Source organism: Streptomyces sp. L2 (genome assembly GCF_004124325.1).
Lineage (GTDB): Bacteria > Actinomycetota > Actinomycetes > Streptomycetales > Streptomycetaceae > Streptomyces.
In genome coordinates, this window is record NZ_QBDT01000001.1 from 1771550 (window position 1) to 1829220 (window position 57671).

General features: G+C 68.4%; 36 protein-coding genes, 1 tRNA gene and 3 rRNA genes (2 of these 40 running past the window's edge). 16 read left to right on the forward strand and 24 right to left on the reverse strand.

Features of this window, described 5'->3' with window-relative positions; translation table 11 throughout:
• From DBP14_RS07290 to DBP14_RS07300, 3 genes are all read right to left on the reverse strand, one after another.
• Positions 1–971 carry the 5' end (the start) of a DNA translocase FtsK gene (locus DBP14_RS07290; RefSeq protein WP_129306216.1) on the reverse strand. Its footprint begins 1786 nt before the window's first position, so 971 of the gene's 2757 nt are visible here — the first part of the coding sequence; it begins with the start codon at positions 969–971; the stop codon falls past the left edge of the window.
• Between the two features lie 122 nt (positions 972–1093).
• Entirely contained in the window at positions 1094–1774 is a 681-nt protein-coding gene (locus tag DBP14_RS07295; RefSeq protein WP_129306217.1) for a response regulator, read from the reverse strand.
• A gap of 272 nt (positions 1775–2046) precedes the next feature.
• Complete coding sequence (locus tag DBP14_RS07300; protein WP_129306218.1) at positions 2047–7509, reverse strand: HAMP domain-containing protein; 5463 nt, start codon at positions 7507–7509, stop codon at positions 2047–2049.
• 422 nt (positions 7510–7931) lie between these two features.
• Here DBP14_RS07300 and DBP14_RS07310 point away from each other — a divergent pair, with 422 nt between their 5' ends.
• The gene (locus tag DBP14_RS07310; protein WP_129306219.1) at positions 7932–10691 is read left to right on the forward strand and encodes a SpoIIE family protein phosphatase; all 2760 of its coding nucleotides are present in this window, start codon (positions 7932–7934) and stop codon (positions 10689–10691) included.
• A gap of 55 nt (positions 10692–10746) precedes the next feature.
• Here DBP14_RS07310 and DBP14_RS07315 read toward each other — a convergent pair.
• The 8 genes from DBP14_RS07315 to thyX all read right to left on the reverse strand — a co-directional run bounded on the left by DBP14_RS07315 (position 10747) and on the right by thyX (position 21106).
• Positions 10747–10819, reverse strand: a tRNA-Thr gene (locus tag DBP14_RS07315).
• Between the two features lie 97 nt (positions 10820–10916).
• Positions 10917–11579 carry a DegT/DnrJ/EryC1/StrS family aminotransferase gene (locus DBP14_RS07320; RefSeq protein WP_129311733.1) on the reverse strand — a complete coding sequence of 221 codons (663 nt, stop codon included), beginning with the start codon at positions 11577–11579 and terminating at the stop codon, positions 10917–10919.
• 137 nt (positions 11580–11716) lie between these two features.
• Positions 11717–11833, reverse strand: a 5S ribosomal RNA gene (gene rrf / locus DBP14_RS07325).
• A gap of 91 nt (positions 11834–11924) precedes the next feature.
• Positions 11925–15062 (reverse strand): 23S ribosomal RNA (locus DBP14_RS07330).
• Between the two features lie 283 nt (positions 15063–15345).
• A 16S ribosomal RNA gene (locus DBP14_RS07335) occupies positions 15346–16873 on the reverse strand.
• Together the 16S, 23S and 5S rRNA genes form the textbook arrangement of a ribosomal RNA operon.
• Before the next feature lie 527 nt (positions 16874–17400).
• Positions 17401–19086 carry a ribonuclease J gene (locus tag DBP14_RS07345; protein WP_129306220.1) on the reverse strand — a complete coding sequence of 562 codons (1686 nt, stop codon included), beginning with the start codon at positions 19084–19086 and terminating at the stop codon, positions 17401–17403.
• 168 nt (positions 19087–19254) lie between these two features.
• Positions 19255–20154: a 4-hydroxy-tetrahydrodipicolinate synthase gene (gene dapA / locus DBP14_RS07350; protein ID WP_129306221.1), complete on the reverse strand. Its 900-nt coding sequence runs from the start codon at positions 20152–20154 to the stop codon at positions 19255–19257.
• Between the two features lie 211 nt (positions 20155–20365).
• Positions 20366–21106, reverse strand: coding sequence for an FAD-dependent thymidylate synthase (thyX, locus tag DBP14_RS07355; RefSeq protein WP_129306222.1), 741 nt, complete (start codon positions 21104–21106; stop codon positions 20366–20368).
• A gap of 179 nt (positions 21107–21285) precedes the next feature.
• Here thyX and DBP14_RS07360 point away from each other — a divergent pair, with 179 nt between their 5' ends.
• Together DBP14_RS07360 and DBP14_RS07365 are read left to right on the forward strand one after the other, a co-directional pair.
• Positions 21286–21534: a hypothetical protein gene (locus DBP14_RS07360; RefSeq protein ID WP_129306223.1), complete on the forward strand. Its 249-nt coding sequence runs from the start codon at positions 21286–21288 to the stop codon at positions 21532–21534.
• Positions 21535–21650: 116 nt separating this feature from the next.
• The gene (locus tag DBP14_RS07365) at positions 21651–22205 is read left to right on the forward strand and encodes a hypothetical protein (RefSeq protein ID WP_129306224.1); all 555 of its coding nucleotides are present in this window, start codon (positions 21651–21653) and stop codon (positions 22203–22205) included.
• Positions 22206–22251: 46 nt separating this feature from the next.
• Here DBP14_RS07365 and DBP14_RS07370 read toward each other — a convergent pair whose 3' ends face one another.
• The 6 genes from DBP14_RS07370 to eccD all read right to left on the reverse strand — a co-directional run bounded on the left by DBP14_RS07370 (position 22252) and on the right by eccD (position 29385).
• A complete protein-coding gene (locus DBP14_RS07370; RefSeq protein ID WP_129306225.1) occupies positions 22252–22704 on the reverse strand; it encodes a hypothetical protein in 453 nt (150 codons plus the stop codon).
• 13 nt (positions 22705–22717) lie between these two features.
• The gene (gene dapB, locus DBP14_RS07375) at positions 22718–23470 is read right to left on the reverse strand and encodes a 4-hydroxy-tetrahydrodipicolinate reductase (RefSeq protein WP_129306226.1); all 753 of its coding nucleotides are present in this window, start codon (positions 23468–23470) and stop codon (positions 22718–22720) included.
• 26 nt (positions 23471–23496) lie between these two features.
• Positions 23497–24876 carry a pitrilysin family protein gene (locus DBP14_RS07380; RefSeq protein WP_129306227.1) on the reverse strand — a complete coding sequence of 460 codons (1380 nt, stop codon included), beginning with the start codon at positions 24874–24876 and terminating at the stop codon, positions 23497–23499.
• On the reverse strand, positions 24873–27092 hold the full coding sequence (locus DBP14_RS07385) for a polyribonucleotide nucleotidyltransferase (protein WP_129306228.1): 2220 nt from the start codon (positions 27090–27092) through the stop codon (positions 24873–24875). Before DBP14_RS07385 ends, DBP14_RS07380 begins: the two co-directional genes overlap by 4 nt.
• A 324-nt stretch (positions 27093–27416) precedes the next feature.
• Positions 27417–27704, reverse strand: coding sequence for a 30S ribosomal protein S15 (rpsO, locus tag DBP14_RS07390; RefSeq protein WP_129306229.1), 288 nt, complete (start codon positions 27702–27704; stop codon positions 27417–27419).
• Positions 27705–27915: 211 nt separating this feature from the next.
• Positions 27916–29385 carry a type VII secretion integral membrane protein EccD gene (gene eccD / locus DBP14_RS07395; protein WP_206739222.1) on the reverse strand — a complete coding sequence of 490 codons (1470 nt, stop codon included), beginning with the start codon at positions 29383–29385 and terminating at the stop codon, positions 27916–27918.
• A 161-nt stretch (positions 29386–29546) separates the two neighbouring features.
• Here eccD and eccCa point away from each other — a divergent pair, with 161 nt between their 5' ends.
• The 9 genes from eccCa (at position 29547) to DBP14_RS07440 (ending at position 41679) form a co-directional block, all read left to right on the forward strand.
• A complete protein-coding gene (eccCa, locus tag DBP14_RS07400; protein WP_129306231.1) occupies positions 29547–33509 on the forward strand; it encodes a type VII secretion protein EccCa in 3963 nt (1320 codons plus the stop codon).
• Positions 33510–33593: 84 nt separating this feature from the next.
• Positions 33594–34091 (forward strand): hypothetical protein, encoded by a 498-nt coding sequence (locus DBP14_RS07405; RefSeq protein WP_129306232.1) that lies wholly within the window; start codon positions 33594–33596, stop codon positions 34089–34091.
• Positions 34091–35635, forward strand: a complete 1545-nt coding sequence (locus DBP14_RS07410; RefSeq protein WP_129306233.1) for a hypothetical protein — start codon at positions 34091–34093, stop codon at positions 35633–35635. Before DBP14_RS07405 ends, DBP14_RS07410 begins: the two co-directional genes overlap by 1 nt.
• A 43-nt stretch (positions 35636–35678) precedes the next feature.
• Entirely contained in the window at positions 35679–37049 is a 1371-nt protein-coding gene (gene mycP, locus DBP14_RS07415) for a type VII secretion-associated serine protease mycosin (RefSeq protein WP_164992502.1), read from the forward strand.
• 51 nt (positions 37050–37100) lie between these two features.
• On the forward strand, positions 37101–37532 hold the full coding sequence (locus tag DBP14_RS07420; RefSeq protein ID WP_129306235.1) for a hypothetical protein: 432 nt from the start codon (positions 37101–37103) through the stop codon (positions 37530–37532).
• Positions 37533–37542: 10 nt separating this feature from the next.
• On the forward strand, positions 37543–39792 hold the full coding sequence (locus tag DBP14_RS07425; protein ID WP_129306236.1) for a DUF6571 family protein: 2250 nt from the start codon (positions 37543–37545) through the stop codon (positions 39790–39792).
• A 117-nt stretch (positions 39793–39909) separates the two neighbouring features.
• Entirely contained in the window at positions 39910–40482 is a 573-nt protein-coding gene (locus tag DBP14_RS07430) for a hypothetical protein (RefSeq protein WP_129306237.1), read from the forward strand.
• A 9-nt stretch (positions 40483–40491) separates the two neighbouring features.
• Positions 40492–41010 (forward strand): helix-turn-helix domain-containing protein, encoded by a 519-nt coding sequence (locus tag DBP14_RS07435; RefSeq protein ID WP_129306238.1) that lies wholly within the window; start codon positions 40492–40494, stop codon positions 41008–41010.
• A 108-nt stretch (positions 41011–41118) separates the two neighbouring features.
• Complete coding sequence (locus tag DBP14_RS07440; protein WP_129306239.1) at positions 41119–41679, forward strand: hypothetical protein; 561 nt, start codon at positions 41119–41121, stop codon at positions 41677–41679.
• A 57-nt stretch (positions 41680–41736) separates the two neighbouring features.
• Here the strand turns inward: DBP14_RS07440 and DBP14_RS07445 are convergent, their stop codons facing one another.
• Positions 41737–42048, reverse strand: coding sequence for a WXG100 family type VII secretion target (locus tag DBP14_RS07445; protein WP_129306240.1), 312 nt, complete (start codon positions 42046–42048; stop codon positions 41737–41739).
• A gap of 30 nt (positions 42049–42078) precedes the next feature.
• Positions 42079–42486 (reverse strand): WXG100 family type VII secretion target, encoded by a 408-nt coding sequence (locus tag DBP14_RS07450; RefSeq protein WP_241740836.1) that lies wholly within the window; start codon positions 42484–42486, stop codon positions 42079–42081.
• A gap of 228 nt (positions 42487–42714) precedes the next feature.
• Between DBP14_RS07450 and DBP14_RS07455 the strand changes: the two genes are divergently transcribed.
• Positions 42715–43026 (forward strand): DUF397 domain-containing protein, encoded by a 312-nt coding sequence (locus DBP14_RS07455; RefSeq protein WP_129306241.1) that lies wholly within the window; start codon positions 42715–42717, stop codon positions 43024–43026.
• 54 nt (positions 43027–43080) lie between these two features.
• On the opposite strand, the gene DBP14_RS07460 is transcribed toward DBP14_RS07455, so the two are convergent.
• Genes DBP14_RS07460 through eccB form a run of 3 tightly spaced genes read right to left on the reverse strand, consistent with a single transcriptional unit; the run spans position 43081 to position 47346 of the window.
• Positions 43081–44577, reverse strand: a complete 1497-nt coding sequence (locus DBP14_RS07460) for a PQQ-binding-like beta-propeller repeat protein (RefSeq protein WP_129306242.1) — start codon at positions 44575–44577, stop codon at positions 43081–43083.
• Positions 44574–45809, reverse strand: a complete 1236-nt coding sequence (gene mycP, locus DBP14_RS07465) for a type VII secretion-associated serine protease mycosin (protein ID WP_129306243.1) — start codon at positions 45807–45809, stop codon at positions 44574–44576. Before mycP (DBP14_RS07465) ends, DBP14_RS07460 begins: the two co-directional genes overlap by 4 nt.
• A gap of 16 nt (positions 45810–45825) precedes the next feature.
• Entirely contained in the window at positions 45826–47346 is a 1521-nt protein-coding gene (gene eccB, locus DBP14_RS07470) for a type VII secretion protein EccB (RefSeq protein WP_129306244.1), read from the reverse strand.
• A gap of 183 nt (positions 47347–47529) precedes the next feature.
• Here eccB and eccE point away from each other — a divergent pair, with 183 nt between their 5' ends.
• The 3 genes from eccE (at position 47530) to DBP14_RS07485 (ending at position 53648) form a co-directional block, all read left to right on the forward strand.
• Entirely contained in the window at positions 47530–48867 is a 1338-nt protein-coding gene (gene eccE, locus DBP14_RS07475; protein WP_164992270.1) for a type VII secretion protein EccE, read from the forward strand.
• Between the two features lie 146 nt (positions 48868–49013).
• The gene (locus DBP14_RS07480) at positions 49014–49712 is read left to right on the forward strand and encodes a hypothetical protein (protein ID WP_129306246.1); all 699 of its coding nucleotides are present in this window, start codon (positions 49014–49016) and stop codon (positions 49710–49712) included.
• A 345-nt stretch (positions 49713–50057) separates the two neighbouring features.
• Entirely contained in the window at positions 50058–53648 is a 3591-nt protein-coding gene (locus tag DBP14_RS07485; protein WP_241740837.1) for an SCO5717 family growth-regulating ATPase, read from the forward strand.
• Positions 53649–53711: 63 nt separating this feature from the next.
• Here DBP14_RS07485 and DBP14_RS07490 read toward each other — a convergent pair whose 3' ends face one another.
• Positions 53712–54656 (reverse strand): bifunctional riboflavin kinase/FAD synthetase, encoded by a 945-nt coding sequence (locus tag DBP14_RS07490; RefSeq protein ID WP_129306247.1) that lies wholly within the window; start codon positions 54654–54656, stop codon positions 53712–53714.
• A gap of 158 nt (positions 54657–54814) precedes the next feature.
• Positions 54815–57671, reverse strand: the 3' portion of a protein-coding gene (locus DBP14_RS36700; RefSeq protein ID WP_241741193.1) for a trypsin-like peptidase domain-containing protein. It continues 1793 nt past the right edge of the window; 2857 of the gene's 4650 nt are visible here — the last part of the coding sequence; its start codon lies off the right edge, out of view — the gene reads right to left on this strand; it ends in the stop codon at positions 54815–54817.

The window sequence follows — 57671 nt, forward strand, 5'->3', positions numbered from 1 at the left end:
TGCCGCGCCGGATCGGGCTGCGGCACCGCCGAGCGCCGCGGCCGGCCCCGGCGCTGGGTGAGCGCCGCCTCCTCCGCGCTGTCGGGGTCGTACGCCTGGGGGGCGCTCGGGCGCTTGCGGGGGCGCCCGGGCAGCGCCTCGCGCCACTGCTCGTCGTAGCGCTCGTCGTCGTCGGTGAGCTCGTCGTCCTCCGGGTCGGGCAGCAGGCCCAGCTTCACGCCGAGCGTGCGCAGCCGCTGCGGGATGGCGTTGACCGGCGTGGCGGTGACCACGAGCAGGCCGAACACGGTGAGCAGCACCAGCAGCGGTACGGCCAGCACCTCGGACATGGAGTACGTCAGCGGGGTCGCCGCCGCCCAGCCGATGAGGCCGCCGGCGTCCCTTATGGCCTGCATGCCGCCGCTGCGGGCGGGCGAACCGCAGGCGATGTGGACCTGGCCGAGCACGCCGATGACGAGCGCGGACAGGCCGATCACGATCCGGCCGTTGGCCTCCTGCTTCTCCGGATGCCGGACGAACCGTACGCCGATCACCGCGAGCAGTATCGGCACCAGCAGGTCGAGCCGGCCGAACGCGCCGGTGACCAGGATCTCCACCAGGTCGCCGACGGGTCCGCGCAGATCGGCCCACGTACCCGCGGCGACGACCAGCGCGAGGCCGAACAGCAGCAGGGCCACGCCGTCCTTCCGGTGCGCCGGGTCGAGGTTCTTCGCGCCCTGCCCTATGCCCCGGAAGACGGCGCCGACGGCGTGCGCCAGGCCCAGCCAGAGGGCGCGCACGAGCCGGTAGACGCCCCCGGTGGGGCTGGGTGCCGGCTTGGGCGGCGGCGCTGCCTTCTTGGCCGGGGCCTTCTTGGCGGGCGCCTTCCCGGCCGGGGCCTTCTTCGCGGCGGCCTTCCTCGCCGGAGCCTTCGCGGGAGCGGCCGCCTTCTTCGCGGGCTGCTTCTTGGCTGCGGAGGGACGTGTGGCCATGGAGTGAGGTTACCGGTGGAGACGACAGGGGACACGTGTGCCGACTGGTTCACCCGTTCGTGTCGCCCTTGCCGGGGCCCGAAGCTGACGCCCGCTCATGGGCAACACGGGCCCCACCGGTGTCAGTTCTGCGTCGGCAGCGCCGGGCTGCCGCTCCCGGTTCCCGGCTCCAGGGCGTCGAGCGCGCGGCGCAGGCCGGTGAGTTTGCGTTCCAGATGGGCGGCGGTGGCGACCGCCGCCGCGTCCGCGGAATCGTCGTCCAGCTGTTTGGACAGGGCCTCGGCCTGCTCCTCGACGGCCGCGAGCCGCGCGGACAGTTCCGCGAGCAGCCCGGTGGACTCCTTGCCGCCGACACCGCCCTTGCCGTTGCCCTCCAACTGGAGCCGCAGCAGGGCCGCCTGCTCGCGCAGCTGGCAGTTCTTCATGTACAGCTCGACGAACACCGACACCTTCGCCCGCAGCACCCACGGGTCGAACGGCTTGGAGATGTAGTCGACCGCACCCGCCGCGTACCCCCGGAAGGTGTGGTGCGGGCCGTGGTTGATCGCCGTGAGGAAGATGATCGGGATGTCCCGCGTCCGCTCGCGCCGCTTGATGTGCGCCGCGGTCTCGAATCCGTCCATGCCCGGCATCTGGACGTCCAGCAGAATGACCGCGAAGTCGTCCGTGAGCAGTGCCTTGAGCGCTTCCTCCCCGGACGATGCCCGCACCAGCGTCTGATCAAGCGCGGAGAGGATCGCCTCCAGCGCCAGCAGATTCTCCGGCCGGTCATCGACCAGGAGGATCTTGGCCTTCTGCACCATGGCCCGCCCTCCTCGCCCCGGCGGTACACCGGGCGCCGCCCCAGGGGACGACTCCCTTTCGCCGCCCGTCCTTGTGCCGGTCATGGTAGCCGCACCCTGCCTGTCGCCACACCCTGTCACCGCGATGTCACTGTGCACACAGCGGAAACGCGGCAGGAGACCGGATGGTTCCCGGATTCCCACGTTCCCACACCATGCCGGGCCCCCGGAAAAGGAAACTCGTGTGCTCACCGAGGGTTCCCGCAACGTTCACATCCGGTCGTGCCGTTCCCTCACTCCTCCCGCATCCACTGCCGCATCACGGACAGCAGATGGTCCGGGTCGACCGGCTTGGTCACGTAGTCGGAGGCGCCCGACTCGATGGCCTTCTCCCGGTCGCCCTTCATCGCCTTCGCGGTCAGCGCGATGATCGGCAGCCCGGCGAACTGCGGCATCCTGCGGATCGCCGTGGTCGTGGCGTACCCGTCCATCTCCGGCATCATGATGTCCATCAGGACGACCGCCACGTCGTCGTGCTGCTCCAGGACCTCGATGCCCTCGCGGCCGTTCTCGGCGTACAGCACCGACAGCCCGTGCTGCTCCAGGACGCTGGTGAGCGCGAACACGTTGCGGATGTCGTCGTCGACGATCAGCACCTTCTCGCCACCGAACCGCACCGCGTGGGCCGCCTCCGCCGCACTGTCCTGCTCGGCACCCGCCGCCCACTCCTCCAGCCGCTGCTCGGCCGCCGGCGGTGTGCTCCGGCGGCGGCGCCGGAACAGCGCGGCGGGGCCGTTCTGCGTCTCCTGGTACGACTTCACCTCGGCCGGCGTCTCGATCTCCGCCGCGGACAGCTCCGAGGACCGCCGTGCCTCGGAGGCCACCAGGTCACCGGCCTCCAGCGCGGGCATGGACTGCTGGTAGCCCTGCGGCGGCAGTTCGCTCGGGTGCAGCGGCAGGTACAGCGTGAACGTCGAGCCCCGCCCGGGTTCGCTCTGCGCGTGGATCTCGCCGCCGAGCAGCTGGGCGATCTCCCGGGAGATCGACAGACCGAGGCCCGTGCCGCCGTACTTGCGGCTGGTCGTGCCGTCGGCCTGCTTGAACGCCTCGAAGATCACGCGCATCTTGCTGGCCGCGATGCCGATGCCGGTGTCGGTCACCGAGAACGCGATGAGCGGCGCGTCCGGATCGCTCAGCGAGCCGGCCTCCAGCAGCTGTTCCCGGATACCCACCGGCACGTTCGCACCGGCCGGCCGGATCACCAGCTCCACCGACCCGGAGTCGGTGAACTTCACCGCGTTCGACAGCAGGTTCCGCAGCACCTGCAGCAGCCGCTGCTCGTCGGTGTGCAGGGTCGCCGGCAGCTCCGGGGAGACCCGCACCGACAGGTCCAGGCCCTTCTCCGCGGTCAGCGGCCGGAACGTGGCCTCCACGTAGTCCACGAGCTGGACGAGCGCGATGCGCGTCGGGGAGACGTCCATTTTGCCCGCCTCGACCTTGGACAGGTCCAGGATGTCGTTGATCAGCTGCAGCAGGTCGGACCCGGCGCCGTGGATGGTCTCGGCGAACTCGACCTGCTTCGGGGACAGATTGCTGTCGGCGTTGTCGGCGAGCAGCTTGGCCAGGATCAGCAGCGAGTTGAGCGGCGTGCGCAGCTCGTGCGACATGTTGGCGAGGAACTCGCTCTTGTACCGCATCGACACCGCGAGCTGCTCGGCGCGCTCCTCCAGGACCTGCCGGGCCTCCTCGATCTCGGTGTTCTTCACCTCGATGTCACGGTTCTGCCGGGCCAGCAGCTCGGCCTTCTCCTCCAGTTCGGCGTTGGAGGCCTGCAGCGCCTTCTGCCGGTTCTCCAGCTCCGCCGACCGCTCCCTGAGCTGCTCTGTCAGCTCCTGCGACTGCTTGAGCAGCAGCTCGGTCTTGGTGTTGACCGAGATGGTGTTGACGCTGGTCGCGATCATCTCGGCGATCTGGTTGAGGAAGTCCTTCTGGATCTGCGTGAACGGCGTGAAGGACGCCAGCTCGATCACGCCCAGCACCGTGCCCTCGAACAGCACCGGCAGGACGATGACCTGCGCGGGCGGGGCCTCGCCGAGCCCGGAGGAGATCTTCAGGTAGCCGCTGGGCGCGTTCTCCACCAGGATCGTGCGCCGCTCCTCCGCGGCGGTGCCGATCAGCGCCTCGCCCGGCCGGAACGACGTCGGCATGGAGCCCATCGAGTAGCCGTAGCTGCCGAGCATCCGCAGTTCGTACTGCTCCTCGGCGTCCCCGCCGGCCTCCTGGCCCTCCATGAGGGGCATCGCGACGAAGAAGGCGCCGTGCTGGGCGGAGACGACCGGCGTCAGCTCGCTCATGATCAGCGACGCCACGTCCTCCAGGTCGCGGCGGCCCTGCATCAGCGCCGAGATGCGGGCGAGGTTGCCCTTGAGCCAGTCCTGCTCCTTGTTGGCGATCGTGGTGTCGCGCAGGTTGGCGATCATCTTGTTGATGTAGTCCTGCAGTTCCTGGATCTCGCCGGACGCGTCCACGTCGATCTTCAGGTTCAGGTCGCCGCGGGTCACGGCGGTCGCCACGCGCGCGATGGCGCGCACCTGCCGGGTCAGATTCCCGGCCATCTCGTTCACCGACTCGGTGAGGTCGCGCCAGGTGCCGTCGACGTCACGCACGCGTGCCTGTCCGCCGAGCTGCCCCTCGGTGCCCACCTCGCGGGCCACACGCGTGACCTCCTCGGCGAAGCTGGACAACTGGTCGACCATCGTGTTGATCGTCGTCTTCAGTTCGAGGATCTCGCCCCGGGCGTCGATGTCGATCTTCTTGGTCAGGTCACCCTTGGCGATGGCCGTGGTCACCATGGCGATGTTGCGCACCTGACCGGTCAGGTTGGACGCCATCTGGTTCACCGACTCGGTGAGGTCCTTCCACGTGCCGGCCACACCGGGCACGTGCGCCTGACCGCCGAGGATGCCGTCCGTGCCCACCTCGCGGGCCACCTTGGTGACCTGGTCGGCGAACGAACTCAGCGTCTTGACCATCGTGTTGATGGTGTCGGCGAGCTGCGCCACCTCGCCGCTCGCCTCGATCGTGACCTGCCGGGTCAGGTCGCCGTTGGCGACCGCCGCGGCGACCTGGGAGATGTTCCGCACCTGCATGGTCAGGTTGTTGGCCATCAGGTTGACGTTGTTGCTCAGATCCTTCCAGATGCCCGTGACACCCGGCACATGGGCCTGGCCGCCCAGCATGCCCTCGGTGCCCACCTCACGGGCCACCCGGGTCACCTGCTCGGCGAAGCTGGACAGCTGGTCGACCATCGTGTTGACCGTCGTGACCAGTTCGAGGATCTCGCCCTTGGCGTCGACGGTGATCTTCTTGGACAGGTCACCCTTGGCGACGGCAGTCGTGACCTCGGCGATGTTGCGCACCTGACCGGTCAGGTTGTTCGCCATGAAGTTCACGGACTGCGTGAGGTCCTTCCAGGTGCCGGCGACGCCCTGGACCTCGGCCTGGCCTCCGAGGATGCCCTCCGTGCCCACCTCACGGGCCACACGCGTGACCTCCTGGGCGAACGACGACAGCTGGTCCACCATCGTGTTCAGGGTGTTCTTCAGCTCCTGGATCTCCCCGCGCGCGTCCACGGTGATCTTCTGGGAGAGGTCACCGCGGGCCACGGCGGTGGCGACCTGGGCGATGTTGCGCACCTGGGCCGTCAGGTTGCCGGCCATGCCGTTCACGGAGTCCGTCAGGTCGCGCCACACACCGGCCACGCCGGGCACCTGCGCCTGACCACCGAGGCGGCCCTCCGTGCCCACCTCACGGGCCACCCGGGTCACCTGGTCGGCGAAGGCGGACAGCTGGTCGACCATCGTGTTGATGGTGTTCTTCAGCTCCAGGATCTCCCCGCGCGCGTCCACGTCGATCTTCTGGGACAGGTCGCCGCGCGCCACGGCCGTCGTCACCTGGGCGATCTGCCGCACCTGGGACGTCAGGTTTCCGGCCATGAAGTTGACGGAGTCCGTCAGCTCCTTCCAGGTGCCCGACACGCCGTCCACGCGGGCCTGACCACCCAGGCGGCCCTCCGTGCCCACGTCCCGGGCCATCCGCGTCACCTGGTCGGCGAAGCTCGACAACTGGTCCACCATCGTGTTCACGGTGTTCTTCAGCTGGAGCATCTCGCCGGAGACGTCGACCGTGACCTTCTGCGACAGGTCGCCGTTGGCCACCGCCGTCGTCACCTGGGCGATGTTGCGGACCTGCCCGGTGAGGTTGCGGAACGCGGTGTTGACGGAGTCCGTCAGGTCCTTCCAGGTCCCGGCCGCGCCCGGCACCTGCGCCTGGCCGCCCAGCTCACCCTCGACACCGATCTCCCGCGCGACCCGCGTCACCTCGGCACCGAACGCCGACAGCTGGTCGACCATCGTGTTGACGGTGTTCTTCAGCTCCAGCATCTCGCCGGCCACGTCCACGGTGACCTTCTGCGACAGGTCACCGCTGGCCACCGCCGTCGTCACGGCGGCGATGTCCCGCACCTGCGTGGTGAGGTTGCGGAACACCGTGTTGACGGAGTCCGTCAGGTCCTTCCAGGTCCCCGCGACACCGGGCACCGTCGCCTGACCGCCGAGGCGGCCCTCGGCACCGACCTCGTTGGCCACGCGCGTGACCTCGTCCGCGAAGATCCGCAGCGTCTCGGTCATCTGGTTGATCGTCTCGGCGAGCTGCGCGACCTCGCCGCGCGCCGGCACGGTCACCTTCTGCGACAGGTCGCCGTTGGCCACCGCCGTCGTCACCTGGGCGATCCCGCGCACCTGGGCCGTCAGGTTGCCGGCCATCAGGTTCACCGAGTCGGTGAGTTCCTTCCAGGTGCCGTCGACGCCCGGAACATGCGCCTGACCACCGAGGATGCCGTCCGTGCCGACCTCACGGGCGACTCGCGTCACCTCCGAGGAGAAGGCGGAGAGCTGGTCGACCATCGTGTTGACGGTGTTCTTCAGCTCCAGCATCTCGCCCGCGACATGCACGGTGACCTTGCGTGACAGGTCACCCTTGGCGACCGCCGTGGTCACCAGGGCGATGTCCCGCACCTGGGCCGTCAGCCGGGACGCCATCGTGTTGACGGAGTCCGTCAGGTCCTTCCAGGAACCGGAGAGCCCGCGCACCCGGGCCTGACCGCCGAGCTTGCCCTCGGTGCCCACCTCGCTGGCCACGCGCGTGACCTCGTCGGTGAACGTCGACAGCTGGTCGACCAGGTTGTTGACGGTACGGCCGACCTTCAGGAACTCGCCCCGCAGCGGGTGCCCGGTGCCGTCCGGGCCCTGGGTGCGCAGCTCCATCCGGGGCGACAGATCACCCTCGGCGACCGCCGACAGCACCCGGCTGACCTCGGAGACGGGCCAGACCAGATCGTCGACCAGGGCGTTGGAGGCGTCGATGGCGGACGCCCAGGAGCCCTCGCAGGCGCCCGTCTCCAGCCGTTCCGTGAGTTTTCCCTCACGTCCCACCATGCGCCGTACCCGGGACAGCTCGCCCGTCAGGTGCAGATTGCGGTCGGCCACCTCGTTGAAGACCGCCGCGATCTCCGACATCACGCCGTCGCCGGACACCGTGAGCCGCTTGCGGAAGTTCCCGTCCCGCATGGACACGAGCGCCGCCAGCAACCGGTGCAGGGCAGCCGTGTCCACGGCGGTGGTGCCGCCGTGCTTGCCCAGGGACCGTCCGCCTTTCGCGCGCGTCTTCGTGGTCCGCGTCGCCGCGCCAGACTCCACTGTGTCCCTCCCGCAGGGGTCGACCGTTACTGCTGTGCTCGGCCGCGTCGGCCGGTCTGCCGGTTCATTCGGCATACCGGTATACCGGGCGTACCGGTTACTGCTGCGTAGTTCTGCCAGACGAGATCCGGCCACACCAGGGGCTGCTGCCCGCCGTACACGGAACACACGCAACCTGACCGAGAACCTGACCGGACCTTCATCACAAGCCTGCCCAGTGTTTCACCCCGGCCGAACCAGGCCATAACAGTTCGGCAGCTTCGCACACCGACAGCACACGTGGGGGCGTAATCACCGGCGACCGGCATCCACTGGGACCGCGAAGGTAAGTAACCTTGCATGCGGCTGTCCAGCCGCACCGGTCCGTCCGGCCTGGACGGTGGCACGAGAACGAGCGGGCATCGGAGGGGCGGCCGCAGACCATGACCACCGGACTGATCCCGGGGGACCCTTCCCCGGAGCAACGGCCGACGGGCGAGCTGATGCCGCAGCAGCGGCACGAGCCGGCCGGCCCCGCAGCCCCACACGTCCACGACCGGTCGAGGAGTTCTGTGATCACCGCGCGCGCGGCCGCCAGCTTCGAGCCCGTCGGGCGGTCGGTGGCGACCGCCCGGTCCTTCGTCCGCGACACCCTCCAGGGCTGGGGCTTCGCCGACATCGTCGACGACGCCGTGGTCCTCACCAGCGAGCTGGTGACCAACGCGGTGGTGCACGCCGGCACGCACGCGGAGGTGCTGTGCCTGCGCACCGAGGACGGCGTACGGGTCGAGGTGTCCGACCGCTATCCGGAGCGCGAGGTCCCCCTGCAGAGCGCGCACGCCGCCATGGGCAGCCCCGACCGCGAGGGCGGCCGCGGCCTCCAGCTCTGCGCGGCCCTGGCCGGCCGCTGGGGCGTGGACTACACACCCACGCACAAGAACGTCTGGTTCCAGCTCGATCTGCCCGAGCATCAGGTCGGCACCCGCGCCGCCGGCCCCGCGCTCCCCGCCGAGCTCCTCCCGCTGGCCGACGGCCGGGTCCGCGTCGCCGTCGTCCAGATCGACCGGAAGGGATCCATCACCGCCTGGAACGAGGACGCCGAGGACCTCTTCGGCCACACGTCCCACCAGGTCACCGGCAAACCCCTCACCGACCTCGCGGCCTGGCCGCACACCCCCGGCACCGGCACCGGCATCGCCGAGGCCCTCCAGCTCTCCCGCTGGGAGGGCAGCTACGGCATCCGCGGCGCCGACGGCCGCGTGACCCCGGTGTACGCCTCCCACCTGCGAGTCCGCGACACCGGCGGCGAACCCTCCACGGTGTGCCTGCTGGTCCGCGACGACGAACGCGCCGTCCTGCAGACACCCCTGCGCGTCCCGTCCGCCGACCAGTCCTCCTCCGCGGACGGGCAGAGCACCGACCCCTTCGAGATCTTCATCGGTTCCCCCGCGCCGGACGACCTGGACGGACTGCTCCAGCGCACGGTCGAGCGCGCCCGCGACATGCTCGACGCCGACTCGGCCTTCCTGCTGCTGGCCACGGACGACGAGACGGAGCTGGAGGTACGCGCCTCCACCGGCCTGCCCTCCGCCCGCCAGCGCTTCGCCCGCGTCCCCGTGGAGGCCGGCCCCGGCCGCTACGGCTCCGCGCGCATGCCGGCCGTGCACGACGACCTCACAGCCGTCCCCGGGGCCGTCCCGCTGCTCTCCGGCACCGGCATGCGCTCCGTCGTCACCGTGCCCCTGAAGGTCGAGGGCCGCCTCACCGGCTCCCTCGGCGTCGCGGCCGAGGCGCCCTCCCGGTACTCCAACGAGGAGGCGCTCCGTCTGCAGTTCGCGGCCGACCGCATCGCCCTGGCCGTCGAATCGGCCCGCCTGGGCGAGCTGGAGCGGCTGCGCCGAGGCTCCCTGAGCTTCCTGGTCGAGGCCTCCGACCTGCTGGCCGGCACACTGGACCGCGACCAGACCCTGGCGCTGATGGCCCAGATGACCGTGCCGACGCTGGCCACCTGGTGCGCCGTATACACGATCGCCGACCAGGCCTCCGAGCCCTACCTGTCGTACGTGCTGCACGAGGACGAGGAGCTCATCGACGGCATCAAGTCCCTGCTGGGGAAGATCGCCCCGCCCGACCCGGTGCCGACCCCCGGCGCCCGGGTCTGGACGGCCCCCGGCGAGGTCGCCCACCAGGCGGCCCTGCGCAGCTCCATGCGCAGCCTCGGCCTGTCCGGCGGCCCCACGCACCAGGTCGCCTCGGGCATCGGCCCGACCCTCGCCACGGCCTCCGCGGTCGGCGGTGAAACGGTCGTCCTGCCGCTGGTCGCCCGCAACCGCGTCATCGGTATGCTCACCCTCGGCAAGCCGACCGACGAGCACTTCCGCCAGGAGATCCTCGAACTGGCTGAGGACCTGTCGCGCCGAGCAGCCCTCGCACTGGACAACGCCCGCCTGTACTCGGAGCGCACGGCCATCAGCCAGGCCCTCCAGCGCAGCCTGCTCCCGCCCGGCCTGCCGAACATCGACGGCGTCGAGGTCGAGGTCATCTACCGCGCGGCCGGCGAGGGCAACGAGGTGGGCGGTGACTTCTACGACCTGTTCCCCATCGGCAACGGCGCCTACGGCTTCGCCATCGGCGACGTCTGCGGTACGGGCCCGAACGCGGCCGCCGTCACCGGCCTCGCCCGGCACGCGCTGCGGCTGCTGGCCCGCGAGGGCCTGAACGGCCCGGCGGTGCTGGAGCGCCTGAACTCCGCGATCCTCGACGAGGGCGACCGCAGCCGCTTCCTGACGCTCCTCTACGGCGAGATGCGCCCGCAGGAGGACGGCAGCGCCGAACTGAAGGTGGTCTGCGCCGGCCATCCGCTCCCGCTGCGCCTCCGGCAGGACGGCACGGTGGTGGCCGCGGCCGAACCCCAGCCGCTGCTCGGCGTCATCGAGGACCTCGACCTGTACGAGCAGACGGTCACCCTGGATCCGGGCGACGTCCTGCTGTGCGTCACGGACGGCGTCACCGAACGCCGCGAGGGCTCACGCATGCTCGGCGACGACGGCCTGGCCGACGTCCTGACCACGTGCACGGGTCTCACCGCGGGCGCGGTGGCGGCCCGCATCATGCGTGCGGTGGAACGCTTCGCCTCCGACGCCCCGTCGGACGACATGGCGATCCTGGCGATGCGGGTGCCCGAAATCCACCAGGACGCCTGAGGCGCGTCCGGGCAGAAAGAAGGCCCCGCCCGAATGGGCGGGGCCTTTCTGTCGGAGCCCCCAAACGGAATCGAACCGTTGACCTTCTCCTTACCATGGAGACGCTCTACCGACTGAGCTATAGGGGCCTGTCGCATTTCGAGGTTTCCCTCGCGGCGACAAAGAGATCGTACCCTGAACGGTCCCGAGTTCCCAAACGCGTTCGGAAATCGTCCCGACGCTCGTTCAGAAGGCCGGCTGGAGCAGTCCGCCGAGGGCGTTGCAGGCGGAGACGATCCGCTGCATCTCCCGTCTCGTCAGGGCGGCGTCCACCGGCAGTGCGAGTGTCTCGTCGACGGCGAGCTCGGTCTCCGGGAGCGTGACACAGCGCCGGTACTCGGGCAGCCGGTGCACGGGCGTCCGCACGGGCACCCGGCAGTCAACTCCCTTGGCGCGCAGCGCCCGTGCGAACGCGTCCCGGTCCGGCCGGCCGTTCCCCGGCACCCGCACGACGTACTGCTGGTAGGTGTGCCGGTCACCGCCCTCGGGTGTCCGTACGCCCTTCAGCTTGGCGTCGAGGTAAGCGGCCCGCTCGCGACGCCGCGCGATCTCGTCGTACGGCGACTCGGACTCGCCGTGTTGCGGCACGAGGAGCCCGTGCCGCTGCCCGACCTGGTGCAACTGCCCGAGATCTGCCTGCCGTCCGAAGCGGTGTACGACAACGACGGCCGCCGTGCGGGAGGTTACGGCCGCCTCCACCGAGGACGCGTCGAGGCAGTAGGTGAGCGGATCTATGTCGGCGAACACCGGGAGCGCGCCGACCAGGGTGACGGCCTCGGCGACTTCCACATTCCCGAAGGCAGGTACGACGACCTCGTCACCGACTCCGACGCCGGCGGACCTGAGCATTGCAGCTGTACCCATGCAGTGCATGCTGGGCGGTCAACGTGAACGACACATGACGGGCATCGGACAGGCATCGGACGGGCAACAGAAAAAGGCCGGACCCCGAACCGAAGTTCAGGATCCGACCTTTTGGAAGAATTGTTCGGCGGTGTCCTACTCTCCCACAGGGTCCCCCCTGCAGTACCATCGGCGCTGTGAGGCTTAGCTTCCGGGTTCGGAATGTAACCGGGCGTTTCCCTCACGCTATGACCACCGAAACACTATGAAACTGTGAACGCCACACCACACCCTCGTGCGGGTATGGGGCTGTTCGTGGTTTCAGAACCAACACAGTGAACGCGAGCGTCTGAGGACAAGCCCTCGGCCTATTAGTACCAGTCAACTCCACACCTCACGGTGCTTCCATATCTGGCCTATCAACCCAGTCGTCTACTGGGAGCCTTACCCCATCAAGTGGGTGGGAGTCCTCATCTCGAAGCAGGCTTCCCGCTTAGATGCTTTCAGCGGTTATCCCTCCCGAACGTAGCCAACCAGCCATGCCCTTGGCAGAACAACTGGCACACCAGAGGTTCGTCCGTCCCGGTCCTCTCGTACTAGGGACAGCCCTTCTCAAGACTCCTACGCGCACAGCGGATAGGGACCGAACTGTCTCACGACGTTCTAAACCCAGCTCGCGTACCGCTTTAATGGGCGAACAGCCCAACCCTTGGGACCGACTCCAGCCCCAGGATGCGACGAGCCGACATCGAGGTGCCAAACCATCCCGTCGATATGGACTCTTGGGGAAGATCAGCCTGTTATCCCCGGGGTACCTTTTATCCGTTGAGCGACGGCGCTTCCACAAGCCACCGCCGGATCACTAGTCCCGACTTTCGTCCCTGCTCGACCCGTCGGTCTCACAGTCAAGCTCCCTTGTGCACTTACACTCAACACCTGATTGCCAACCAGGCTGAGGGAACCTTTGGGCGCCTCCGTTACTCTTTAGGAGGCAACCGCCCCAGTTAAACTACCCATCAGACACTGTCCCTGATCCGGATCACGGACCCAGGTTAGACATCCAGCACGACCAGACTGGTATTTCAACGACGACTCCACCCACACTGGCGTGTGAACTTCAAAGTCTCCCAGCTATCCTACACAAGCCGAACCGAACACCAATATCAAACTGTAGTAAAGGTCCCGGGGTCTTTCCGTCCTGCTGCGCGAAACGAGCATCTTTACTCGTAGTGCAATTTCACCGGGCCTATGGTTGAGACAGTCGAGAAGTCGTTACGCCATTCGTGCAGGTCGGAACTTACCCGACAAGGAATTTCGCTACCTTAGGATGGTTATAGTTACCACCGCCGTTTACTGGCGCTTAAGTTCTCAGCTTCGCCCACCCGAAAGTGAGCTAACCGGTCCCCTTAACGTTCCAGCACCGGGCAGGCGTCAGTCCGTATACATCGCCTTACGGCTTCGCACGGACCTGTGTTTTTAGTAAACAGTCGCTTCTCGCTGGTCTCTGCGGCCACCCCCAGCTCGGAGTGCAAGACTCGTCACCGGATGTGGCCCCCCTTCTCCCGAAGTTACGGGGGCATTTTGCCGAGTTCCTTAACCATAGTTCACCCGAACGCCTCGGTATTCTCTACCTGACCACCTGAGTCGGTTTAGGGTACGGGCCGCCATGAAACTCGCTAGAGGCTTTTCTCGACAGCATAGGATCATCCACTTCACCACAATCGGCTCGGCATCAGGTCTCACCCTGCATGAGTGGCGGATTTGCCTACCACTCGGGCTACACCCTTACCCCGGGACAACCACCGCCCGGGATGGACTACCTTCCTGCGTCACCCCATCACTCACCTACTAACCGCTTGGTTCAGCGGCTCCACCACTCCCCATCACTCCGAAGAGATCAAGGGCGGCTTCACGGCCTTAGCATCACGATGCTCGATGTTTGACGCTTCACAGCGGGTACCGGAATATCAACCGGTTATCCATCGACTACGCCTGTCGGCCTCGCCTTAGGTCCCGACTTACCCTGGGCAGATCAGCTTGACCCAGGAACCCTTAGTCAATCGGCGCAAACGTTTCTCACGTTTGTATCGCTACTCATGCCTGCATTCTCACTCGTCAACCGTCCACAACTACCTTCCGGTGCTGCTTCACCCGGCAGACGACGCTCCCCTACCCATCACAGCCGCCGTTGGGCGTATATGCTGCAATGACACGACTTCGGCGGTACGCTTGAGCCCCGCTACATTGTCGGCGCGGAATCACTAGACCAGTGAGCTATTACGCACTCTTTCAAGGGTGGCTGCTTCTAAGCCAACCTCCTGGTTGTCTCTGCGACTCCACATCCTTTCCCACTTAGCGTACGCTTAGGGGCCTTAGTCGATGCTCTGGGCTGTTTCCCTCTCGACCATGGAGCTTATCCCCCACAGTCTCACTGCCGCGCTCTCACTTACCGGCATTCGGAGTTTGGCTAAGGTCAGTAACCCGGTAGGGCCCATCGCCTATCCAGTGCTCTACCTCCGGCAAGAAACACACGACGCTGCACCTAAATGCATTTCGGGGAGAACCAGCTATCACGGAGTTTGATTGGCCTTTCACCCCTAACCACAGGTCATCCCCCAGGTTTTCAACCCTGGTGGGTTCGGTCCTCCACGAAGTCTTACCTCCGCTTCAACCTGCCCATGGCTAGATCACTCCGCTTCGGGTCTTGAGCGTGCTACTCAGTGTCTAATTAAAGACGGCGCCCTGTTCGGACTCGCTTTCGCTACGGCTTCCCCACCCGGGTTAACCTCGCAACACACCGCAAACTCGCAGGCTCATTCTTCAAAAGGCACGCAGTCACGAGAATGTGCAAGCACATTCCGACGCTCCCACGGCTTGTAGGCACACGGTTTCAGGTACTATTTCACTCCGCTCCCGCGGTACTTTTCACCATTCCCTCACGGTACTATCCGCTATCGGTCACCAGGGAATATTTAGGCTTAGCGGGTGGTCCCGCCAGATTCACACGGGATTTCTCGGGCCCCGTGCTACTTGGGTGTCTCTCAAACGAGCCGCTGACGTTTCGACTACGGGGGTCTTACCCTCTACGCCGGACCTTTCGCATGTCCTTCGCCTACATCAACGGTTTCTGACTCGTCCCACGGCCGGCAGACCGTGGAAGAGAGATCCCACAACCCCGCACGCGCAACCCCTGCCGGGTCTCACACGCATACGGTTTGGCCTCATCCGGTTTCGCTCGCCACTACTCCCGGAATCACGGTTGTTTTCTCTTCCTGAGGGTACTGAGATGTTTCACTTCCCCTCGTTCCCTCCACACTGCCTATGTGTTCAGCAGTGGGTGACAGCCCATGACGACTGCCGGGTTTCCCCATTCGGAAACCCCCGGATCAAAGCCTGGTTGACGACTCCCCGGGGACTATCGCGGCCTCCCACGTCCTTCATCGGTTCCTGGTGCCAAGGCATCCACCGTGCGCCCTTAAAAACTTGGCCACAGATGCTCGCGTTCACTGTGCAGTTCTCAAACAACGACCAGCCACCCATCACCCCGAACTCTTACGGTTCGAGTGCACTGGGGCCGGCAGCTGAAGGCAGCCGTATCGGCCGTACCTTCAGATACCCAACAGCGTGCCCGGCACCGTCCGTCCGTTCCCTCTGTGTTCCACGCCGAAGCAGTACTAGCAGGAGAATTTCAGGACCGGTGCCGAATAATCAACGTTCCACCCATGAGCAACCGTGCAAGACATTTGCTTGCAGTCGGCTATGTGCTCCTTAGAAAGGAGGTGATCCAGCCGCACCTTCCGGTACGGCTACCTTGTTACGACTTCGTCCCAATCGCCAGTCCCACCTTCGACAGCTCCCTCCCACAAGGGGTTGGGCCACCGGCTTCGGGTGTTACCGACTTTCGTGACGTGACGGGCGGTGTGTACAAGGCCCGGGAACGTATTCACCGCAGCAATGCTGATCTGCGATTACTAGCGACTCCGACTTCATGGGGTCGAGTTGCAGACCCCAATCCGAACTGAGACCGGCTTTTTGAGATTCGCTCCACCTCACGGTATCGCAGCTCATTGTACCGGCCATTGTAGCACGTGTGCAGCCCAAGACATAAGGGGCATGATGACTTGACGTCGTCCCCACCTTCCTCCGAGTTGACCCCGGCGGTCTCCTGTGAGTCCCCATCACCCCGAAGGGCATGCTGGCAACACAGAACAAGGGTTGCGCTCGTTGCGGGACTTAACCCAACATCTCACGACACGAGCTGACGACAGCCATGCACCACCTGTATACCGACCACAAGGGGGCACCCATCTCTGGATGTTTCCGGTATATGTCAAGCCTTGGTAAGGTTCTTCGCGTTGCGTCGAATTAAGCCACATGCTCCGCCGCTTGTGCGGGCCCCCGTCAATTCCTTTGAGTTTTAGCCTTGCGGCCGTACTCCCCAGGCGGGGAACTTAATGCGTTAGCTGCGGCACCGACGACGTGGAATGTCGCCAACACCTAGTTCCCACCGTTTACGGCGTGGACTACCAGGGTATCTAATCCTGTTCGCTCCCCACGCTTTCGCTCCTCAGCGTCAGTAATGGCCCAGAGATCCGCCTTCGCCACCGGTGTTCCTCCTGATATCTGCGCATTTCACCGCTACACCAGGAATTCCGATCTCCCCTACCACACTCTAGCTAGCCCGTATCGACTGCAGACCCGAGGTTAAGCCTCGGGCTTTCACAATCGACGTGACAAGCCGCCTACGAGCTCTTTACGCCCAATAATTCCGGACAACGCTTGCGCCCTACGTATTACCGCGGCTGCTGGCACGTAGTTAGCCGGCGCTTCTTCTGCAGGTACCGTCACTTTCGCTTCTTCCCTGCTGAAAGAGGTTTACAACCCGAAGGCCGTCATCCCTCACGCGGCGTCGCTGCATCAGGCTTTCGCCCATTGTGCAATATTCCCCACTGCTGCCTCCCGTAGGAGTCTGGGCCGTGTCTCAGTCCCAGTGTGGCCGGTCGCCCTCTCAGGCCGGCTACCCGTCGTCGCCTTGGTGAGCCACTACCTCACCAACAAGCTGATAGGCCGCGGGCTCATCCTTCACCGCCGGAGCTTTCCAAGTTCGAAGATGCCTCCGAACCTCGTATCCGGTATTAGACCCCGTTTCCAGGGCTTGTCCCAGAGTGAAGGGCAGATTGCCCACGTGTTACTCACCCGTTCGCCACTAATCCCCTCCCGAAGGAGGTTCATCGTTCGACTTGCATGTGTTAAGCACGCCGCCAGCGTTCGTCCTGAGCCAGGATCAAACTCTCCGTGAATGTTTACTCGGCCAGAAAATTAATTCAGCCGGTGAGCACCACGAGAGCGGAACAGTCGGAGGAATGATCCGACCGTTCACAGCGTCCTCGCTGTGTATTTCAAAGGAACCTCGTCCCGGTCGTGATGACCGGAGACGGGGTATCAACATATCTGGCGTTGATTTTTGGCACGCTGTTGAGTTCTCAAGGAACGGTCGCTTCCTTTGTACTCACCCGAGAGACTCTCTCGCGGCTTTCCTCCGGGCGCTTCCCTTCGGTCTTGCGTTTCCGACTCTATCAGATCTTTCCGATCCGATTTCCTCGGTGCTTTCCAGGTTTCCGCTCTCGCGGTTTCCTTTCCGGCGGTTCCGACTTTATCAGAAGTTCTGAGTCGGATTTTCCACCCGGTCCGGGGCAACCGGTGTCCAGCGCGTGAAGCTCTGGGGTTCCCGATCGGGCGGAGACGTAAACGTACTGGAGCGGGGCGCCCCGATGCAAATCGAGGCGCCCCGCTCCCAGTTCGCGCGGACGAGCCGGCCGACGGAGTGTCAGACCTCGACCACGACCGGCAGGATCATCGGCCGGCGACGGTACGTGTCGGAGACCCACTTGCCCAGCGTGCGGCGGATGAGCTGCTGCAGCTGGTGGGGCTCGACGACGCCGTCCTGGGCCGAGCGTTCCAGTACCTGGGTGATCTTCGGGATGACGTCCACGAAGGCGGAGTCGTCGATGCCGGAGCCGCGGGCCTGGACGTGCGGGCCCCCCGTGATCTTGCCGGTGGAGGCGTCCATAACGACGAAGACCGAGATGATGCCCTCGTCGCCGAGGATCTTGCGGTCCTTCAGCGCCGGCTCGCCCACATCGCCGACGGAGAGCCCGTCGACGTAGACGTATCCCGCCTGGACCTTGCCGGAGATCTTGGCCTTGCCCTCGACCAGGTCGACGACCACGCCGTCCTCGGCGATGACGATCCGGTCGTGCGGGACCCCCGTCAGCGCGCCCAGCTCGGCGTTGGCGCGCAGGTGGCGCCATTCGCCGTGGACCGGCATCAGGTTGCGCGGGCGGCAGATGTTGTAGAAGTACAGCAGCTCGCCCGCGGACGCGTGGCCGGAGACGTGCACCTTGGCGTTGCCCTTGTGGACGACGTTGGCGCCCCAGCGGGTCAGTCCGTTGATCACGCGGTAGACCGCGTTCTCGTTCCCGGGGATGAGGGACGAGGCCAGGATGACCGTGTCGCCGTCGACGATCCGGATCTGGTGGTCGCGGTTGGCCATGCGGGACAGCGCGGCCATCGGCTCGCCCTGGGAGCCCGTGCAGACCAGGACCACCTCGTGGTCGGGCAGGTCGTCGAGGGTGCGGACGTCGACGACCAGGCCCGGCGGCACCTTCAGATAACCGAGGTCCCGGGCGATGCCCATGTTGCGGACCATGGAACGGCCGACGAAGGCGACCCGGCGGCCGTACTCGTGGGCCGCGTCCAGGATCTGCTGGATGCGGTGGACGTGGCTGGCGAAGCTCGCCACGATGATCCGCTTGCGGGCGCCGGCGAAGACCTGGCGCAGGACCCCGGAGATGTCCCGCTCGGGCGGGACGAAGCCCGGCACCTCGGCGTTGGTGGAGTCCGCGAGGAGCAGGTCGATGCCCTCTTCGCTCAGGCGTGCGAAGGCGTGGAGGTCCGTCAGGCGGTTGTCCAGGGGCAGCTGGTCCATCTTGAAGTCGCCGGTGTGCACCGCCATGCCCGCGGGGGTGCGGATGGCGACGGCCAGGGCGTCCGGGATGGAGTGGTTGACGGCGACGAACTCGCAGTCGAAGGGGCCGATGCGCTCGCGCCTGCCCTCCGCCACCTCCAGGGTGTAGGGGCGGATGCGGTGCTCCTGGAGCTTGGCCTCGATGAGGGCCAGCGTCAGCTTGGAGCCGATCAGCGGGATGTCCGGCTTCTCGCGGAGCAGGAAGGGGACGCCGCCGATGTGGTCCTCGTGACCGTGCGTGAGGACGATGCCCTCGATGTCGTCGAGGCGGTCCCGGATGGACGTGAAGTCCGGCAGGATCAGGTCGATCCCGGGCTGCTCCTCCTCGGGGAAGAGCACTCCGCAGTCGACGATGAGCAGGCGGCCTCCGTACTCGAAGACCGTCATGTTGCGGCCGATCTCGCCGAGACCGCCGAGCGGGGTGACCCTCAGGCCGCCCTCGGGCAGCGGCGCGGGCGGACCGAGTTCAGGATGCGGATGACTCAAAAGACTCTCCTCACCACACGCGCCACGTACCGGTGGGGCACGTGGCGCGCGTGACGTTCGTGCAGAAGCAGTTGTCGTTGTGGGGGTGCGGGCACCGGTGGCCCGCCGATATGCGGTTGTTCTTCAGTTGTGAAGCGCTGTGAAGCTCGGGTGGTGCCAAGTCTGTTGTCAGAGCTGTACCCCGCCGGCGGCAAGATCGATCTTGAGTTGGGCGATCTCCTCGGGCGAGCACTCGACCATGGGGGCGCGCAGGGGTCCGGCGGGCAGGCCCTGGAGGGCGAGCGCTGCCTTGGTGGTCATGACGCCCTGGGTGCGGAACATGCCGGTGTAGACCGGGAGGAGCTTCTGGTGGATCTCCGTGGCCTTCTGGACGTCCCCGGAGGTGTACGCGTCGACGAGGGCGCGCAGGTCCGGGGTGACCAGGTGGCCGACGACGGAGACGAAGCCGACCGCTCCCACGGAGAGCAGGGGCAGGTTCAGCATGTCGTCGCCGGAGTACCAGGCGAGGCCGGACCGGGCGATGGCCCAGCTCGCCCGTCCGAGGTCGCCCTTGGCGTCCTTGTTGGCGACGATCCGGGGGTGCTCGGCCAGCCGGACCAGCGTCTCCGTGTTGATGGGGACGCCGCTGCGGCCCGGGATGTCGTAGAGCATGACCGGCAGCCCGGCGGCGTCGGCGACGGCCGTGAAGTGCCGGTACAGGCCCTCCTGCGGGGGCTTGTTGTAGTACGGCGTGACGACCAGGAGGCCGTGCGCGCCCACCTGCTCCGCCTGGCGGGCCAGCCCGATGCTGTGGTGGGTGTCGTTGGTGCCGACCCCGGCCACGACGTGGGCGCGGTCGCCGACCGCCTCCACCACGGCTCGTACCAGGTCCGTTTTCTCCGCGTCGCTGGTGGTGGGCGACTCACCGGTGGTGCCGTTGATGATCAGGCCGTCGTTGCCTGCGTCCACCAGGTGGGCGGCGAGCCGCTGCGCGCCGTCGAGGTCGAGTGCGCCGTCCGCCGTGAAGGGCGTGACCATGGCGGTGAGGACCCGCCCGAAGGGGGTCTGCGGAGTCGAGGTCGGAGCCATGGGTAACACGCTACTCGGTGCTCCCTGCGAGGTCTGCCCTCGGGGTATCGGGTAAGTCCTGACAAATGCGGAGCCCGGCACTGCCTGCTCGGGGGTTCAAGCAGTGCCGGGTCCGTTTGATCAGGCTAGATGAACTTCTCTAAATGCCGCAATACGGACACTTCGCGGGGCTGACCCGTACATGCGTTCCGCGTGGGGGAACAGGGCTTCGCTACGGCGCCACACGCCCGTTCGCGTTGAAGGCGGCGTGGGTGAGCGGCATGAGCTTCGCCCACTCCGCCTCCATCTTCTCGCCCACCATTTCGATCTCCCGCTGCGGGAAGGACGGCACCTTGGCCAGCTCGTGCTGCGTACGCAGGCCGAGGAAATGCATCAGGGAGCGGGCGTTGCAGGTGGCGTACATCGACGAGTAGAGGCCGACCGGGAGGACCGAGCGGGCGACCTCACGGGCCACGCCCTGCGCGAGCATCGCCTGGTACGTCCCGTACGCCTGTCGGTACGACTCCTCCATGGAGCGGTTCACCAGATCGTGCTGCTCCTCGGTGCCCTCGACGAAGACGTACTTGCCGGGGCGGCCCTGCTGGACGAGCTTGCGGGAGGTGTCGGGGACGTAGAAGACCGGCTGCAGCTCCCGGTAGCGGCCGGACTCCTCGTTGTACGACCAGCCGACGCGGTGCCGCATGAACTCGCGGAAGACGAAGATCGGGGCGCTGACGAAGAAGGTCATCGAGTTGTGCTCGAACGGGCTGCCATGCCGGTCGCGCATCAGGTAGTTGATCAGGCCCTTGGAGCGCTCGGGGTCCTTGCCCAGCTCGTCCAGGGACTGCTCCCCGACGGTCGACACACGGGCCGCGAAGAGCACGTCGGCGTCGGCCGCGCTGTGTTTGACCAGCTCAACGGTGACATCGCTGCGCAGGTCGATCTTGAACTCGTCGTCCGGGATGCCGGTCACGGTGGGGGGTCCTTCCCATCACTTCTCAAGGTTCGCGCCCACTGTACGGGGCACCCCTGACAACGCCCGAACCGTGTCCTTGCCGCGGATTTTTTCGGACATGGGCACCTTTTGTGCCACTCGATCGTCTGTACCGGTGAGGATCGGTCGTTCGACCCCCGAGAGGAGACGCACCCGAGATGTTCACCCGGCGCGAGCCCGTACCCTTCGCCTTCATCGCCGAGGCCGACAGGTTCAGCAGCAATGTCACTCCCCCGCCGCGCGAGCGGGCGTCCGCCGGGCGGATAGCCGGGCGCTGGCTGCTGGGTCTGACGATCGTCGCCGGGCTGGTGGGCTCCTTGGTCCTCGGCATGCCCGCGCTGTCGACACCGTCCAGTACGCCGGCGCAGCAGTCCCAGGCGTCACAAGGGCACACGCAGGGGCGCTGACCGGGACATCGGCACGGGGCGCTGACCCTTCCGGCCGCCCAAGGCTGGTGAGCGGGGAAGCGGACGGATAGCCTCACCGGGCACAGCCCAGAGCGTGGATCGAGTGAGGACCAGCCGTGCCCCTGCCCTTCCTGACGGCCGACCGCTCCTTCGAGACGGCGGCCGAGAGCGCGCTGCCGTACGCCGACCGTGACCGCTGGCGCCGTCCCTACCGGCCCGGCCCCTGGCGGGTGGCCGTCGCCGCGCTGGGTCTGCTGCTCGCCTCGTTCGTGCTGTTCGCGGCCGTCCTCATCGCCCTGACCGGCTCGACGACGTCCGCCGGCATCGTCCTGGCGGTGGCCCTGCTGGTCATCGCCGGCGCGCTGCGGCTGCTGCGCATGGGCGTGTGGGTGAGCGCGCGGGGTCTGCGCCGTGTCGGCCTGCTGGTGACGCGTACTGTCCCGTGGCCGCGGGTCGTCTCGGTGCGGACCGCTCAGCAGCCGGTGCGCTGGCTGGGGCTGCCGCGCACGGTGCAGGGTCAGGCGCTGACGCTGGTGCGCAAGGACCGGCCGGCCGAGGACACGCCGCCGCTGCTGACGACGCACGACCTCGACTTCCTGGGCCGGTTCACGGCGTTCGACCGGGCGGCGGACACGGTGGAGGCGTGGGCGGCGGAACACCGGCGCGGCTGACCCTCGTCACGCCGCCGCGTTCCCCGGCCGGGCACGGCCGGGTGGGTCAGGCCGGCACGGCTTTGCCGTCGTGCAGGGCGATGGCGCGCTGCATCGCCTTGCGGGCGCGGGGTGTGTCGCGGGCGTCGTGGTAGGCGACGGCGAGCCGGAACCAGCTGCGCCAGTCGTCGGGGGCGGCCTCCGTCTCGGCCTTGCGCTTGGCGAAGACCTCGTCTGCGGAGTCGCGGTCGATACGGCCGCTGGGCAGCCGCTTGAGTTCGTCGACCGGCAGTCCGCCCTCGGCGTCGAGTTCGGCGGCGAGCTGGTTGGCCCGGCGGACGAACTGGGTGTTCTTCCACAGGAACCACAGGCCGATGACCGGCAGGATCAGTACCGCGACCCCGAAGGTGACGGTGACCAGCGTGCCGGACTGGATGAGCATGACGCCGCGGCTGCCGACCAGGACGAAGTAGAAGACGAGGACGGCGGCCGTGACGAGATAGGTGATCTTCGCGCGCATGTTCGGGTTCCGGTCAGCCCAGGTCCAGGAAGTGTTCCAGGCCGAAGGTGAGGCCCGGGGTGGACACCACGCGGCGCGCGCCGAGCAGGATGCCCGGCATGAAGCTGCTGTGGTGCAGGGAGTCGTGCCGCACGGTGAGGGTCTCGCCCTCGGCGCCGAGCAGTACCTCCTGGTGGGCCAGCAGGCCGCGCAGCCGTACGGCGTGCACGGGGACGCCGTCGACGTCGGCGCCGCGGGCGCCGTCCAGGGCCGTGACGGTGGCGTCCGGCGCCGGGGCAGTCCCCGCGGCGCGGCGGGCCTCGGCGATGAGCTGGGCGGTGCGCGTGGCGGTGCCGGAGGGGGCGTCGACCTTGTTGGGGTGGTGCAGTTCGACGACCTCGACGGACTCGAAGTACGGCGCGGCGATCTGGGCGAACTTCATGGTCAGGACGGCGCCGATGGAGAAGTTCGGTGCGATGAGCACACCGGTCTCCGGGGACTGGGCGAGCCAGCCCCCGAGCTGCGCGAGACGGTTCTCGGTCCAGCCCGTCGTACCGACGACCGCGTGGATGCCGTGGCGCACGCAGAAGTCGAGGTTGCCCATGACGGAGGCGGGAGTGGTCAGCTCGACGGCGACCTGGGCGCCGGTCTCCGCCAGGGTCTCCAGCTTGTCGCCCCGGCCGAGGGCGGCGACCAGCTCCATGTCCTCGGCGGCCTCGACGGCCTTGACGGCCTCGGATCCGATCCGGCCCCCGGCACCGAGGACCGCCACGCGCAGCTTGCTCATGTTCCTGCTTCCTTACCGGAGGGGGTTCAGGCGACGGCGTCGCCGAGCCGTGCGGCCTGCTTGTCCTTCAGCGGGCCGATGACCGACAGCGAGGGCCGCTGTCCCAGGATGTCGCGGGCGACCGAGCGGACCTCGTCCGGGGTGACCGCGGCGATCCGGGTCAGCATGTCGTCGACGGACATCTGCTCGCCCCAGCACAGCTCGCTCTTGCCGATACGGTTCATCAGCGCGCCGGTGTCCTCCAGGCCCAGGACGGTGGAGCCCCGGAGCTGGCCGACGGCGCGGCTCATCTCCTCGTCGGTCAGACCGTTCTCGGCGACGTGCGCGAGTTCGTCCCGGCAGATCCGCAGCACGTCGTGCACCTGGCTGGGGCGGCAGCCGGCGTACACGCCGAACAGTCCGCAGTCGGCGAAGCCCGAGGTGTACGAGTACACGCTGTAGGCGAGGCCGCGCTTCTCCCGGACCTCCTGGAAGAGGCGGGAGGACATGCCGCCGCCGAGCGCGGTGTTGAGAACGCCCATCGCCCAGCGGCGCTCGTCGGTGCGGGCGATGCCGGGCATGCCGAGGACGACGTGCGCCTGCTCGGTCTTGCGGCCGAGCAGCTCGACCTTGCCGGCCGTGCGGATCGTACGGCTGCCCTCGCGCGGGCCGATGGGGCTCGCGTCGGCGCCGCGGAAGGCGTCCGCCTTCTCGAAGGCCGCGCGGACCTGTCGTACGACCTTGGCGTGGTCGATGTTGCCGGCGCAGGCGACGACGAGGTGGGTGGGGTCGTAGTGCTTCCTGTAGAAGCGGCGGATGCGGTCGGCGGTGAGGGCGTTGACGGTGTCGACCGTGCCGAGGACCGGGCGGCCGAGGGCGTTGTCACCGAACATGGTGTGCGCGAACAGGTCGTGCACGCAGTCGCCGGGGTCGTCCTCGGTCATCGCGATCTCTTCGAGGATCGCGCCGCGTTCGACGTCGACGTCCTCCTCCCGGATCAGCGAGCCGGTGAGCATGTCGCAGACGACGTCGATGGCGAGCGGCAGGTCGGTGTCGAGCACGCGCGCGTAGTAGCACGTGTACTCCTTCGCCGTGAACGCGTTCATCTCGCCGCCGACGGCGTCGAGGGCGGCGGAGATGTCCAGGGCGCTGCGCTTGGCGGTGCCCTTGAAGAGCAGGTGCTCCAGGTAGTGCGTGGCGCCGTTCAGGGCCGCGGTCTCGTCGCGCGAGCCGACGTGGGCCCAGATGCCGAAGGTCGCCGAGCGCACGGAGGGCAGCGTCTCGGTGACGATACGCAGGCCACCGGGGAGCGTCGTACGGCGGACCGTGCCGATGCCGTTCTCGCCCTTGATCAGGGTTTGGGTACGGGCGACGGCCCGCGCCTCCGAAGAGGTGCGGGCCGTCGCCCTGAAGCCACGGGACGTCACTTGGCGGCTTCGTCCTTCGTGTCCTCGTCGCCCTCTTCGCCCTCGATCACGGGGATCAGGGAGAGCTTGCCGCGGGAGTCGATCTCGGCGATCTCGACCTGGACCTTCTGGCCCACGCCGAGCACGTCCTCGACGTTCTCCACGCGCTTGCCGCCGGCGAGCTTGCGGATCTGCGAGATGTGCAGCAGACCGTCCTTGCCGGGCAGCAGGGACACGAACGCGCCGAAGGTGGTCGTCTTCACGACCGTACCCAGGTAGCGCTCGCCGACCTCGGGCATCGTCGGGTTGGCGATGCCGTTGATCGTGGTGCGGGCCGCCTCGGCGGAGGGACCGTCGACCGCGCCGATGTAGATGGTGCCGTCGTCCTCGATCGTGATGTCGGCGCCGGTGTCCTCCTGGATCTGGTTGATCATCTTGCCCTTGGGGCCGATGACCTCACCGATCTTGTCGACCGGGATCTTCACGGTGATGATCCGCGGCGCGTTCGGGGACATCTCGTCCGGCGTGTCGATCGCTTCCATCATCACGTCGAGGATGTGGAGGCGGGCGTCACGGGCCTGCTTGAGGGCGGCGGCCAGGACGGAGGCCGGGATGCCGTCCAGCTTGGTGTCGAGCTGGAGGGCGGTCACGAACTCCTTGGTGCCGGCGACCTTGAAGTCCATGTCGCCGAAGGCGTCCTCCGCACCGAGGATGTCGGTGAGGGTGACGTAGTGCGTCTCGCCCTCGATCTCCTGGGAGATCAGGCCCATGGCGATACCGGCGACGGGGGCCTTCAGCGGCACACCGGCGTTCAGCAGCGACATGGTGGAGGCGCAGACCGAGCCCATGGACGTCGAACCGTTGGAGCCGAGGGCCTCGGACACCTGGCGGATCGCGTAGGGGAACTCCTCGCGCGTGGGCAGCACCGGCACGAGCGCGCGCTCGGCGAGGGCGCCGTGGCCGATCTCGCGGCGCTTCGGGGAGCCGACGCGGCCGGTCTCACCGGTGGAGTACGGCGGGAAGTTGTAGTTGTGCATGTAGCGCTTGCGGGTCACCGGGGAGAGGGTGTCCAGCTGCTGCTCCATGCGGAGCATGTTGAGGGTGGTGACGCCCAGGATCTGGGTCTCGCCACGCTCGAACAGCGCGGAGCCGTGCACGCGCGGGATGGCCTCGACCTCGGCGGCCAGCGTGCGGATGTCGGTGACACCGCGGCCGTCGATGCGCTTCTTCTCCTTGATGACGCGCTCACGGACCAGGGTCTTGGTCAGCGAGCGGTACGCGGCGGAGATCTCCTTCTCGCGGCCCTCGAACTCCGGCAGGAGCTTCTCGGCGGCCAGACCCTTGACGCGGTCCAGCTCGGCCTCGCGCTCCTGCTTGCCGGCGATGGTGAGCGCCTGGGCCAGCTCGGGGCGGACGGCGGCGGTGAGCGCCTCCAGGACGTCGTCCTGGTAGTCCAGGAAGATCGGGAACTCGCCGGTGGGCTTGGCGGCCTTGGCGGCGAGGTCGGCCTGGGCCTTGCAGAGGACCTTGATGAAGGGCTTCGCGGCGTCCAGACCGGCGGCGACGACCTCCTCGGTCGGCGCGTCGGAGCCGCCCTCGACCAGCTTGATGGCCTTGTCGGTGGCCTCGGCCTCGACCATCATGATCGCGACGTCGCCGTCCTCCAGAGTGCGGCCCGCGACGACCATGTCGAAGACGGCGTCCTCAAGCTCGGTGTGGGTCGGGAACGCGACCCACTGGCCGCGGATCAGCGCGACGCGGACGCCGCCGATCGGGCCGGAGAAGGGCAGGCCGGCCAGCTGCGTGGACGCGGACGCGGCGTTGATCGCCACGACGTCGTACAGGTGGTCGGGGTTGAGGGCCATGACCGTGCAGACGACCTGGATCTCGTTGCGCAGGCCCTTCTTGAAGGACGGGCGCAGCGGGCGGTCGATGAGACGGCAGGTGAGGATCGCGTCCTCGGAGGGCCGGCCCTCGCGGCGGAAGAAGGAACCGGGGATCTTCCCGGCCGCGTACATGCGCTCCTCGACGTCCACCGTCAGGGGGAAGAAGTCGAGCTGGTCCTTGGGGTTCTTGGAGGCGGTGGTGGCCGACAGCACCATGGTGTCGTCGTCCAGGTACGCCACGGCGGAGCCGGCGGCCTGCTTGGCCAGGCGGCCCGTCTCGAAGCGGATGGTGCGGGTGCCGAAGGCGCCGTTGTCGATGACGGCCTCGGCGTAGTGGGTCTCGTTCTCCACTAGCGTTTTCTCCGTTACTTTGTCGTCTTTCGTCCCTCGGCTGCCCGTGTGGCAGGGGGACGGTGGCGGAGAAGCGCGCCGTGCGGTGCGGGCCGGTCTTCGATCGAAGCACCCGGGGCTCGCTTCCCCCCGGGGGCCACTACCGAGGACCGGCGGCGGCGTGGTGCGCCTCTCCTCGTTCTCGTGCTGGTTCTACGTCATGCGTGTTTCGTTACCACACTACAAAGCGTGGGTGACACTCCGCACGTTTCGGCGTACGGCCCCGCCTACGGCAAAGGGAGCGGTCCCCGGATCTTCACCGGGAACCGCCCCCTTCACGGCGTCCTACTTGGCGCCCGCCGCACCGCGACGGATGCCGAGGCGGTCGACCAGCGTACGGAAGCGCTGGATGTCCTTCTTGGCCAGGTACTGCAGCAGCCGGCGGCGCTGACCGACCAGGATCAGCAGACCACGACGGGAGTGGTGGTCGTGCTTGTGGATCTTGAGGTGCTCGGTCAGGTCGGAGATCCGACGGGACAGCATGGCGACCTGGACCTCGGGGGAGCCGGTGTCGCCTTCCTTCTGGCCGAACTCGGAGATGATCTGCTTCTTCGTAGCGGCGTCGAGCGGCACGCGTACTCCTCATGGTTTGAGAGTGCCCACCGAGTGCCCCCGGTCTGCGTCTCGGGAGCTTCCGTGACTCGGAAGGCGGGATCCGCGCTGGGCGCGGCCTCCAGAGGGATCCGGAGACGCGTACACATGCGGGCGTCACTCAGGGTACCAGGGACCAGCGGCGCGTCCGCCCGGCCCCCGGCCCGCCCGGGGACGACCAGCGACGCGGAGGTCAGCCGGTCAGCGAGCGGACGGTGCTGAGAACGCCGAGGGCAGCGAGGCAGAGCGGCACCAGCGCGAGCAGTACCGTCGCCTCGGCCAGGTCCAGGAAGCGGCCCCAGAAGGGGGACAGGCCCTTGCGCGGGACGGTCAGCCCGATCGCGGTGATCAACAGGGCGCCCGCGGCGACCGAGGCCGTGAGCCACGCCGTGCGCAGGTCCAGCGCACCCCGGTCGTGGTGCAGGACCATGTCCACGACGGCGTCCGCGGGCGGGTTCAGAGCGAGACCGAGCAGCAGCAGCGCGACGGCCGCCAGGCCGGCGACCAGCACGCAGGCCACCTGGGACGTGTAGCGGAACAGGCGTGCGCGGATCAGCATGGCCAGACCGGTCGCGAGGGCCAGAAGCTGGCCCCAGACGTTGTCCGAGAAACCGAGGACCGCGGCGGAGGCGACCACCAGGGCCGCCGTGCCGGCCACCAGGCCCAGCAGCATCTCGTGTCCCCGCCGGGCTTGCGCCGCGACGCGCTCCGCGTCGAGCGGATCGGTGTCCGCGCCTTGCGTGGGGTCGGGGTCGAAGTCCTGCTGGCTCGCCGAATGCGGCGAGGCGTAGCCGATGGGCAGCCGTGCGAAGCGCGCCGAGAGGCTGGGCAGGAAGGCGGTCAGACCGATGGCGGCCGGGGCGCACACCGCTGCGGCGGCGGTCGCTGAGGCCTCGGAGAGTATGGCCACGAAAGTGGCCACGGTGCCGGCCGTCGCGAGGAAGCAGGCGGCCACGAAGGGGGCATCGCCCCCGGGCGTGAGCGCGACGAGCAGCACCGAGGCGACGAGTACGGCCACGCATCCCAGCATGAACTGCAGTTTTCCCGGTCCCTGTCCGTCCGAGGGGGCGACCAGCCCGGAACCCGCGATCATCAGCAGGGGCAGCGCCCCGAGTCCTACGGCGACGGCGGCGACCCGGTCGGCGTACACCCGCGCGCGTACGCCGGCGAACGCGGTCAGCAGCACACCGAGGCCGCCGGCGATGATGCCCGGCAGACCGTGCATGTCATGGCGGAGGGGATCGGCGTACCAAAGGACGAAGCCGCACAGCAGCAACATCAGCGCGCCACCCGCCAGTCCGGCGATGCGCAGCAGATCGTCGCTCCACAGGTGCCGGTCCCGTACGACCGCGGAGGCGACGGCGTCCGACACGTCGTCGTAGACGGCGGGCGGGAGGGACTCGGCGAAGGGCCGCAGGCCGAGCACCTCGCCGTCGAGGACGCGTTCGTCGGCGAGGGTCCGCGCTCCGTCGAGGACCCGGCCGTCGCGGCGCACCAGGTGATACCCGGTGGGAGTGCCGACCGGCTGCGTCTGACCGGTCAGCCGGAGGATCTCCGGATAGATGTCGGCGACGGCCATGTCCATCGGGAGCGCCACGTCGATCCGGCTGTCGGGTGCCACGACGGTGACTCTGCAGAACCCCGTCGCCGCGGTCGTACTCACCTTCACTGACCCCCTGTTCGCGGATGCGCACGCTGCGCGCGTCACCCTACCGGCAGGTGGTGTCAGTGGTGACAAGTAGGATCGCGAACAGCGGAGGACGACCGTCGCCACGGGGGTGCCGGTGCTCAACCGATCGTCCGCCCAAGGGGATTGGTGCTCCGGTGAGCCATATCGTCATCAAGCGCCCGCCTCGCGCGCTGCCGCCCGAAGTGTCCTCGGACGAACTGCGATTGGAGGCTCCTCGGGAGCTGCCGCGCGGGCAGCAGGAGGGCATGCTGATGCAGGTCCTGCCCACCCTCGGCATGGGCTCGTCCGTGGTGTTCTACTTCGCGTCGCCGAACGCCCATCCGGTCATGCGGATCATGGGCGTCGTGATGCTCATGTCGACAGCCGCGATGGTGGTCTCCCAGATCGTCCGCTACCGACGGGGTACACAGGGGCAAATGGCCGATGTGCGCCGTGACTACCTGCGCTATCTGGCGCAGACGAGGCGCACCGTTCGCAGGACCGCACTGAGCCAGCGAGACGCGCAGCTGTATCTGCACCCCGCCCCGGAGCAGCTGTGGTCGGTGGTCGCCGAGGGCAGCCGGGTGTGGGAGCGGCGTATGGGGGACGAGGACTTCGGGCAGGTACGGATCGGCCTGGGGCCACAGCAGCTGGCCACTCCCCTGGTGGCGCCGCAGACGGCGCCCGTGGACGAGCTGGAGCCGCTGTCCGCCGGCGCGATGCAGCGATTCCTCGCGGTGCACGGCCAGTTGGACGCGCTACCGGTGGCCCTGTCGTTGCGGGCCTTCTACCACGTGACGGTCTCCGGCGACCCGGAGTGTGCCCGGTCCGCGGCGCGCGCCCTGGTCGCCCAGGCAGCGACTCTGCACTCCCCCGACGACCTGGTCGTCGCCGTGGTCGCCGCACCGAGTGCCGTGGCCCGCTGGGACTGGACCAAGTGGCTGCCCCACTGTCAGCTGACCGGGCAGTTCGACGGAACGGGTACGCGTCGCCTGTTCGGGGACGATCTGGGCGAGCTGGAGCAGTTGCTCGCCGGTCGCCTCGACGGCCGGCCCCGGTTCAGCCGAAACGGCCAGCCCCTGCTGGACCAGCCGCACGTCCTGGTGGTCCTCGACGGCGGCATCGTTCCGCCCACCTCGGCGTTCGCCGCCGCGGAGGGCCTCCAGGGAGTGACGATCGTCGAGGTGGTCTCCGGGGATCTCGACCAGCCGCGGGGCGACCTGTCGGTCGTGGTGCGGCCGGAGCGGCTGTGGCTGGACTCCGGTGGCGGTGTCGCCTACGAGGGCGTGCCCGACGGGCTGACCGTGCCGGCCGCGGAGGCCCTGGCTCGCCAGCTCGCTCCACTGCGTACAGGGGGTGGCGACGACGACGAGCCGCTGCTCGCGAACCTGGACTTCACCGAGCTGCTGGGGCTCGGCGACGCCGGCTCGGTGGATGTCACGCGCACGTGGCGGCCGCGTTCCACACCGGAGCGCCTCCGAGTACCGATCGGCGTGGGCGAGGGTGGCCAGCCCGTGATGCTCGACCTCAAGGAGGCCGCGCAGGACGGTATGGGACCGCACGGGCTGTGCGTGGGCGCGACCGGTTCCGGCAAATCGGAGTTGCTGCGCACCCTGGTGCTGGGGCTCGCGGTCACCCACTCCTCCGAGACGCTGAACTTCGTCCTCGCCGACTTCAAGGGCGGCGCGACGTTCGCCGGAATGTCGCACATGCCGCATGTGGCCGCCGTGATCACGAACCTGGCCGACGATCTGACCCTCGTCGACCGGATGGGCGATGCGATCCGTGGCGAGCTGCAGCGCCGTCAGGAACTGCTGCGCGCCGCCGGCAACTACGCGAACGTGCACGACTACGAGAAGGCGCGCGCCGCGGGCGCGCCCCTGGAACCGCTCGCCTCCCTCGTCCTGGTGATCGACGAGTTCAGCGAACTCCTCACGGCGAAACCCGATTTCATCGACATGTTCATCCAGATCGGCCGCATCGGCCGCTCCCTGGGCGTGCATCTGCTGCTGGCGTCCCAGCGGTTGGAAGAGGGCCGTCTGCGGGGTCTGGACACCTATCTGTCGTACCGGATCGGTTTGCGGACCTTCTCGGCGGCCGAGTCCCGGGCGGCTCTCGGCGTGCCGGACGCCTACCACCTTCCGTCCGTTCCCGGTTCCGGGTATCTGAAGTTCGGCACGGACGAGATGGTGCGTTTCAAGGCCGCGTACGTGTCGGGGACGTACCGTCCGGACGGCCCGGAGTCCCCGCAGGGCAGCCTGCCGATGGAGCGCCGGCCCGCGCTCTTCACGGCGCCACCCGTGCCGGTGGCCTACCTGGCGCCCGACCCGGCCCGGACTCAGACGCCGGCCGGCCGCCCGGAGGACGACGCCCTGGCCGACACGGTGCTCGATGTCGTCGTGCAGCGTCTGGAGGGCCAGGGCGTACCCGCGCACGAGGTCTGGCTGCCGCCGCTGGACCGGGCTCCCACACTCGACCAACTGCTGCCTCCTCTGTCCGTGTCGAGCGAGCGTGGCCTGCAGTCGGCCGAGTACACGCGCCCGGGTGGCCTGACCGTGCCCCTGGGGCTCATCGACAAGCCGTTCGAGCAGAAGCGCGAGGTGTTGTACCGGGACTTCTCCGGTGCGGCCGGCCACATGATGGTCGTGGGCGGCCCGCAGTCCGGTAAGTCGACGATCCTGCGCACACTGGTCGCGTCGTTCGCGCTCACGCACTCTCCGTACGAGACGCAGTTCTACTGCCTGGACTTCGGCGGAGGCGGCCTGAGTTCGCTGACCGACCTGCCCCATGTGGGCGGCGTGGCATCCCGCCTCGATCCCGAGCGCGTCCGCCGGACGGTGGCGGAGGTCGCGGGCATCCTCAGCCGCCGCGAACAGTTCTTCCGCGCCGACGGAATCGACTCCGTCTCCACGTATCGCAGGCGCCGCGCGGCCGGCGAGCTGCCGGGCGAGGCCTGGGGCGACGTGTTCCTGGTCATCGACGGCTGGGGCAACTTCAAAACGGACTACGAGGGCCTCGAGGGCATCGTCAACGACATCGCGGGCCGCGGTCTCGGTTACGGCGTTCACGTCGTGATCTCGGCCTCGCGCTACATGGAGGTCCGGGCAGCCCTGAAGGACCAGATCCTGGGCCGCCTTGAGCTTCGCCTGGGCGACGTCATGGACTCGGAGTTCGACCGCAAGGTGGCCATGAACGTGCCGGCCGGCGTGCCGGGCCGCGGCCAGGTCCCGGAGAAGCTTCACTTCATGACGGCCCTGCCGCGCATCGACTCGTCGCCCTCGGGGGACGACCTGTCCGATGCGACGGCACAGCTCGTCCAAGCGGTGAAGGCCAACTGGCAGGGGCCCGCGGCCCCTGGGGTCCGCCTCCTTCCCCGCAAGATGCCCGCGGACCAGCTGCCCAAGGGCTTCGAGTTCCCGCAGCACGGCATCGCGATCGGCATTGACGAGGCCAACCTGGAACCGGTCTTCGTCGACCTCGACAGCGATCCATTCTTCCTGGTCTTCGGCGAGAGCGAGTCGGGCAAGACGAACCTGCTGCGGCTCATCGCGAAGCAGATCGCGGAGCGGTACACGCCGGCCGAGGCCCGCATCGTCGTCGGTGACTACCGGCGCAGCATGCTGGAGACGGTGTCGGAGGAGCACCTTCTCGAGTACGCGCCGATGGCGTCGGCGATGCAGGTCCACATGGACGCGATACGGCAGTTCATGGAGATGCGGACGCCGAAGCCGGACATCACCCCGCAGGAGCTGCGTGACCGCAGCTGGTGGAGCGGCCCGCAGTTGTTCGTCATCGTCGATGACTACGAGCTGGTGGCCGCCGGCTCCGGCAACCCGCTCGGACAGCTCGTCGATCACCTGCCGTTCGCTCGCGACGTGGGCGTCAAGTTCATCATCGCCCGCAGCGCCGCCGGGGCCTCCCGGGCCATGTACGAGTCGTTCATGCAGCGTGTGAAGGAGCTGGGGGCCCAGGGTGTGGTCCTGTCCGGTGATCCGAGCGAAGGCGACATCCTGGGCAACGTCCGGGCCCGACCGATGCCACCTGGACGTGGCGTGTTCGTGTCCCGCAAGCGCGGATCGTCGCTGATTCAGGTGGGGTTGCTGCCGCAACAGCATTAAAATGATCGATCGGTTCTGTCCTCCGTTCGATGAACGGAGCCAACGGGGACAACGGGGACAACGGGGAACGGGGAGGCGTCCGAGGTGAGTGCCAGCGGGGGCGGCGGGAGGGGCGTACCGGACACGGGCAAGTCCTTCGACAACCTGTCCGATGTGAACCCTCAGAAGGCGCTGGACATCCAGCACAGCGCCATGAAGAGCTTCAAGAAGCGCGTCGACGAACTGCTCATCGCGCTGGACACGTCGGAGGCGGCGCCCGGCAAGGTGGGCCAGGACCGGCTGACCCGTGCCCAACTGGGCTCCTCCGATTTCAAGGAAGCACAGTACCTCTACGACTCGTACACCCTCGTCCACGACGAGTTGGAGAACCTCTCCAAGGCGCTGGGTGCCCAGATCGAAGGCATGGGGCTGGCGGTACACGCGTCGCGGGTGGGCTACCAGAACCTCGACGACGACATCAAGGCACGGATGAAGGAGATCAACGCGGAGGCGGAGAGGTACTACGACGCAGACCGGGATCCCTACGCCCAGCAGCCGACCGAGCCGACCACGTCCGGCTCCGAGGGAACGAGGGACTGGTGATGGGCGGACATCCGAAGAGGCCTGAGCCGCAGCTCGCCCGCACCGATTTCGAGTCGATGACGCATGAGCAGCTCGCTGCCATGCTCGAATCCGCGAGTACGTCCGGTGCGTCGCACCTCTCCACCAAGCTCTCCAAGGCCGCGTCGACGATCTCCAAGATCGGCGACGACCTCATGAAACACGTCAAGGACCTCGAGTGGCAGGGCGAGGGGGGCGACGCGTTCCGGGACTGGGGCGGTCAGACGGCCGGCGCCACCCTGCGCCTCGGCCAGTACGCCGAGGTCGCGTCCCGCTGGATGGGAACGGTGTCGCAGGCCATCTCCGAGGCGAAGGCGGCCATGCCGGACACGTCGGAGACGACTCAGGCCAAGAAGGACCTGTCCAACGCCCACGCCACCATCGCGGCGGCCAAGGAACCGGGCGCCCACAATGACCCCGACGCCCAGAAACTGGCCCAGACGGCCAGAACCGACGCCTCGTCGGCCCAGCAACGCATCGACGCGGCTCGGGGCGAGGCCATCCAGCAGATGCGGAAGCTGGCGCAGACGTACGAATTCTCGGCCCAGGAAGTGAACAGTGTGCCGCCGCCCACGTTTTCTCCTCCGGCGGGTCGAACAGGGGACAACAACTGGTGGCTACGCGACGGCAAGGACCACATGGCGAGCGGTAGCTCGTACGGGAACATCAGGAACCCGGACACTTTGACACGAGCAGACCAATCCGGCACACGGACACGTTCCGCCCACCCAGTGTCTCCGGCCCCTGTCATGTGGGCTCCATCGGAGCAAAGCAGTCATGCTGTCCGGCATTCACAGCCCGTCTCACTCGACATCGACAGCGCCGACACGCTACCGCGAGCCTCGCCGCCTCAGATCTCACCCACTGTCGCGCCCACTGGCATGCCGCACAGCGACCCGCCATCGGCCAATCAGCCAATGGCCATGCCACCGACATTCAGCAACGGCGAGCGCCAATTCACCTCGACCCCGCCAACCGGTATGCCCGCCCCCGGCCGCGTTCCGCAGATACCGACAGCAGGGAGGCCGACCGGAAGCACGCCAGGGCCGCCCCGCGAGACTGGAATCGTCGGGGGGCGTCCCGTCACGAGTGGCGGGCGCATGAGCAACGGGATTCCTCGTGGCACGGTCATCGGAAAGGAGAACGCTCAAGGCCGTATGCCAATGGGGAGGGGCATGTCGCCGGGCGCGCCAGCAGGCGGTGCTGCCCGACCGGGGAGCACCGCCATCGGTGGCCGTCGCCTTGCGTCGGAGTCAGGTGGAGTCCTCGGGGGCCGGCCTGGTCAGCCTGGCCGCAACAGCGGACGTCCCTTCACTCCGGGTGGGTCTGGGCTCGTCCGTCCGCCGACCGATTCCTCTGAAGCAGAACGAGGCACGGCCATCGGACGAACAGGCGCCCCGGGTAGTCGGCCCTCGGGTACTCGGAACGCTCAGCGACAAGAGGGCCAGCGCCCCGACTACCTCATTGAGGATGACGAGACCTGGACGGGAGAAAGCCGCCGAACACTTCCTCGAGTTATCGATTGAGACCAAGCCAATGACCACAGGAAAGCAAGTGCGTACGAGAGACATGAGGGCGCGGGCGCCCCAGTCCGCGGCATCGGTTCTTCTCGGCCTGTTGCTCGTTGGCGTTGCTACCACTCCCGCACACGCAGACACAGTCCGCTCCCGGCAGTGGCATCTCGATGCCATGCACGCAGACGAGATGTGGAAGAGCAGCACCGGCCGCGGCATCACGGTGGCCGTGATCGACTCAGGAGTCGACGATTCTCTGACTGACCTCAGAGGTCAGGTGCTTGACGGAAAGGACTATTCCAACCAGCGCGGTGATGAGCATACGGATATCGCCGGCCACGGCACGGACATGGCCGCACTGATCGCCGCCACTGGCGCGCGGGGCACCGTGAACGGATCGTATGGTCTGGCACCCGGAGTCAAGATCCTCCCCATCCGAATGCGATATTCCACTGAGGATTTTGGTCAAGTGGACGCAGGCGCTCAGTATTCCAGGGTGTTGACACAGGCCATCCGGTACGCCGCCGACTCGGAGGCCCAGATCATCAACGTTTCGATGGGAGCCCCTGACTCCCCTGGCCGGACGAACGTCAGTACCCCACAACTTGCTGCCGCGGTCCGGTACGCACTAACGAAGGGAAAGTTGATCTTCGCGGGTGTGGGGAACAGCGGTGACAAGGCCAACTGGCCTGAATACCCGGCGGCCACCCCGGGGGTCGTCGGTGTAGGTGCGGCGGACGAGGACGCCCACGTTGCCCCGTTCTCTCAACACGGAAATCAGGTTGACCTGGTGGCACCCGGTGTGGACCTGGTTCACGCCTGCCTCGGCGGCACGGAAATCTGCAAGTCGCAGGGTACTAGCGGCGCAACCGCCCTCGCCTCCGCGTCGGCGGCGCTCATCTGGGCCAAACACCCCGACTGGACCAACAACCAGGTCCTCCGGGTCATGCTGAACACGGCCAGCAAACCGACCAGGGGCGAGAAGAGGAGCGACTACGTCGGGTACGGCGGCGTGCGGCCCCGGGCCGCTCTCAAGAACCCGGGCGACCCCGGTCCCGCAGACGAGTACCCACTGCCTGACCTGGCGGCTGCGGCATCCGCGGCTCCCTCGCCCAAGGCATCCACGCCGACCCAAGCCGCTGGGGCTGACGAGAAGGACGACCAACCGCGAGGCACGGCCTCCGTTACGAGCGGAAGCGGGTCCAGAACCCTTTGGATCTACCTCGGTGTCGCCGCCGCCGCGGTTCTTGGATCCGCCGCCGGGGTCTCGGCCCTTCGTGCACGCCGTCGCCGGACGACTTCGAGCTCGGCCGCACCACCCGCATACCCCCCATACCCTCAACCGCCGCAGACACCCTCTCAGGGGCACGCAGGCGGCCCATCGCCTGCAGACAACGCACCGCACGGCCCGGGGCCATGCTCATGAGATCACAAACAGGTATTCGATCACTTGCCGGTGCCGGCCGAGGGGACAGCCATGTCATCGTTCGATGAGTTGTGGGGGCAGGCCCGAACCACTGCTACGGCTCGCCAGCACAGCAGTATGCAGTTGAATCAGCTTGCCGCCAGCGGAGGCGGGGACAGTAGTTCGGACTACACAGTGACGTCGCCCGATTTGAAAGCGGTGGGCAACGAGGCTCAGAAGTTGTATCACCACCTGGAGACCGACGCGTTCTACGCCGGTGCCACAACAAACACGGCCTCGACTGATCTGACCAATGATGGTTTCAAGACAGGCTTCGCCCTCTATTCCGCGTGGGATACGTGGCGGTCGCAGGCCGAAGCGCTACTCAGTGCGTGCGCCCACATCCACAACCACCTAGAGGACACGGTCATCACCCATCAGAACCATGAAGAATTCCTCGTGACCAACCTCTCCGTCGAAGACATCGACAAGCACTTCAAGTGAGGTATTCAGCATGGTGAGTTTCGAACACCTTCTCAACGCTCGGCTGGGGAGCCTACAACATGCCGTCGATGACTGGTCTGAGACGGTCAAGAAGCTGACAAGCCTTCAGGAGCAGGCCGAGAACGGGATGCAGCGGAAGGCCGAGAAGGCCGACTGGAAGGGAGAGAACGCCGGCATCACCCTGCCTTTCGTTAAGAAAAGCGCGAAAGAATTTGGCGACGCGGTCAAGGAATCCGAGAGCATCCACAATATCCTTCGGGACGCCCTGTCCGAGTTCAAATCGGCCAAGAAAAGACTCACCGACACGGTAGATGCCGCGCCGTCCAAAGGAATTCGCATCGACTCCAACGGGGCTGTCAGTTATCTGGTCCATCCTGATCGTCGCGGTAAGAATTACGACGGGCCAGACCCCAAGGAAGCAGACTTCAATAAAGTCCGTGCTGACGTACAGTCCGCTCTTGACCAAGCGACCGACGCAGACGAAACCGCATCCCGAGCACTCACCACACTTGCCGACAGGGATGCACACAACTTCTCCGGCTCACTCAAGCAAGCCCGTCGAGTTCAAGATGAGCAAGACGCGCAGGCAGCCGCCAAGATCGTCGCAAAGGGGGATGACGCAACCCCCGAGGAGATCGGCCGCCTGAACAAGTACCTTAAAGACAACAAGGGCGACCAGTACTTTGCAGAACGATTCGCCATCGACGTCGGCGTCAAGGGTACGCTCAAGTATTGGGCCGACATGGGCGATCCCAGCGATGGCTCTCGGCTGGGCATCGATCACTCGAAGCAGATCTCCGAACTGCAGAAGAACTGGAGTCTCACGCTGGCCAGCGCGTCACATTCCGACAGTCCGGACATGGACAAATGGAAAGCCAGCGTGATCAAATCGGGCGATGATCCCGTACGCACAATTGGAACATCTGCTTACGGCTTTCAGATCATGAGCAATCTGATGCGAGACGGTTCCTATGATTCGAAATTTCTGCGCGATTACGGACATGCAGTCTTCGCCACGGAACGTCGACTGACCCATGACGGAGTTATCAAACCGGAGCAAGGCTGGAACTCGACATCCATGGGCACGGCGCCGAAGTTGAACTGGAACGGAAAGGGCGTGGGCTCGGATCCGGTGACCGGCTTCATGGAGGCACTCGGCCATAACTCCAGGGCTTCAACAGAATTCTTCAACAGCAAGATCGACCTAACGCCGGACAACACACAGGACCATAAATACGTCGATGCATTCAAGTATGTCACTCAGGACCGGGACTGGATTAAAGACGTCTCAAGCAGCGGCCCTACCGATAAGTACGGTTATGAAAGCTTGGGCCACGCATTGGAATCCGCTACATTGGGCCATTCCTACGACGACCCAAAACCTCAACTTTTGCGCACCGACGACAGCGCGAAAGTCATGGAGAAGGTTGTGGACGCGTATGGTGATCCCAAACTCTTGAAAAAGGAAGAGGCATTGTCCGGGAGCCTGGGTCGCATGACCGCGGGCTATGTGGACGACGTGAACTGGGCACTGAACGAGAACCGGGCGGACAGCATGTTCGCACCCGGCCACCATGCGCACGGTCATGCTGAGTTCGGTATGGCTGGGGCGCGTAAATTTCTCAGTTCACTTGGTCAGCATCCGGACGCTTACGCCGAAGTCGCCACCGCGGAACGCGTATACACGGGCACTGCGATGGAAGCTCAGGTCGACTCCAGCGGTCACATCCACGAACCACGCGTCCGCGAGGCCTTGCGGACCGGCTCCGAAGTCCAGGGAATGCTGGACCAAGCTCGGGCCGACCAGGTCGAGGCGGAGGGCAAGGAGAAGGACCAGGAATACAACGACGCCCTGGCCAAGCGGACGGCCTGGTGGACGTTCGGCGCCGGGGTCGGCATCGCTACAGGCGCGGCCTTCCTCCCGCCGGCAGCCGCTGCTGGTGTAGCTGCTACCTTGATCCCTCTTGCGGTGGACCAGGGAAAGGCGCTCGCGCAACAGACGATCGGCAATTTTATCGGCGACTGGGGCGAATCCGACCAGCAGGACAGTGGCGATGATATCCAAAAGCAGCGTCGGGCAATCTTCACGGTCGGCGAATCCAATGCACAGTATCCTATGGATCACTTCCTGAAACATCATCGCATCGACCCGGACACCAGTAACTTCGCCCAAAACTTGGAGACCGACATGGTTGCCGGCTACGGCAAGGGAACGGACCGCGAGAATCAACAGGGCGTTCTTCCGCAAACTGGCGATTAAGGGGAACACCAAATGGATTCTACACACACCACGGTCAGTCGCGTAGCCGCTGCACTGCTGGTCATCGCCGGGGTTTCCGCTTGCCATTCCGGTAGCCGGAGAGATACGCCCTCCTCCGTGGAACAAGCCGCAGATACTAACTGTGGTGGAGCTCTGAACAGCGCGGCCTTGATCGCTGCTCAGCGGCTTGTCGGCTCCCAGTCATTCACCACTTCCACCATAAAGGGTGGCACCGCCGGAACTGCCAGAAGAATTATTGCCGAGTATCGAACTCATGGTGTCACCGGCACTCAAAGGTCGGGGCTCTGCTGGATCTATGGATCCAAGAAAGATCTCAGTGACCTCACCATCTCCTTTTCTCTTTCACAGGACGTTCCACAGAGTCACGACGTAGCCTCCAAATTCACCCCATATCGACTGGGTTCACTTGCACTGACAAGCGCCCAGCGGGCTGTAATTTATTTGAAGTGCTCCAGTACCAAGTTCGAGAGCGACAGCGACCGGCAAACGTTCATACTTCGTGGTGAGGTCAATAATCGTTATACACCGGACGGAGCCCCCACCGAGGCACAAAGGAACAACCTCGTCGTGATGTACTCAGCCAGCCTCGCCCTGGTCAAGACGCTGGTCTGCGCAAACGATGCAGGCCTGCCGGACAAATTCGGGATGCCCGTCCAAGAGAGCTACTAGTGTCTCGTGATGCTGTTCAAGGAACCTGAGGATTCTGTGATCGTTGAGTCAGGTATGGATCTCTCCTCTGAACAGATGGCAGAACTGCGGGAGTTGGCCGGGGCGCGGGATGTTCCGGCGGATGTGGCGCTTCGTGCTCGGATCGTGTTGTGGTCCGGTGAGGGGCGGCGGCGCAAGGACATTGCCGAACTCGCCGGTGTGGCGCCGCTGACGGTGGACCGTTGCAAGGCCCGTTATGCCGAGCGGGGTCTGGCCGGTTTGGAGGAGAAGCGCCGCGGCGGGCCGCGTACCCAGGTGCCGCCGCAGGTGCGGGCTCGGGTGATCGCTTTGACGAGGATGTCCCCGCCGGCGGATTCCGGTCTCTCGCACTGGTCGACGCGGACGCTGGCCGATCATCTGAGGCGAATACGAGCCCGCTCTCTGCATATCTGGCAGCTCACCCGGAGCTCAAGGACACTTCTTGGTACCACCAAACCAAAAGGGTCATGGAGCAAGGCTATACTTCCGGAGTCAGTGAGAGCGACCTGACAGATACGGACTGATTCGATGCCTCAGAATCGTAGCGCACATCCGATGAAATCAGCATGGTGCATGGCCGTAGTCGGTATTGCCCTCACTACCGGATGCTCCGGGGGGATGGATCATCAAGGCGACGATTTCCAGTCTGCTCGCGAAGTGTGCGGTGGCCTGTCCGACACAGGGGCCCACACTCTGGAGACGATCGCAGCAACAAAAGAGTTCTCGAGCAGCCCCTCGACGGGGAAATTCGACATGCCGGAGAACGTTTCGAAGGAATTTACAGGGCCGCCTGCCCAGAAGCGGTATGACCTCTGCACCATCGAGCCCGAGAACGTGCGTAACGAGCAGCGGATCGGGTTCTCATTCAAGGTGCTGTCCACGCTCCCACCGGCACCGAACAAGCTTCTCCATGGGAACGTCTACTTCAAGGTGGGCCTGCGTGCCTGGGCCACTACTCTGGGTGCGCGACTGTACTTCACCTGCCAGCCTTCGAATGCTCCTGCTGACAGGCCGCCGGCCCGGGTGGTCCAGACAGACTTCTGGTACGCCCCGGCGAGCCGGGGGAAAGTGTCGTACAAGGGCAACATGGAATTGCTGAACGAAGCGTCATACAAGCTTGCGAAGCAGTTGTCGTGCTCTGAGAGTGCGGGTCTGAGTCACGAACTGGACGCCAGCTGAAACGAGAAGAGGAGACGGCGTCCGGCGCCGTCTCCCTCTCTCAGTCGCTGCGGAGGCTCAGCCCATCAGCATCCTGAACCGCGCCGCGTTGCCCTTGTCGGTGTCCTGGTAGCCGATGACCGACTCGTCGAGGAGCTGGGCGATGCGGGCGAGCTTGTGGCTCATCTGGTCCATCTGGTCGCTGCTGTCCCGCTGAATCTCGCCGTACGCGGTCTTCGCCTCGCCCTCCCACGTCTCGGCAACCGCCTTGACTCGACGCATGAGGATCTCAAGCTGTTCTGCCAGGCTCTTGGCTGTGCTGCGGACATCGCTCGCGGCCTGGGTGACGGTGTCGTAGTTGACTGCTGTGCGGTCGGCGTCGAAGCTCATGGTGCGAATCTCCCTCGTAGATGGTCGGGCTCAGGCAAGGTCAGTGATGCGGCTCTTGACCTCGTAAGAGTTGTCCACCTTCCGGATATGAGCGATGCGCTCCTGCTCCTGGTCCGTGAAACCGCCGATGCTCGCCCTCATTGCTTCTTCGAGATCGACAAGGTCGTCCTGCAGTTTCTTGAGGTTCTTGTTCACGCCCTGCTGGACCGTGTCGAACTCCTTGCCCGCGGCGCCCTTCCAGCCGGCCTGGACCATGTCCACGACTCGATTCAGCGACGTCACGCGCTCGCTCACCTGAGTGTGGAAGTCGCGGATGTCGTTCGCAAGCTTCGTTAGCTCATGCTTGCTGTGCGCCTGCCCCTGCGCCATGCGTTCTCTCGCCCTCTTCTTGGAAGCGGCGGTGACTTTCACCACCGCGACGGGTCCACCCGGGCTCATGTCCCGGCTCTCCTGGCGGGCAAGACCTGCTGTGCTTGCGCGCTACGCATAGCCGCAGCGTCGCACCGCCCCCGTGCGGTACCACGAACGTGGTACACGCAGCCACTCTAGTCACTCGACATGGTCCTTCCAACTGCAAAGGCCCGCCAGGGGAGTTCTGTGTGCCAGTACGGTGACACGTACTGTGAGCGGCACAGCGTTCGCACACCAGGAAGGGGTCGCTGCGGCATGGCCGAGACGGCTGAGGAAATCAAGGCGCGTAAAGAGCGCGAGCGGGACGAGCTGTACGCCCTCGACATCTCTGACGTCGAGTGGCACTGCGCCCCTGGCACCGAGGAGCACGAGGAGCGGGTCGAGATCGCCTACCTGCCCGAGGGTGCCGTAGCCATGCGGTCGTCGCTCGACCCGCAGACCGTGCTGCGCTACACGGAGGCGGAGTGGCGGGCCTTCGTGCTCGGTGCGCGGGACGGCGAGTTCGATCTCGAGCCGGTGCCGCACAACGGCGGGACTTCGCCTGCGGGGGAAGAGGGAGCCGCGTAGGGGGGCCGATCTGTGGCGAGGGCGGTACGCATGCGTGCCGCCCTCGCCCCTGCCTCAGTGCTTCAACCCGGCGCTACCGATGCCGAACAGGGAGGACACCGGGTCCTTGGGAGACTCGTCGTCCGCCCTGAGCGTGCGCTGGGAGAAGAAGATGTGCCCCTGCTCGTAGACGATGCGTGTTTCGCCCGGGTTGCTCGGTCGCCAGTCCCCGGTGCCCGGGACCTCGAAGAGGAGGTACGGCGTCTCCTTGTCCGTGCGAGGGTTCCAGCTCACCACCGCGGCGGGGTTGGCGAAGCCTTCGGCACGGTAGAGGATCAGGTTGTCGCCGCTGGTGCGAATCGGGATGACCTTCTGCAGTTCCCGGCCTTCGAATTTGGCGACGGAGTGGCCGGTTCGGGGGTCGAAGGCGACGATCCAGTCGATGGGCTGGCCGTTCGCGATGTTCTCCTGGCTCGTCACGAAGATGAGATGGGGCCCGACAACCAGCGTGTCGCACCGGGTCACCATGCCGAAGTACGGTGCACCGAAGTCGACTGGATCGCACTCCGGGTCGTAGCCGTTCATCGAGATGGTGGCCATGCGGGTGCCGTTCTTCCCGTCGAGCGTGATCAGATCGGTCACCTCGGTGTCGCCGGCCGCGACGGCGAGGACGGGCGGGTCGGAGGAGGGCAGATACACGGCCTGGACACCGCTCGCCAGCCTGTAGGTCCACCGGGCCTTGCCGGTCCGCGCGTCCAGTTTCTCCACCCGGTACCTGGGTTGTCTGGGGTCGCCGCAGTTGACGAGGGCGAGCAGGGCCCGGCCACCCGCGTAGCCCATGTCGTGGCACTGCGACGTGGTGGTCGTGTTCCACAGGCGTCGGCCGCTGCCCATGTCGTACGCCGCCGAACCCTGCCCCCAGGCGACAGCCACGACGCCCTCGGTGAGAGCGAGGTTGGTGTTGGTCCTCGCGGCGAAGTCCGCTGCGGGCAGCTTGTTCTGCCAGAGCCGCTTGCCGGTGTCGATGTCGAAGAACACCAGTTCGTCACAGGCTCCGCCACCGCCGGCGGATGAGCCTTTGGCGGGCGCGGACTCGGCCATCACCGCCGCGCGGCCGTCGGCGGTGACCTCGCCGGTGGTGGCGCAGATGTTCCCGGGCAGCCGGAGCGTCCAGGCCCTCTTCTCGTTGTCGGGTTTGATCTCATAGCCGTCGACCCGGTCGCCTATCCCCTGCGCGACGGTCTTGCGCGTGGCCCAGAGTCCGGGCGCGTAGCGCGGCCATTTGGAAAGCTTCCCCTCCTGGTGCTCGGCCACCAGCTGGCCCTCGGGCGAGACGGGTGGCCGCTCCAGCGTGTCCCGTACGGCGTCCGGGAGCTGGTGGTCCGCCTTCGTGGCCGGGCTGTGCGCGTCGTCGCCGTGGTCGGCGAACCACAGCGTGGTTCCACCCAGGCAGAGGGCCAGCAGAGCGGCCGTGACGCTGCCGCCGAGAGCCAGCCGACGGCGCCTCGTGCGTGTGTGCTCCGCGGTCCGGGCGGATTCGGTGTAGATCGACGGAGGCGGACCGAAGCTCACGCTGAGAGGTCCTTTCGGTGGCGACGGCGCAGGTCACGCAGAACGACGGCGGTGCCCGTGATGACGGCGACCAGGACGATGGTGATGCCGAGCGTGTAGGCGGCGTACCGCTCGTTGCGCTCGTGCGGTGTCTCCGCGAGCGAGAACGGGGCCACGTCCGGCGCAGGCGCCTTGGAGAGCCCGGGGTCGGGTGTCGGGGAAAACGGCGGGTCGGCGAGGTCCGACTCCTGGACGGCGCGGACCGGGTCGACGACGCCCCAGCCGACGTAGTCGTCGTGGCCGTTGACGGGCCGCTCGGCGGTCTGCTCGATCTGGGTGACGATCTGTGCCGTGGTCCAGTGGGGGTGCTTCTCCTTGAGAAGGGCGGCGACGCCCGCGACGAACGGGGCGGAGAAACTGGTGCCGTTGTCCGTGCACTGGCCGCCGCCGGGGACGGTGGAGACGATGTCCACGCCGGGCGCCGCCACGTCGACGAAGGTTCCTGCCTGGGAGAAGGCGGCTCGTTCGTTGTTGCGGTCGGAGGAGGCCACCGCGAGGACGCCCTTGAAGGCGGCCGGGTAGGTGTTCTTGGTCTTGCCGTCCAGGCCGTCGTTGCCGGCGGAGGCGACCACGACGACGTTCCGGCTGATCGCCTTCCGTACGGCCTCGGCCAGCGCGGACGTCCTGGACAGCGGTTTGGTGGTGTCCTGGGAAATGTTGATGACGTCGGCTCCCCGGGAGACCGCGTAGGTGATCGCCTGGGCCATGGTGTCCGAGTCGCCGCTGTTGTCGGCGTCGTTCTGCCGGATGGGAATGATGGTGGCGTTGGGGGCGAGGCCGACGAAACCCGTGCCCTTCCGGGGGCGGGCCGCGATGATTCCCGCGACCTTGGTGCCGTGGCCCACCTGGTCGTTCGTGGGATCGCCGCCTTTGCCCTTGGTGAGGTAGTCACGACCGGCCGCCTTGTCGACAACGGGCTTGAGCTGCGGGTTCTTGTCGTCGACGCCCGTGTCGATGACCGCCACACGGACGCCCTGGCCCTTGTCCGTGCCCTGCCACAGCTCGTCGAGCAGGACCCGCTGCAGCGACCAGGGGGTCCCTTTGATCTGCTTGGCGGGAAAGGTGCATTCGCCGCTTCCGTCCAGCCGTAGGCTGGCGGTGGGCGGGGCGGTGCCGAGGCTGGTGAGCAGTACGGCGGCGGTCAGCAGGGTTGCCTTCGTCGGCAGCACGCGCGCGGCGCTCCTGTTCGTCATGTCCGAGGTGAGCAGGTCACGAGCCCTGCGGCTGCCGGGCACTGTTGGTGTCGAGCCGCGGGCCCTTGGCGAGGAACTCCGACCAGACGACGGGCACCCTGGCGGGCCGCACGTTCTGGTAGCCGAGCTTGACCTGAGCTTCGCTGGGCTCGGGTGTTCCGTCTGCGGGCTTCTTGCCGTGGGCGCCGATGTCCGACTTGCGGCTGTCGCTGTCGCCGTTGGCCTGGACGGCGTACCGCAGACCGGTGTCGGTGACCAGGAACAGCCCTCCCGCGCCGGTCTCCGTGCCCTGGATCTGGGTGTAGAGCAGGCCGGTTCCGGGGGTCACGTACGTGCTGGTGCCGTCCGCGGTGATCTCGGCCGGGTAGTCGGTGCCGGCCCAGGTGCTGATCGTCGTGCTGTTGTCCGCGTCGACGTGGCGCAGCACGCCGCACACGGTGTCCCGGCCTGAAGCGGAAACCGAGTTCACCTGCCGGGTCTGGTGGAGCGGCCAGTTGGCGGCCTGACCGGCGAAGGGCTGGGGGTCGGCGGTGAAGTCCTGCAGTCCGACCGTGCGCGCCTGGCCGTTCATGTTCAGGCGGGCGGTCTGGGGCGAGGCGATCAGAAGCCAGGCGGTGAACTCGCTGACGGGCTGCACCTTGCCGGGCAGGACGACGTAGTACTTGGTGCCTTCACCGGTCTTGGTCTTCAGGACCGTGCCGACCTTGTTCTCGTCGGCCGACAACTGGCCCGGCACGTGTGCGGGCTCGCCGACGCCGGCGGGGAGCCGGGGGAAGCTGATCGGGTCGCCCTTGTGGAGCGTGGCGAGCCATTCCTTCGTGACGAGCTGCGGCTTACGGCTGCCCACGAGGGCGTTCGTGAGCGTGCCGGACTCCGGCCCCGTGACGGCGTACGACGTCCCGTCCGCGTCGACGAGATAGCGGTCGCCGGTGCGGGTCTTGACGTAGAGGACGTCGCCGGCGCCGAGACGATGGGCGTCGTCCGTCTTGCCCAGGTCCCGCCGGGCCAGGACGAAGGTTGCCTGCTGGACGGTTTCGCCCTTGCCGCCGGGCTGTTCGCACACGGCCCACCGCTTGGCCGCACCCGCCTCGTCGGCCGACGGAAGCCGGTCGGGGGCGTAGGGGATGCCGAGGATGGGGCCGCGCGGCAGTTTGCCGGAGTCCAGGACCTTGTCGCTGACCTGGATCACCTCGTAGTCGGCGTCGTTCATGAGCAGGCGCGCGGAGGCCAGGTTGAGCACGGGATGGAGTCGAGTGGTCCGGCCCGTCTTGAGGACGACGTAGCGCGTGGTCGACTGCTTGCCGACGATCACGTGCGTACCGGGCTTGTCCCAGCCGGCGGGCGCGGTGGGCTGGAACATGCCCCAGGCGCCGAACGCGGCCAGTGTGAGCGCGCCGGCGACCAGACTCGGCACGATCGCGCGCAGCGGTTTGGGAGCTCCCTCTTCAGAACCTGACGGCGCCGGCTGCAGGAAGGCCGCGAGGGTGCGCCTCTTCGCGAACGTGTAAGCGTTGAGTTCGTCCCGCCGTGATGCCATAACTGCCTGCTTCTCCCCGTTGTCGCACCGGCGGGGACCCGTCCCGCGCTGCGATGTCAGACCGGCCCCCTACTATGCATGGTGCGGGGGGAACCTGGTGGAGCGGGTAGGGTACCGGGGCCTTCCGGAGGCCCAAGTGCGGTGCCCGGACCAGTGAGTTATGAGCGAACGGGGGATGCGGTGATGGCTGCCGGTACGCGGTCGCGCTCGCGCGGTCGAGCGAGGGCCGGGGGCGCCCCTGCGCCCGCGCAGGGCTCCGGTGGCCGGTCGGCCGGAGGGCGGGCACCGGACGGCGAGACGAACACCCCTCGGTTCAGGACGCGTTCGGGACAAGGTGGCTCGTTCCGGCTGCAACGGCTGGTGCTCGTGGAGCTGGCCGCGGCGCTGCTGGTCGTGGGCTGGGCCGTCGGCCCCATGGCAGTACCGCCGACAGCTCTGGTGTCGGCGGGCCTGTTGTTGCTGGCCTTCGTCCGTCGTCGTGGGCGTTCCCTGCCCGAGTGGCTGGCGACTGCCCGTGAGTTGAAGGGGCGTCAGCGGCGGGCGGAGGGGATGGTGATACCGGCCGGGACCGAGCCGGCGCTCGTGCCCGCGCTGGAGTGTGAGCCCGCGTTGCGGACGTATTCGTACGGGGGGCGGGACCGGCGGCCTGTGGGGGTGGTCGGGGACGGGACGTTCGTGACCGCCGTGCTGCAGGTGGAGGCCGATGCGACGGCGCTCCGGGCCGAGCGGAGCCGGCAGCCGCTGCCGCTCGCGGTGGTGCGGGACGCGTTGGAGGTGGACGGGATACGGCTGGAGTCGGCGCAGGTGGTGTTGCACACGCAGCCGGCGCCCGCGTTGCATCTGCCGCAGCAGTCCGTGGCCGTCGCCAACTACCAGCCGTTGCAGGAGCAGACCGGGGCGCCGGCCGTGCGGATCACGTGGATCGCGCTCAAGCTCGATCCCGAGGTGAGTGCCGAGGCGGTGGCCGCGCGCGGGGGCGGGCTGGTGGGGGCGCAGAAGTGTGTCGTACGGGTCGCCGATCACCTCGCGAGCCGGCTGACCGGTGCCGGGTTCCGGGCCAGGGTGCTGGACGAGGAGGAGCTGATCTCCGCGCTGGCCACGTCGGCCTGCGCCAATCCGCTGGTGACGGCGGAGGCGGGGCGGAGTGAGGCGCGGGAGCGCAGGACGGCCGAGTCCGGGCGCAGTTGGCGGTGCGACAACCGGCGGCATACGACGTACTGGGTGCGCCGTTGGCCCCAACTCGACGGTGTGGGTCACCAGTCGCTGCCCTCCTTCGTCGCCCGGGTCACGGCGATACCGGCGCTGGCCACCACGTTCAGCTTCACTCTCGCTCGCGGTGAGCGGCAGGAGGTGTCGCTGTGCGGGCATCTCCGGGTGACCGGGCGCAGTGACGACGAACTCGTCGCCGCACGCAGGGCGTTGGAGACGGCGGCGCGGGACGGCGGGGCCGGACTCGCTCGCCTCGACCGCGAGCAGTTGCCCGGCATGCTGGCCACGCTGCCGCTGGGAGGTGCACGGTGACGACGGTTCAGGCGGGACCGGCCGGGGTACCGGCGCGTCCGGCAGGGGTTTCGTCCGGTCCGACAGGGGCTCCGGCCGGCCCGACGGGGGCTCCGGACGACCCCCGGACGGGCGGCGGCGTCGGTGGTAGGGGCCTCGGGGAACGGTTGCGGCACGGGCTCGGGCTGATCGGGCCGCGCCATGGCAGGCATGCGCTGGCCGTGGCCCAGCTCGACGCCCTCGCCCTGCCCATTGGGGACGACGGGGTCGTGGCCGGGGTGGACACCGAGGGGCAGCCCGCCGTGCTCGGCATCAACCGGCCCACGCCGTACGACGTCGTCCTGATCGGCGGGCTGTGGACGGCACAGGTGCTGGCGCTGCGTACGGCGGCCACGGGCGCCCGGGTCGCCGTGGAGACGGGCCGGCCGCAGGCCTGGATGCAGATGGTGCACGCGATGGGCGGCGGGCAGAACGGGCTCTCCGTGTACGAGGTCGGTCGCGTGCCGCCGCAGGGCGCCTCGGCCGGGACTCCGGTGCTGGTCGTGCGGGACTGCGGTATGCGTCCGCCGCGCGGGCGGGTGGTGGCCGGGCCGTGGCAGTCGGTGCTGACCCTGCTGCCGTACCTCAGTCCGGTGGCGCCCCGGCTGCTGCGGCAGGCGCGGCTCGCCGGCATCCAGCGGGTCTCGCCCGACGAGGCCACGGAGCTGGGGCGTGTCATGGGACTCTCCCGCACCGAGGTGGAGTCGCTGCCCGCCCTGCCCGATGGCGTCACCCTGTGGTGCACGGACCGTGACCGGCACTACGTGATGACCCAACCGACGGACGCCGAGACGGGGTTGCTGGGGACACCTCGGCGTATGGACTGAAAAGGGCGGATTCACCGCTTTGTTCGGTCGATGCGTCGTGGTGTGGCGTCGGTTATGTGGTGACTTGCGTGGTGGTGGGGGCCCGCAATGGGCGTGCCTCCGGAGCGTTTTCGGTGCTGTGCGGACCGGTGAGTGCGCATTGGGGGATGGGCGGGCCTGCCGGGGTGTGGCTCCTGGTGATTAGGCTGGGAGTGGGCGCGGTGCCAGAACCCGTGGACCAGGTGTCCGCGTCCGAGGGGGAGAGCCGATGGTTCGGACTGCCTCGAACGACTTCGGACGGCTTGAACGACACGACAGGGTCGCCCCGGCACGGCATGCGGGTGCTCGACCACACCAGGAGGAACTGTGAGCAGCGATCGGGACGGGATCCGCGGGGGCTGGGCCACACCCGGCGATGACCAGCCCGACGCGGAGTCGGCCATCGAGACCACCGGTGAGTTCACCATCGACTACGCACCGCCCGCCTGGTACACGCAGAACGCCGATTCGGGTGGTTCGGGTGGCCCGGGGGGCGCGGGTGCGGGTGCGTCCGGGGATTCCGGTGCTGCGGGCCGTCCGGGTGCCGCCGGTCCGGCCGGCGGGCCGGGCGAGGTGGGTGGTGCCGGGTCCGGTGCCTCGCCGTTTCCCGCGGGTGCGGCCCTGCCGGGGCTGACTCCGCCGCCGCATGCTGCCCAGTCCGGCGGTACGGCGCCGGCTCCGGGGGCTCACTTCGGGCCGCCGGCGCCGCCCGCGCCCGGTCCGGGAGCGGCGCCTTTCGCGCCTCCGCCCCCGGCGCCCGGGGCTCCGTTCACTCCGCCCGCCGCCGGTCCAGGGGCACCGTTCGCCCCGCCCCCTGCCGGGCCCGGCGCGCCGTTCACGCCCCCTGCTCCCCCCGCCGGTCCCGGTGCGCCGTTCGCTCCGCCCGCGCAGTCGGCCGGGGACGCCACTGCCGTGCCCCGGCTGCCCGTGGGCTTCGAGCCGCAGGCGGCCCCGCCGTCGGCTGCCGCGGCCCCCGCACCTCATGAGCCCGAACCCGAGCCTGCCAACGGGGACCTGGAGAGCGGGGCGACCATGCGGTTCTCCGCCGTCGCCCTGAAGCGTGAGATCGCCGAGATCGCGGAGCGCGCGGCTGCCGGGCAGGAGGGGACGGACGAGAAGGCCGCTCCCGAGGTGTCCGACGAAGCCGAGGACAGCCGTTCTGCCCTGGAAGCGGATGCGGGTACGGGTGCGGGTGCGGGTACGGAAGGTGGCGGTGAGTCGTCGGTGGTCGGCCCGGCCGCCGAGGCCGGTGGTGAGGAGAGTGCCGAGACGGACGGTACCGAGGACGCCGACGCGAAGGCTGATGAATACGGCGTCAGCGGAGAGGCCGCGGAGGCTGTCGCGCCGGAAGCGGACGGTGTTGACGAGTCCGGTGCGGCTGAGTCGGCTGACGCGGGCGAGGTCGGGGGCGCCGAGGCTCCTGCCGGGGCTGGTGGCGAGGTCAGCGGGGAGAGTGCGTCCGATGACGCGGATGTCCCTGGCGACTCCCTTGCCGACGTTCACGGCGATGCCGGTGCCGCCGGCGACCATGACGATGCCGTCGCGCCGGCGGTCGTAGCCGAAGAGGTCCCGGAGCACCCGGCTGTGCCGCAGGACGCCGGACCGCAGAGCGGCGCCCCTCAGGACGCCGTGCCTCAGGATGCCGTACCGAACGGTCCTGTTGGGCCGCAGGACGCCGTGCCCGCCGCCGTGCCGGCACCGCAGCCGCAGGATGCCGTGCCCGCCGCTCCCCCGGCCCCCCAGGATGCCGCGCCGCACGCCTGGGCTCCGCTGCCGGCGCCGCAGGGTGGGCTGCCTCCGCTGCCGCCGTCGTACCAGCCCGCCGCGCCCTCGCCGGCGGCCCAGTGGCCCGGCCAGGAGACGCCGCAACCGCCCGCGCCGCCGCAGCAGGCCGGGTCGGTGCCCGGTCAGCAGCCGCCGTTCCAGCCGCAGGCGCCGCAGCCCGCGCCCGCCGCGTGGAACCAGCCCGGCGCGACCACTCCGCCGCCGCCCGCACAGCCCGGCCAGCCGTTCGCGCCGGTGCCCCCCGCGCCTGTACCCGCCGCGTCTCCGGAGCAGGGGGCTGCTCCCGCGCCCGCTCCTCCCGGTCCCGGGCCGCAGGGCGGCTACGCGTTTCCCCCGGTCGGCGGCCCGACTCCCCCGGCGCAGCCCGGTGGTTACGGATTCCCGCCGCAGGGACCGGCACAGCCCCTCGCTCCGCAGCAGCACCAGCCGTCGGCGCCCCAGCCGGCCCCTGCCCCGCCCAACCCGCAGAGCGGCTACGGGTTCCCCCCGGCCGGCGGCCCGACTCCCCCGGCGCAGCCCGGTGGTTACGGATTCCCGCCCGCCCAGCAGCCCGCGGGCTCCGCCCCGGCGGCACCGGAGCCGCAGGCCCCGCAGGCGGCCCCACAGGTCCCGCAGGCGCCCGTCGATCCCCGGGCCGGGGCCGCCTGGCCCCAGCCGATGCAGCACGACCAGCGGCAGCCGACCAACCCCGGTGCCGCGCCGCTCGGTTACACCGCCGCCGTGGAGCTGTCGTCGGACCGGCTGCTCAACACCAAGCGGCAGAAGGCGAAGAGCGGTCGGCCCACCGCGGCCGGCTCGCGCTTCAAGCTGGGCGGGAAGAAGGAAGAGGCCGAGCGGCAGCGGAAGCTGGAGCTGATCCGCACGCCCGTGCTGTCCTGCTACCGGATCGCCGTCATCAGCCTCAAGGGCGGGGTCGGCAAGACGACCACGACGACCGCGCTCGGCTCGACCCTGGCCATCGAGCGGCAGGACAAGATCCTCGCCATCGACGCCAACCCGGACGCCGGCACGCTCGGGCGCCGGGTACGCCGGGAGACCGGGGCCACCATCCGCGACCTGGTCCAGGCGATCCCGTACCTCAACTCCTACATGGACATCCGGCGGTTCACGTCCCAGGCGCCGTCCGGGCTGGAGATCATCGCCAACGACGTCGACCCTGCCGTGTCCACGACGTTCAACGACGAGGACTACCGGCGCGCCATCGACGTGCTCGGCCGGCAGTACCCGGTCATCCTCACCGACTCGGGTACGGGTCTGCTGTACAGCGCCATGCGCGGGGTGCTCGACCTCGCCGACCAGCTCATCATCATCTCCACGCCGTCCGTGGACGGCGCGAGCAGCGCCAGTACGACGCTGGACTGGCTGTCGGCGCACGGGTACGCCGACCTGGTCTCGCGCTCGATCACCGTCATCTCCGGAGTGCGCGAGACCGGCAAGATGATCAAGGTCGAGGACATCGTGTCGCACTTCGAGACGCGCTGCCGGGGCGTGGTGGTCGTGCCGTTCGACGAGCATCTGTCCGCCGGTGCCGAGGTCGACCTCGACATGATGCGGCCGAAGGTGCGGGAGGCGTACTTCAACCTCGCGGCCATGGTGGCCGAGGACTTCGTACGGCATCAGCAGTCGCACGGGCTGTGGACGAGCGACGGCAACCCGCCGCCGGTCGCCGCCCCGCCGATGCCGGGACACGCCATGCCGGGACAGCTGATGCCGGGACAGCCCATGCCCGGTCAGCCGATTCCGGGTCAGCCCGTCCCCGGTCAGCCGGTGCCGGGAGAGCCGATGCCGGGGCAGCCGATGCCGGGGCAGCCGGGCCAGCCTCACGTGTACGGGCAGCAGCCCGGGCAGCCCGCGCAGCCGGGCTATCCGCAGGCCGGGCAGCAGCAGCCGTACCCGCCGCAGCAGGCTCAGCCCGGTCAGGCCGGTCAGCCCGGGCCGCAGGGGCAGCCGTATCCGCCGGCTCCGGGCCAGCCCTACCCGCCCCAGCCGCAGCCGCAGCCGCAGCCGCAGGCCCAGCCTCAGGCCGGACAGCCGGGGCAGCCGGGGCAGCCGCCGTATCCGTATCCGCAGTACCCCGGCCAACCCCACCCGCAGGGTCAGCAGCAGCCCCCGCAGGCTCCGCCGCAGCAGTAGGGCGGCATGAAGAAGGGCGGCCGGTGCCCGTGAGCACCGGCCGCCCTTCCGTGTCGTAGAGGACTAGTCGGCGGCGACGATCTCCCTGCACCGCTTCACGTCCTCGGCCATCTGCTCCAGCAGGGCCTCCAGCGTGTCGAACTTCGCCTGGCCGCGGACGTACGCCAGGAAGTCGACGGCGACGTGCAGGCCGTACAGGTCGAGGCCCACGCGGTCGATGGCGTACGCCTCCACCGTGCGCTCGGTGCCGTCGAACTGCGGGTTCGTGCCGACGGAGATCGCGGCCGGCATGGCCTCGCCCTGGACGTGGAGGTAGCCGGCGTAGACGCCGTCGGAGGGGATCGCGGTGTGCGGGAGCGTCTCCACGTTGGCCGTGGGGAAGCCGAGTTCGCGGCCGCGCTGGGCGCCTCGTACGACGACGCCCTCCACGCGGTGCGGGCGGCCCAGGATCTCGCGGGCGCCTTCGACGTCGCCCTCGGTGACCAGGCGCCGGGTCAGGGTCGAGGAGAACGGCTCGCCGCCGCCGGCCGAGCCGGTGACGTACAGGTCGACGACCTCGACCTCGAAGTCGTACACCTTGCCCTGTTCGACGAGGAAGTCCACGTTGCCCGCGGCCTTGTGGCCGAAGCGGAAGTTCGGGCCCTCCACGACGGCCTTGGCGTGCAGCTTGTCGACCAGGACCTTGACCACGAAGTCGGCGGGCGACAGCTTCGAGAACTCGGTGGTGAAGGGGAGCACCAGGACGGCGTCCACCCCCAGGTCGGCCATCAGCTCGGCGCGGCGGTGGTGCGGGGCGAGCAGCGGCGGGTGGCTGCCGGGGCGGACGACCTCGCTGGGGTGCGGGTCGAACGTGACGACGACGGCCGGGACGCCCAGCTCGCGGGCGCGGTCGACGGCGTGCTTGATGATCAGCTGGTGGCCGCGGTGGACGCCGTCGTAGGACCCGATGGTGACGACGCTGCGCCCCCAGTCCTGGGGGATGTCCTCCAAGCCACGCCAGCGCTGCACTGTGACCGCTCCTCGAACCCGTGTCCGTGTCTACCGTTGACCTCGTGTGCAGGTCTAAGGGTGCCATGCCGGGTGCCCCGGACCCGCATCGGCATGGGGGCTGTGACCGGGCGCACGTCGGCGAACGGCCCTGCGGCGACATGCGCCCCGGCACGGGTTCAGGCCGGCACCCGTGTCCCCGCCAGGTGCTCGATGGTGCGGCGGGCGCTCGGGCCGACCACCGCGGCCCAGTCGTCGGGGGTGTCGGTCAGCCAGCGGAGCAGGGTCGCGGCGAAACCGGGGACGTGGCGGCTCAGGTCGACCAGGCCGCGGTCGAAGCGGGCGGCGCCGTCTGGGGTGCGGACGAGGAGCAGGCCGGTGCGGTGGACCAGCTCCCGGATCTCCTCGTCCCGGCGGCCGTCGCGGCGGCGATCGTCTCTGCGGTCCTGGCGGGGGTCGCCTCTGCGGTCCTGACGGGGGTCGTCTCTGCGGTCCTGGCGGGGGGCGTTGCGGTGGCCGGCGGCCGCGTGCAGCACGGCGTCCAGGACCGCCGGGTCCTCCTCGCGTGCGAGCAGGACGTCCAGGAGTTCCCGGCGCAGCGGGCGGGAGGCGGTGGTGCCGGCGGCGCCGAGCACGGTGGCGAGGGCCGCGCGGAGCGGTTCGCTGCCGCCGTCGAGGAGGCCGGTGACCAGGGGCAGCAGGGCGGCGCGGGCGGCCGGGCCGTCGTCCAGGCGGCGGTCGGTGCACGCGGCGACGTGGCCGGCCGTCTCCGGGCGCAGCGCCACCGCGTCCCGGACGACGGCGGCGACGTCGCGGGCGAGGCCGGGCGTGGTGGCGTCGGTGAGCGTGCGCAGCGCCTCGCCGGCGTCCGGGCCGCGCAACCGGGCACGGAAGGCGTCGAGGACCGGACCGGGGTGGGTGGTCAGGGCCGGGCCGAGGGCGCTGGGCGGGAACCGCGGGTCGCAGGCGGCGAAGTGGCGCAGGCCCTGGTCGAAGTGCTCGTCGCGGGTGCGCGGGTCGCGGACCAGGAGGGCGAGGGCGCCGCCGTGCAGGGTGCGGTCGGCGGGGCGGGCGAGCAGGGTGAGGGCGGCATAGCGGAGCAGGTCGCGATCGGCGTCGGTGAGGACGTGCGGGGCGGCGCGCAGCCCGTACGTCACGGCTGCGGAGCGGCGGGCGGGGCGTTCGTCGTGTGCCCAGCGGTCGACGGCCCGGCACACGGCCGAGGGTTCCTCCTCGGCGAGTACGGCGAGGAGTTCGTCGGCGCGGCGGTGGGCGCTGTCCGCCAGTACCTCGGTGAGGTCGTCCAGGGTGCCGTGCCGGTGCGTGTGCAGCATGGCCTGCGCCGCGGTCGCCACGGTGGCGTGCGGGGTCGCGGGCAGCGGCCGCTCGTCGTCGAACCAGCGGGTCAGGTGTGGTTGTACGGCGGTGGGGGCGGCGGCCAGCAGCCGGGCCACGGCGTCGAGGTGGCGGCCGCCCGCGCCGCGGTCACCGGCGTCCGCGAAGAGGAGCCGGCGCAGGAGGTCCAGGCGCTCGGCGTCGGGGAGGGGGAGGGCGCTCCAGAAGTCCGGGCGGAACTCGGCCGGTACGGGGCGCTGCGCGCGCCGCCAGCTGACGACGCGGTCGGCGAGGAGCCGCAGGACCTCGGTGTACGGCGACGCGTCCGGGACCTGGAGCAGGGTGCAGCCGAGCAGGCGGGCGGCCCACCAGGAGGCCGGGTCGAGGTCGAGGGCGTCGGTCAACTCGCGCAGCCGGAAGGAGAGTTGGCGGGGGCCCTCTTGCCTGCCGAGGAGCAGGAGCGCCTCGACGACGGGGCCGACGCGGTGGTGCGGGACGGGTAGCGGGTGGGCGGCCCGAGCGGTGCGGGGGCGGTGGACGAGGGCGTGCAGTGCCTCGTCCAGGTCGAGGTGGAGGCCCTGGATCCAGTCGGCCAGTTCCTCGTGGGCGAAGCGGTAGCCGTCGCCGGCGGGGACGAGGAGGCCCTCGGTGAGGACGGCGGACGCCCACCCGGATCCGCCGCCGAGCCGGGCGGGCGCGGGGCCCCACGGGAACACCGCCTCGAACGACTCCCGGTCCAGCTCACCCTGCCCGGGACCGAGGCTGCGCCGGGCGGCCTCGTGCACCTGCCCGGCGACCCGCACCGCGAGCCGTCGTACGGCCGTCCCGCGCACCCCGTTCTCGGCCGCGAGCCGGACCGCGATCCGCAGACACATCAGGTCGAGGTGAGCGGCGAAGACTTCGTGCCGGTGCAGGGCGGGGGGTGTGCGGGGCGTGCCGGGGGCGGGGGTTGTGCGGGGCGTGCCGGGGGCGGGCGTGCTGAACGTTCCGGAGGCGAGCATGCCGGGCGTTCCCGCGGTGGGCGCGCCAGGGACGACGGCTGCGGCGGTCGTCCCAGGGACGGGCATGCCGGGCGTTCCCGCGGCGGGCGCGCCGGGCATCCCGGCGGCGGGCGCGCCGGGCATCCCGGCGGCGAGCATGCCGGGGCATGCACCCGTGCCAGGGGCAGGGAAGGTGTCGGCAATGGAGTCGACGGAGTCGGGCGTGTCGGGGGTTCCGGGGAGGGCCGCGCGGAGGTCGGCGAGGAAGCGGAGGGTGAGGGGGTGTCGGGCGTCGGGCTCGACGAGGGCACCTCCGGGGATGCCGTAGTGGCGCCGGGCGTGCTCGGCCTCGTCGGCTGTGAGGTCGCCGAGCCGCACGCACGCCGGGAGGCCGCTGGCGGCGTCGGCGGAGCCGTGCAGCAACTCGTCGGGGAACTCGCGTCCGGCCCGCTCCCAGTACTCCTCCCGGCACGCCATCACCAGCCGGACTCCGTTCTGCCGCAGCCACTCCACTGTGCCCCGGGTCCATTCGGTGAGCCGGTGCGCGAGGACCGGCGGCATCTCCTCGGGGCCGTCCAGCACCAGGAGCAGCGGTCGCCCGGCCGCGCCGGCCAGCCGCGCCAGCCGTTCCGCCCCGACATCACCGAGATCGTCGACGCGGACGCCCCGGGCGGCGGCCACGATCCGCGCGGCCCGCCCGAGGCTCCGCCGCACCGCGTCG

Coding starts and splice junctions, on each gene's coding strand:
- DBP14_RS07295 (WP_129306217.1), bottom strand. CDS start 1,774: ATGGTGCAGAAGGCCAAGATCCTCCTGGTCGATGACCGGCCGGAGAAT.
- DBP14_RS07310 (WP_129306219.1), top strand. CDS start 7,932: ATGACCACCGGACTGATCCCGGGGGACCCTTCCCCGGAGCAACGGCCG.
- DBP14_RS07320 (WP_129311733.1), bottom strand. CDS start 11,579: ATGCTCAGGTCCGCCGGCGTCGGAGTCGGTGACGAGGTCGTCGTACCT.
- dapA (WP_129306221.1), bottom strand. CDS start 20,154: ATGGCTCCGACCTCGACTCCGCAGACCCCCTTCGGGCGGGTCCTCACC.
- DBP14_RS07360 (WP_129306223.1), top strand. CDS start 21,286: ATGTTCACCCGGCGCGAGCCCGTACCCTTCGCCTTCATCGCCGAGGCC.
- DBP14_RS07370 (WP_129306225.1), bottom strand. CDS start 22,704: ATGCGCGCGAAGATCACCTATCTCGTCACGGCCGCCGTCCTCGTCTTC.
- dapB (WP_129306226.1), bottom strand. CDS start 23,470: ATGAGCAAGCTGCGCGTGGCGGTCCTCGGTGCCGGGGGCCGGATCGGA.
- DBP14_RS07410 (WP_129306233.1), top strand. CDS start 34,091: ATGGGCGGACATCCGAAGAGGCCTGAGCCGCAGCTCGCCCGCACCGAT.
- mycP (WP_164992502.1), top strand. CDS start 35,679: ATGAGGGCGCGGGCGCCCCAGTCCGCGGCATCGGTTCTTCTCGGCCTG.
- DBP14_RS07420 (WP_129306235.1), top strand. CDS start 37,101: ATGTCATCGTTCGATGAGTTGTGGGGGCAGGCCCGAACCACTGCTACG.
- DBP14_RS07425 (WP_129306236.1), top strand. CDS start 37,543: ATGGTGAGTTTCGAACACCTTCTCAACGCTCGGCTGGGGAGCCTACAA.
- DBP14_RS07435 (WP_129306238.1), top strand. CDS start 40,492: ATGCTGTTCAAGGAACCTGAGGATTCTGTGATCGTTGAGTCAGGTATG.
- DBP14_RS07440 (WP_129306239.1), top strand. CDS start 41,119: ATGGATCATCAAGGCGACGATTTCCAGTCTGCTCGCGAAGTGTGCGGT.
- DBP14_RS07445 (WP_129306240.1), bottom strand. CDS start 42,048: ATGAGCTTCGACGCCGACCGCACAGCAGTCAACTACGACACCGTCACC.
- DBP14_RS07450 (WP_241740836.1), bottom strand. CDS start 42,486: ATGAGCCCGGGTGGACCCGTCGCGGTGGTGAAAGTCACCGCCGCTTCC.
- DBP14_RS07455 (WP_129306241.1), top strand. CDS start 42,715: ATGGCCGAGACGGCTGAGGAAATCAAGGCGCGTAAAGAGCGCGAGCGG.
- mycP (WP_129306243.1), bottom strand. CDS start 45,809: ATGACGAACAGGAGCGCCGCGCGCGTGCTGCCGACGAAGGCAACCCTG.
- eccB (WP_129306244.1), bottom strand. CDS start 47,346: ATGGCATCACGGCGGGACGAACTCAACGCTTACACGTTCGCGAAGAGG.
- eccE (WP_164992270.1), top strand. CDS start 47,530: ATGGCTGCCGGTACGCGGTCGCGCTCGCGCGGTCGAGCGAGGGCCGGG.